A 49684-nucleotide genomic window follows, 5' to 3' on the forward strand; every position below is an offset into this window, starting at 1 on the left:
TTGGACAAGTGGACCTTCAACGGCCCTGAAGGCCAGGAAAGCGTGGCGATCAATACGTCGCCGTTCCTGGTCAACTCCGCCGACGCGATGAAAACCGCGATCACCAGCGGCATGGGCGTCGGCCTGCTGCCGGTGTATGCGGCCATCGAAGGCCTGCGCAACGGCACATTGGTGCGGGTCATGCCCACCTATCGCTCCCAGGAGCTGAACCTGTACGCCATCTACCCGTCTCGCCAGTACCTGGATGCGAAGATCAAGACCTGGGTGGAATACCTGCGCGGTTCGTTGCCGGAGATCCTGGCGGCGCACCAGGCGGAGCTGGTGGCGTATGAGTTGAGCGGCAGCCTCAGCGGTGCACGGCCGGCGAACTGATTTCTACCAGGCGATACACGTCTTTAAATGTGGGAGGGGCGGTGTCCTGACAATTGCCGGCAGGAATGTTAGCGTGCTTGGCATTCTTCCGTAGTCGATGAGCCCGCCTGCAATGAAAAAGACCGTCCTCGCCTTCAGCCGTGTCACCCCGCAAATGATCGAACGCCTGCAACAGGATTTCGACGTGATCGCGCCCAACCCCAAGCTGGGCGACATCAACGCTCAATTCAATGAAGCCCTGCCCCACGCCCACGGTTTGATCGGCGTGGGTCGCAAGCTGGGCCGCGCGCAGCTCGAAGGCGCGGGCAAGCTGGAGGTGGTGTCCAGCGTGTCGGTGGGCTACGACAACTACGATGTGCCGTACTTCAACGAGCGCGGGATCATGCTCACCAACACCCCCGACGTACTGACCGAAAGCACTGCCGACCTGGCCTTCGCCCTGCTGATGAGCAGCGCGCGCCGGGTGGCCGAGCTGGACGCCTGGACCAAGGCCGGCCAATGGAAAGCCAGCGTCGGCGCGCCGCTGTTTGGCTGTGACGTGCATGGCAAGACCCTCGGTATCGTTGGCATGGGCAATATCGGCGCGGCCGTGGCCCGGCGTGGGCGCCTGGGCTTCAATATGCCGATCCTGTACAGCGGCAACAGCCGCAAGACCAAGCTGGAACAGGAACTGGGCGCGCAATTGCGCAGCCTCGACCAGTTGCTGGCCGAGGCGGATTTCGTCTGCCTGGTGGTGCCGTTGAGCGACAAGACCCGCCACCTGATCAGCACCCGCGAGTTGGGTCTGATGAAGTCCAGCGCGATTCTGATCAATATCTCCCGTGGTCCGGTGGTCGACGAACCGGCGCTGATCCAGGCCCTGCAAAACCAGACCATTCGCGGTGCCGGGCTGGATGTGTATGAGCAGGAGCCGTTGGCCGAGTCGCCGCTGTTCCAACTGAGCAACGCGGTGACCCTGCCGCATATCGGTTCGGCGACCCATGAAACCCGCGAAGCCATGGCCAACCGCGCGCTGGACAACCTGCGCAGCGCCCTGCTGGGCCAGCGTCCGCAGGACCTGGTGAACCCGCAGGTGTGGAAGGGCTGACACGGGCCCGGCCCGACACAAAATCGGGTTAAAGCCTGGCTCTCCCGAGTCGATAACCCTCAATAGAAGTTCGTCATCCCTGATCCACAGAAGGTTTTTATGTCCACCACCAAAGCCCGCGCAGACTCACTCTCGCTTCTGCTCTTTACCTTGCGCAGCGGCAAGCTGATGGCCATCAACCTGCTGAAAGTCAGCGAGATCATCCCTTGCCCGCCGCTGACCAAGCTGCCGGAGTCTCATCCCCACGTCAAAGGCATCGCCACCCTGCGTGGCAATTCGTTGGCGGTGATCGACCTGAGTCGCGCCCTGGGGGAAATGCCCCTGGAAGACCCGAACGGAGGCTGCCTGATCGTCACCGACGTGAGCCGTTCCAAGCAGGGCCTGCATGTGCAGGCCGTCAGTAAGATCGTGCACTGCCTGACCACCGATATTCGCCCACCGCCCTACGGTTCCGGCGGCAACCGCGCGTTTATCACCGGGGTAACCCAAGTGGAAGGCGGCCTGGTGCAGGTGCTGGACATCGAAAAAGTCATCCACGGCATCGCCCCGGCGCCGATTGAAGCGGCGCCTACCGACCTGACCATGGAAGAGGCGGAAGTGCTCGGCAATGCGCGGATCCTGGTGGTGGATGACAGCCAGGTCGCCCTGCAGCAATCGGTGCACACCCTGCGCAACCTCGGCCTGACCTGCCACACCGCGCGCAGCGCCAAGGAAGCCATCGATGTGCTGCTGGAGCTGCAAGGCACCGCCGCGCAGATCAATGTGGTGGTGTCGGACATCGAGATGTCCGAAATGGACGGTTATGCCCTGACCCGCACCCTGCGTGAAACCCCGGACTTCCAGGATCTCTACGTGCTGCTGCATACCTCCCTGGACAGCGCGATGAACAGCGAAAAGGCGCGCCTGGCCGGTGCCAACGCGGTGCTGACCAAGTTCTCCTCGCCCGAACTGACCAAATGCCTGGTGGTCGCCGCCCAGACCGTGGCGCAACAGGGGCTGTAACCGGTGGCGGAGCATTTCCAACTGCTGCGCCGCGACCTCACCGGCAGCCTGCCTGCACCTCAATGGCCGGCCCATACGCAGTTGGATCACTACCGCGACGAGCTGGCCCCGGCGATCCATGCGGTGCTGCGCATGACCCAGGAGCAAGGGGGAGGCCGCGTTCCTCATCTGCACGCCTGGCAGCATCTGTTTGTCAGCGACGCCGAATTCGATCCCACGCTGTGCCTGGTGGCCAGCAATGGCGATGGCATTCTCGGCGTGGCGCAGTGCTGGACCAGCGCGTTTATCAAGAACCTGTCCGTGCATCCTTGCGCTCAAGGCCAAGGCTTGGGCCGCGCATTGCTGCTGCACTGCTTCCAGGTGTTCAAGCAGCGTGGCGAACCCTATGTCGACCTCAAGGTGCTGGAGAGCAACCGGCGCGCCCGACAACTGTACGAAAGCGCGGGCATGGTCTTTGTGTTGCGGGATGTGGTCGCCGAGGACTGACAGGCGCTGGCGCATAACTTGCTTCCAGAGCAGCACAACGGTGGATAGAGGTAAAAACCCGTCACTGTTCCTGTGTGCCCTCTGACCTAGCCTGGTGACAGATCCGCCATGAACACCCATTTTTCCTGCGTCGGTTGCGGCAAATGCTGCAGCGATCACCACGTCCCCCTGACCCTCCAGGAAGCCCGCCAATGGGCGGCTGACGGCGGTAACGTCATCGTTCTGGTGGAGGGTTTCCTGAGCAATGGCCTGGGCCTGCCTCAGCAGCAGCGCGAACATGCCGAGCGCCGTTCGGTGGTGGTGCCCAGCGGCAACACCGAGGCGTTTGTGGCAATCACCTTTGCCGCCTACAACGCCGGGCGCTGCCGGAATCTTGACGCAGACAACCTATGCCGCATCTACGAGCGCCGCCCGTTGGTGTGCCGCATCTACCCGATGGAGATCAACCCCCATATCCCGCTCAACCCCGCCGCCAAGGATTGCCCGCCGGAATCCTGGGAACAGGGCCCGGCGTTGATCGTCGGGGGTGAATTGATGGACCAGGAACTGGTGGAGCTGATCCAACGCTCGCGCCAGGCCGACCGAGACGACGTGCAGACCAAGGAGGCGGTGTGCGCCTTGCTCGGCATTCGCACCACGGCCCTCAAGGGCGATGGGTTTACCGCGTATCTGCCGGACATGGGCGCGTTTGCCCAGGCGATTGAGTTGGCGGTGGACCAGCCGTCCGTGGCCAGTGAGTGGGTGTTTCATGTCTCGGGGATGGACATCGCCGAGCAGATGCTGGATGCCGGGGCGCAGATTGCCACCGAGGTGCCGGCCAACTATGCGTTTATCTCGCTGCGGGCGGCGTAGACCTTAAAGGCCGCCTCGTGCGGCGGTCGATCAGTGCTCGGCAGGAACGGCGTCAAGGCGGTAGGGCTGGATGATCCGCTGGTACTCGCCGCTCTGCTTCAGTTGTTCAAGGGCGCAGTTGAGTTCGTTGCGCAATGCGGTGTCAGGTTTGCGCACTGCGATGGCCACACCATCGCCCAAAAGCTCGGACGAAATGGCAGGGCCGACGAAGTCGAAATCGTGGCCGTCTTCGGTGTCGAGCAAGGCTTCACGAATTTCTACCGTGCCTTGCAGGGTCGCATCAATCTCGCCGGCTTTAAGGCTGCTGACTAATTCATTGTTGAGCCAGAAGCTCTTGACGATGACGCCATTTGGCGCCCACATCGAGCGGGCAAAAGCCTCACGGTTACTTCCCAGCAACACGCCGACACGCTTGCCCTTGAGCGACTTTACCCGCGGCTGCAAGTTGGACATGCGACGGGCCACCAGGCGCGTGGTGAAGGGGTAGAGGTTATCGGTGAAGCCCACCCAGCGTTGCCGTTGCGACGTCGGCGCCATCCCCATGATCGCGTCGAATTTCCTGGCTTCAAGGGAGATGAAATCTTCGGCAAGCACCTGGTCGACCCAGATGCAGCGTGCATTCAACTGCACGCACAGGGCGTTGCCCAACTCGATATTCAAGCCGACCAACTGCCCTTGCGGGTCGCGGCTCTGGAACGGGGGGAACTGTGCAGCAACGGCGAAACGGATTTCACGCAGCGGTGGATCATCGGCCGCAGAGACATCCGCCGCAAGCAACAGGGCAAACACTACACAGATGTGTATCAGAGCCAAGGGAGACGTCCTTTTCCGGAAAGACCAGCATCGCCCTGCTTCCCCCTGAAATCACAGGGGCAGAGCAAAGGCTGTGCAAGCTTTCAAGAAACGGTCGTAGGCCTACAATCAGAAATTTCAGCAGAGGCTGTAGGCAATAATCGACACGATGTGCGACTTGTTAATCTCAGCGTTTACCCATCGAACGACGAGTACCCGGCGGTGCCATGCCTGGCGACTTGGTATGGCCGTTCTTGGCGCCGTTTTTGTACCACGGTTGGGCCGCATTCCTGGCCCCAGCCAACTCACCCGGCTTGAACGGAAACTTGAACGCCGGGATCTCGGCTTTTTCAACGCCTTCGGCGCTGGCCGGATCGACGATGTCGGTCGCTTCAACAGGGGGTTGTGTCGGGGAAGTCATGAAAGCTCCGGGGCGTGCAAAAAATGATGCGGGGCCGGCTTGCGGGCCACACTGGCGCGCAGTATACCTGCGAGCTTCGGATCTTTAACCACCACAGGTACGAATGGTCGGAGTTTGCTGACAGCGCTGTCAGTTAGCCGTCACCGTGCTGACCGGGTTGAAGGGCTATAACGACCGCTCACTCTCCCCATCCTTTGCCCCGGCGCCTCACCCATGCACATTCAACGAAAAACTGCCCTGATCGTGGGTGTCCTCGTGGTCGTGGCGGTTGCAGCCTGGGCGCTGACCCGGCCAGCCAAGGCCAGACTGGCGGCACCCACCGCGATCCCGGTGCGGGTGGTGAGCGTAGCGCAGCAGGACATTCCACGCTTTGTCAGCGGCATCGGCACGGTGCTGTCCCTGCACAGTGTGGTCATTCGCCCGCAGGTCGACGGCATTCTCACCCAATTGCCGGTCAAGGAAGGCCAGTGGGTCAAGGCCGGCGACTTGCTGGCCAGAATCGATGATCGCTCGATCCGCGCCAGCCTCGACCAGGCCAGGGCGCAACTGGGCGAGAGCCAGGCGCAGTTGCAGGTGGCGCTGGTCAACCTCAAGCGCTACAAGGAATTGAGCGTCGACGACGGCGTGTCCAAGCAGACCTACGACCAGCAACAAGCCCTGGTCAACCAACTCAAGGCCACCGTCCAAGGTAACCAGGCCGCCATCGATGCAGCCCAGGTCCAGCTGTCCTACACCCAGATTCGCTCACCGGTCAGTGGCCGCGTCGGTATTCGCAATGTGGATGAAGGCAACTTCCTGCGCACCAGCGATACCCAGGGCCTGTTCTCCGTGACCCAGATCGACCCGATTGCCGTTGAGTTCTCTTTGCCGCAACAGATGCTGCCGACCCTGCAAGGCCTGATCGCCGCGCCTGCCAAGGCCAGCGTCGACGCCTACCTGGGTGCCGACACCGACGGCCAGACCGGTGACCTGCTCGGCGAAGGCCACTTGAGCCTGATCGATAACCAGATCAGCTCCACCACCGGCACCCTGCGCGCCAAGGCCGAGTTCAACAACGCCTCGCAACGCCTGTGGCCGGGGCAACTGGTGACCATCAAGATCCAGACCGCCCTCGACAAAAATGCCTTGGTGGTGCCGCCGACCGTGGTGCAACGCGGCCTGGATTCGCACTTCGTGTACCGGGTCAACGGTGACAAGGTCGATGTGGTGCCGGTGCAAGTCACCTATCAGAACAGCGACGTCAACATTATCAAGGGCGTGCAGGCCGGTGATGTACTGGTCAGTGATGGCCAGTCGCGGCTCAAGGCCGGTGCCCAGGTGGAGGTGCTCAAGGAGCCACCGCAGGTGATCCAGACCGTCGACGCCAAGGTGCAGCCATGAACGGCAGCCGGTCGCCCTCGGCCTGGTGCGTCGACCACCCGGTCGCCACCCTGCTGCTGACGTTTGCCCTGGTGCTGCTCGGGGTCATTGCCTTCCCGCGCCTGGCCATCGCGCCACTGCCGGAGGCGGAATTTCCGACGATCCAGGTCACGGCACAACTGCCTGGCGCCAGCCCGGACACCATGGCCTCCTCGGTGGCGACGCCGCTGGAAGTGCAGTTCAGTGCCATTCCCGGCATGACCCAGATGACCTCCAGCAGTGCCTTGGGCTCAAGCCTGTTGACCCTGCAATTCACCCTCGACAAGAGCATCGACACCGCCGCGCAGGAAGTGCAGGCAGCGATCAACACCGCATCCGGCAAGCTGCCCAGCGACATGCCGAGCCTGCCCACCTGGAAGAAGGTCAACCCGGCGGACAGCCCGGTACTGATCCTCAGTGTCAGCTCCGACAGCATGCCCAGCACCGAGCTGAGTGACTATGTGGAAACCCTGCTGGCTCGGCAGATCAGCCAGATCGACGGCGTCGGCCAGATCAACATTACCGGCCAGCAGCGCCCGGCGATCCGCGTGCAGGCTTCCCCCGACAAACTCGCGGCCATCGGCCTGACCCTGGCCGATATCCGCCTGGCCATCCAGCAATCGAGCCTCAACCTGGCCAAGGGTGCGATCTACGGCGAGAACAGCGTGTCGACCCTGTCGACCAACGACCAACTGTTTCACCCGGAGGACTACGCCCGACTGATCGTGTCCTACAAGGATGGCGCCCCCGTTCAACTGCGCGATATCGCCAAAGTCATCAACGGTTCGGAAAACGCCTACGTGCAGGCCTGGTCCGGCGACACGCCGGGCGTCAATCTGGTGATCTCGCGCCAGCCCGGCGCCAACATTGTCGAGACCGTAGACCGCATCCAGGCCGAACTGCCGCGCCTGCAAGGCATGCTGCCGGCCTCGGTGCAGGTCAGCGTATTGTCTGACCGCACCAAGACCATCCGCGCGTCCCTGCATGAAGTGGAAGTCACCCTGCTGATCGCCATCCTGCTGGTGGTGGCGGTGATGGCGCTGTTCCTGCGCCAGTTGTCGGCGACGCTGATTGTGTCCAGCGTGCTCGGCGTGTCGCTGGTCGCCAGTTTTGCCCTGATGTACCTGATGGGCTTCAGCCTGAACAACCTGACCCTGGTGGCGATCGTGATCGCCGTGGGCTTTGTGGTCGACGATGCCATCGTGGTGGTGGAAAACATTCACCGCCACCTCGAAGCCGGGCTCGACAAGCGCGAAGCGGCGATCAAGGGCGCCGGCGAGATTGGCTTTACCGTGGTGTCCATCAGCTTCTCGCTGGTGGCGGCGTTTATTCCGCTGCTGTTCATGGGCGGTGTGGTCGGACGGCTGTTCAAGGAATTCGCGCTGACGGCCACTTCGACCATCCTGATTTCGGTGGTGGTCTCCTTGACCCTGGCACCGACATTGGCCGCGCTGTTCATGCGCGCCCCGACCCATCCGGCCCACGACAAACCCGGCTTCAGCGAACGCCTGCTGGCCGGCTATGCGCGCAACCTGCGCCGCGCGCTGGCCCATCAGCGCAGCATGGCCGCGCTATTCGTAGTGACCCTGGCCCTGGCCGTGGCCGGCTACGTGTTTATCCCCAAGGGCTTCTTTCCGGTACAGGACACCGGTTTTGTGCTCGGCACCAGCGAAGCGGCGGCCGATGTGTCATACCCGGACATGGTCGCCAAGCACAAGGCCCTGGCTGAGATCGTCAAGGATGACCCGGCGGTGCAGGCGTTTTCCCACTCGGTGGGCGTGACCGGCAGCAACCAGACCATCGCCAACGGGCGCTTCTGGATCGCCTTGAAAGACCGCGGTGATCGCGACGTGTCCGCCAGCCAGTTCATCGACCGCATCCGGCCCAAGCTGGCGAAAGTGCCGGGCATCGTGCTGTACCTGCGCGCGGGGCAGGACATCAACCTCAGCTCCGGCCCCAGCCGCGCCCAGTACCAGTACGTACTCAAGAGCAACGACGGCCCGACACTCAACACCTGGACCCAGCGCCTGACCGAAAAACTGCGCGCCAACCCGGCGTTTCGCGACCTGTCCAACGATCTGCAACTGGGCGGCAGCATCACCCATATCAGCATCGACCGCCAGGCCGCCGCGCGCTTTGGGCTGACCGCCACCGATGTCGACCAGGCGCTCTACGACGCCTTCGGCCAGCGCCAGATCAACGAGTTCCAGACCGAGATCAACCAATACCAGGTGGTGCTGGAGCTGGACAGTCAACAGCGCGGCAAGGCCGAAAGCCTGAACTACTTCTACCTGCGCTCGCCACTGACCAATGAGATGGTGCCGTTGTCGGCAGTGGCCAAGGTCGACGCGCCGACCGTGGGGCCCTTGTCCATCAGCCATGACGGCATGTTCCCCGCCGCCAACCTGTCGTTCAACCTGGCACCCGGTGTGGCGCTGGGTGACGCGGTGATCATGCTCAACCAGGCCAAGAATGAAATCGGCATGCCAACCACCATCATCGGCAACTTCCAGGGCGCGGCCCAGGCGTTCCAGAGTTCGCTGGCCAGCCAGCCCTGGCTGATCCTCGCGGCGCTGGTGGCTGTCTACATCATTCTGGGTGTGTTGTATGAGAGCTTCGTGCACCCGCTGACGATTATCTCCACCTTGCCCTCGGCGGGGCTGGGCGCGCTGATCATGCTGTCGCTGATGGGCCAGGACTTTTCGATCATGGCGCTGATCGGCCTGGTGCTGCTGATCGGCATCGTGAAGAAGAACGGCATCCTGATGATCGACTTCGCCCTGGACGCCCAGCGGGTACGCGGGCTGCCGCCGGAAGAGGCAATCTATGAAGCCTGCATCACGCGGTTCCGGCCGATCATCATGACCACCCTCGCCGCCCTGCTGGGCGCGGTACCGTTGATGCTCGGCGCTGGCCCTGGCGCGGAAATGCGCCAGCCCCTGGGCATCGCGGTGGTCGGCGGCTTGCTGGTGAGCCAGGCGCTGACGCTGTTCACCACACCGGTCATATACTTGTACCTTGAGAAATTTTTCCACCGGCCCAAACCAGCGGCTGAGCTGGCAACCACACATTGAGGCCAAGGCACCGCCCTGGAGCAAAAGGCTCATGCGCGTACTGATTGTTGAAGATGAAGAAAAAACCGCCGATTACCTGCACCGAGGCCTGACGGAGCAAGGCTACGCCGTCGATGTGGCGCGCGAGGGCGTCGAGGGCCTGCACCTGGCGCTGGAGAACGATTACGCGGTGATCGTGCTCGACGTGATGCTGCCCGGCCTCGATGGCTTTGGCGTGCTGAGGGCGTTGCGTGCGCGCAAACAGACACCGGTGATCATGCTGACCGCCCGCGAGCGCGTGGAAGACCGTATCCGCGGCCTGCGCGAAGGCGCCGACGATTATCTTGGCAAACCGTTTTCCTTCCTCGAACTGGTGGCGCGCCTGCAAGCCCTGACCCGCCGCAGCGGCGGCCACGAGCCGGTGCAAGTGACCGTTGCCGACCTGTGGATCGACCTGATCAGCCGCAAGGCCAGCCGCAATGGCGTGCGCCTGGACCTGACCGCCAAGGAGTTCTCGCTGCTCAGCGTATTGGCGCGGCGCCAGGGCGAGATCCTCTCCAAGACCTCGATTGCAGAAATGGTCTGGGACATCAATTTCGACAGTGACGCCAACGTCGTGGAAGTGGCGATCAAGCGCCTGCGCGCCAAGCTTGACGGGCCGTTCGAACACAAGCTGCTGCACACCATTCGCGGCATGGGTTATGTGCTGGAGAATCGCAGTGTCGGCTAATTCCATTGCGCTGCGCCTCAGCAGCATGTTCACCCTGGTGGCGGCGCTGATATTCCTGTTGATCGGCGGCGCGCTGTATCAGCAGGTGGATCGCAGCCTGGGCTTGCTGCCAGGGGCGGAGCTGGATGCGCGCTACAGCGTGTTGGAATCCTCTGTGAACCGCTTCGGCACGCCGGACCATTGGGTGAAGATTCAAGCCAAGCTCAAATTATTGGGTGAGGAAGACAAGCGTATCCGCTTCTGGGTCGTCAGCAGCGATCCGAACTACGAGTACGGCAACCCCGATGCGCGGATCCGCACCTTCGCCGAAGGCCCGACGGGCAAGCGCGACCTGCACCTGCCGGGGCGCGAATACCCGTTCAAAGTGCTGGTGAGCCAGTTCCCGGCCAAGGACCAACGCCCGCCGCTGCGTTTCATGATCGCCATCGACACTGAGAACTTCCGCGCGACCCAGCACCATCTGCTGGTGGCACTGGTCAGCCTGGCGCTGGTCGGCGTGGCGCTGGCGGCGCTGCTGGGGTTCTGGGTGTCGCGCATTGGCCTCAAGCCGCTGGGCAAACTCTCGGATGAAGCACAGAAGCTGGCGCCGCCGAAGCTCTCCGGGCGCCTGCAACTGTCACCGCTGCCGCCGGAGCTGAGCCAGTTCGTCAACTCGTTCAACTCCACCCTGGACCGCGTGGAGCAGGCCTACTCGCGCCTGGAGTCGTTCAACGCCGACGTCGCCCACGAACTGCGCTCGCCACTCACCAACCTGATCGGCCAGACCCAGGTCGCCCTGACGCGCGGGCGTTCGGCCGAGCATTATTTCGAGGTGCTGCAATCCAACCTCGAGGAATTGGAACGCCTGCGCTCGATCATCAACGACATGCTGTTCCTCGCCAGCGCCGACCAGGGCAGCAAGGCCACCAAGCTGATTGAAAGCTCATTGGCCGACGAGGTAGCCACCACCCTCGACTACCTGGACTTCATCCTCGAAGACGCCCAGGTCCGGGTGCAGGTCCACGGCGACGCCCAGGTACAGATCGAAAAAGCCCACCTGCGCCGCGCCCTGATCAATCTGTTGAGCAATGCCGTGCAGCACACCGCGCCCGGGCAGGTGATCGACGTGAACATTGAAGTGCTGGAGCATCAGGTAGCCATCGGCGTGACCAACCCTGGCGATGTGATTGCCAGCGAACACCTGCCCCGGCTGTTCGAACGTTTCTATCGAGTGGATGCGTCGCGCAGCAACAGCGGGGCGAATCACGGTTTGGGGCTGGCGATCGTCAAGGCGATTGCGCTGATGCATGGCGGTGATGTGTTCGTGCGCAGCGATGTCAGCGGCAATACCTTTGGCATCACTCTGCCGGTCTAGACATCTCCCCCATGGCCCCAGCATCACTGTTGCTGTTTTGGCAACAGTCATTATCTTGTTACACTCTGTATCGCAGCGCTCGCCTGCGTTAATTTGACGCATCGATGAGCGCGACGGCAAAGGCAGCTTACCCGCTTACCCGAATTTCCCTCGACTTATTTCCAGGGCTCTACACTGGGAATCTGTCTTAAAGCCGCTGACTTCAGCGGCTTTTTTTTGCGCTAAAAAAAGGCCAGGCACACCCCCACGACACTGGCCGTTTTCGATTGACCAAAGGAGCTCCACCGGTGAAGAACTCGCTGACGTTCACCCCGTTATTCCTCGCGATTGCAGCAACGATCGTTCCCCTTGCCCACGCGGCAGACACTACCGCCGCCGACGGATTCGTCGAAGGCTCGCACCTCAACATCAACACCCGCAACTACTACATGAACCGCGACCGTCGCGACATCCACATCGATGACAGCAAGGAATGGGGCCAGGGTTTTATAGGCACCTTCGAATCCGGCTACACACAGGGCACCGTCGGCTTCGGCCTGGACGCCCACGCCATGCTCGGCCTCAAGCTCGACGGCGGTGGCGGCACCGACGGTTCCAGCATCCTTCCCTACGGCAGCACTGACGGCAGCGGCAAAGCGCCCGGTTCGTTTTCCACCGCAGGGGGCACCTTGAAGATGCGCGCCTTCGATACCGAGTTGAAGGCCGGCGACCTGTTCCTCAACAACCCGGTGATCGCCGGCGGCATGACGCGCATGCTGCCGCAGACTTTCCGTGGCGTGAGCCTGAGCAACCACAGTTTCGACGGCTGGATGCTCGAAGGCGGCCAGGCCAGCTTCACCAAGCTCTACAACCAGAGCGGCCACCGACGCATCGGCACCAGCTATGGCGCATTGCCGAGCAACGCTGACAGCCAGCACATGAATTGGGCGGGCGTGTCGTTCAGCGGCATCCCGGGAGTGACCAGCAACCTGTACGCTTCCGAACTCAAGGACGTGTGGCACCAGTACTACTACGACCTGGACTACACCTACGCGCTGAACGACCTGGTCAGCCTCAACCCGGGCCTGCACTACTACCACACCCAGGACACCGGCCAGTCGCTGCTCGGGGATATCGACAACAACACCTACAGCCTGCACTTCACCGTCGGCGTGGGTCACCACAGCGTCACCGCCGCCTACCAGCGGGTCAACGGCAACACGCCGTTCGACTACATCAGCCAAGGCGACAGCGTGTACCTGGACAACTCCCAGCAATACTCGGACTTCAACGGTCCCAATGAGCGCTCATGGAAGCTCAAGTACGCCTACGACTTCGCCGGCCTCGGCATGCCTGGCCTTACCTCGGCGGTGTCCTACATCAGCGGTAAGACCGATCTGACCAAAGTCGACCCGCAAAGCCGTGGCTACAGTGCCTGGTACAGCGCTGACGGCAAGGACGCCAAGCACTGGGAACGGGATATCGATTTGAAGTATGTGGTGCAGGGTGGCAAGGCCAAGGATTTGGCCGTGCGCCTGCAATGGGCGACCAATCGCGGCAGTCATGGCTACTCGGCGGTAGACCGGGATGTGGATGAATACCGGGTGATCGTCGACTACCCGATCAACGTGTTCTAACGCGTAGATCTTTCTTTTTAACCGAGTATTTAATTTTCATCGGGTAGAACTAAACTGCCAGCATCCACATCGCTGAAGTCTGCCCGATGAGCCAACGCCATGTCCGTATCCTGCCCGCACGCCCAGAACTGTTAATGGTTTTGGGCAGCGGTATCACTGTTGTCTTGATCGTGGTCATCGTCGCAGCGTTGCTGATCCGCGAACACGCCAGCACCCTGCAGGCCGCTACGCGCTCAACCACCAATATTGCGCAGTTGATCAACGCCGACGTGCTACGGAACGTCGAGCTCTACGACCTGGCACTCAAAGGGTTGATTGCCGCCAAACAACGCGAAGACCTGGCCCAGGTTGCGGCGAATATCCAGCACCTGGTGCAGTTTGACTTGTCCACTGCCGCACCTTTCAAGGGTGAAGTGCTGTTATTGGACGCCAATGGTGCGGTGATCGCCGATTCTTCCACCCTGCAGCCCACCCCGCGCAATTTTGCCAATCGCGATTACTTCCAGGTGCATACCAAGGACGCCCAGGCCGGCTTGTATATCAGCCGACCGTTCAAGATCCACTGCGATTGCGACCAGGTCTGGCGCATGGCGTTCAGTCGGCGCGTATCAGGCCCCAATGGTGAATTTGCCGGCGTTGCCGTTGCAACCATGCGCCTGGCGTACTTCGATCAGCTTTTCAGTACGCTCACCATCGGCAACGGCAGCAGCGTCAACCTGCTGAGCAACCGAGGCATTTTGCTCGCCCAGCAACCGCTGCTGGAGCGCGACATGATCGACAAGGACCTGAGCGAACGTCCTAACTTCAAGCGCATGCTGCGCGAAGGCAGTGGCAGCTTCCAGGCCATCTCTGCCATCAGCGGCAAGGAGCGCCTGTACACCTTCACCAATGTCGGAGACCTGCCGCTGATCGTGGTAGTAGCCCTGTCCAGTGAAGATGTATTCGCCCCCTGGAAGCGCGCCGCACTGCTGACCAGTGGCGCCACGGGCATCCTGTGTATCGGCTTGTTATGGCTGACCTGGATGCTGCGCCGGGAACTGCGCCGCCGTTATCGCGCAGAGCGCGTACTGTCAGAACTGGCAGCCACCGACGCCCTGACCGGCCTGGCCAACCGCCGCATCCTCGACGAACGCCTGCGCCTTGAATGGGACCGCGCGCAACGTTCGCTCGAACCACTGACCGTGCTGATGATCGACGTGGACCACTTCAAGGCCTTCAACGACCGCCACGGCCATCATGGTGGCGATGCAGCACTGCGCACGGTGGCCCAGGTTATCAGCGCCAATATCCGCCGCCCTGCCGACCTCGCAGCGCGTTACGGCGGCGAGGAGTTCGCGGTGGTGCTGCCCAATACGGACGCCAAGGGCGCGTGGGTCATCGCCGAGCATATCCGCAGCAGCATCGAACATTTGCCGCGGGTGGCGGGGGATGAGCAGCCGATCACGGCGAGCATCGGCATGAGCACCCGGGACAAGCGCAGCCGGATGTCCCTGGAGGCCTTGCTGCTCAGTGCGGACCGCGCGTTGTATGAGGCCAAGCACACGGGGCGCAATCGGATTGTGGATGCCAGTGAGGGGTGATGATCGCCCCCACGCTGCGCATGGGAACGAGGGAGGCGCGTCACAGACACATAAAAAAAGGCCACCCGAAGGCAGCCTTTAAAAACTAAAGAAAGAGAGTTGTTACTTACACCGCCGCAACGGGACGCATGTAAGAGATCGGTGCGGTGCTGGCATCTTCGAAGGTCACGACTTCCCAAGCGTCTGTCTGCTCAATCAACTTGCGCAGCAGCTGGTTGTTAAGGGCGTGGCCCGACTTGAAGCCTTTGAACTCGCCTATCAGGCTATTGCCCAGCAGGTAGAGGTCACCGATTGCATCGAGGATCTTGTGCTTCACGAATTCGTCTTCATAGCGAAGGCCGTCTTCGTTCAGTACACCATCCGCGTCGACCACAATGGCGTTTTCAACGCTGCCGCCGAGTGCGAGGTTGTGCTTGCGCAGGTACTCGATGTCACTCATGAAACCAAAGGTACGGGCGCGGCTGACTTCTTTTACGAACGAAGTGCTGGAAAAATCCACGCTTGCACTCTGGGTGCGGTCACGGAATACCGGGTGATCGAAATCGATCTCAAAGCTCACTTTAAAGCCTTCGAACGGGACGAAGGTGGCGCGCTTGTCGCCGTCTTCTACTGTCACTTCCCGCAGAATGCGTATGAACTTCTTGGCTGCGTCCTGTTCTTCCAGGCCGGCAGATTGAATCAAGAATACGAAGGGTCCAGCGCTGCCATCCATGATCGGGACTTCGGACGCGGAGAGCTCGACGTAGGCGTTATCGATGCCCAAACCGGCCATGGCCGAGAGCAAGTGCTCCACCGTGTCCACTTTGACGTCACCGTTGACCAACGTGGTCGACATCGTGGTTTCGCCAACATTTTCCGCGCGAGCAGGAATCTGCACCACAGGGTCCAGGTCGGCACGCACAAACACGATGCCGGTGTCGACAGGTGCAGGCTTGAGGGTCAGGTATACCTTCTCCCCGGAGTGCAGACCTACACCTGTGGCACGAATAATATTCTTCAGGGTGCGTTGTTTAATCATGGCTTGGACCGCTTCAGCGCAAATTGCGAACTGGTATCAACAAAGGCTGGCGATAATAGCAGACCAGACCTTTGCTGAACACCAATCACCTTCATAGCCCTGATACATTCCATTAATCGGCCTGACGACGCAGGAATGCCGGGATGTCCAGGTAGTCCAGATCATCTTGCGGATTCGGGCTACGGGACGCCGCAGCACCGGCCTGAGCCTGGTTGCGCATCACGGTCGGACGATCCAGGTCACGGTAGTTCACCGACGGCAGTTCCTGGCGCGAAGGCGCTGGAGCGGCAGCCGCTTGGCTCGCGTGGCTGGCCTGGCTGTTATGCAGGGTGTTGTCGATGACCTTCACAGGCTTCTCGATTTTCGCGCCCAGGCCGGTGGCAACCACGGTCACGTGCAGCTCGTCGCGCATGTCCGGGTCGATAACGGTACCGACCTTGACCATGGCGTGCTCGGAAGCGAAGGCTTCGATGATGCTACCCACGTCGGAGTACTCACCCAGGGACAGGTCAGGACCGGCGGTGATATTCACCAGGATGCCGCGTGCGCCTTGCAGGTTCACGTCTTCCAGCAACGGGTTGCGGATGGCCGCTTCAGTGGCTTCGCGTGCACGGTTCGGACCGCTGGCGCAGCCAGTGCCCATCATCGCCATGCCCATTTCGCTCATGACAGTACGGACGTCGGCAAAGTCGACGTTGATCATGCCCGGGCGCTTGATGATGTCGGAGATACCGCGAACGGCCCCGGCCAGTACATCGTCAGCCTTGGCGAATGCGGACAGCAGGCTCGCGTCCTTGCCCAGGATGGTCAGCAGCTTCTCGTTGGGAATGGTGATCAACGAGTCGACGCTTTCAGACAGCAGACGGATACCTTCGTCGGCGATCTGCATGCGCTTGCGGCCTTCGAACGGGAACGGACGGGTCACGACCGCAACCGTCAGAATCCCCATTTCCTTGGCCACTTCGGCAATGATCGGCGCTGCACCGGTACCGGTACCGCCACCCATGCCCGTGGTGATGAACACCATGTTGGTGCCCTGCAGCACTTCGGCAATACGCTCGCGGTCTTCCAGGGCGGCTTGACGGCCGACTTCCGGATTGGCGCCGGCGCCGAGGCCCTTGGTCACGGCTGTACCCAATTGCAGGATGGTCCGCGCGCCGATGCTTTTCAGCGCCTGGGCGTCAGTGTTGGCGCAGATGAATTCAACGCCTTCAATGTTGCTCTTGACCATATGGTTGACAGCGTTGCCGCCGCCACCGCCGACACCGATCACTTTGATGACCGGGCTGGCGGGGATGTTGTCTACGAGTTCGAACATGTTCCCTCTCCTTTCGTTTTCTCTAGTTTTTTCGCCTACTACTTGAAACGGTGTTGCGGTAAATCTTTAGAAATTGCCTTTGACCCACGCCTGCAGCCGCTCGAACAACGGCGCCTTGGCCTCGTCGTCGCTGCGGTAGCTGTCACGGTTGCTCGGGCCCGACAGGGAAATGCCGTCGGTCTGCTTTTGCAGCCCGTACAACAGCAAGCCCACACCGGTGGAATAAATCGGGTTGCGCACCACGTCGCCCAGGCCTTTGACGCCATGGGGAACACCCAGGCGGACCGGCATGTGGAAGATTTCCTCTGCCAGTTCGACCGCGCCTTCCATCTTCGAGGTGCCACCGGTCAGCACGATGCCGGCCGGGATCAAATCTTCGTAGCCGCTGCGACGCAGTTCAGCCTGGATCAGGGTGAACAGCTCGTCGTAGCGCGGCTCGACCACTTCGGCCAGGGCCTGGCGCGACAGCTCACGCGGTGGACGGTCGCCCACGCTTGGCACCTTGATGGTTTCACCGGCACCGGCCAGCTTGGCCAGGGCGCAGGCGTAGCGGATCTTGATTTCTTCGGCGTACTGGGTCGGCGTACGCAGCGCCATGGCGATGTCGTTGGTCACCTGGTCGCCGGCAATCGGGATCACGGCGGTGTGACGAATAGCACCCTCGGTGAAGATCGCGATGTCGGTGGTGCCGCCGCCGATGTCCACCAGGCATACGCCCAGTTCTTTTTCGTCGTCGGTCAGTACCGAATACGCGGAGGCAAGCTGCTCGAGAATGATGTCGTCGATTTCCAGGCCGCAGCGGCGCACGCATTTTTCAATGTTCTGCGCGGCGTTGACGGCACAGGTCACCACGTGGACCTTGGCTTCCAGACGCACGCCCGACATGCCCAGGGGCTCGCGGACGCCTTCCTGGTTATCGATCACGTAGTCCTGCGGCAGGGTGTGCAGCACGCGCTGGTCAGCCGGGATCGCCACGGCCTGGGCGGCGTCGAGGACGCGCTCAAGGTCGGCGGCGCTGACTTCGCGGTCGCGAATCGCCACGATGCCGTGGGAGTTCAGGCTGCGGATATGGTTGCCCGCCACGCCGACGAACGCCGAGTGAATCCGGCAACCGGCCATCAGCTGCGCTTCTTCGATGGCGCGCTGGATCGATTGCACGGTGGACTCGATGTTGACCACCACGCCCTTCTTCAGGCCACGGGACGGATGCGTGCCAATACCGACGATTTCGATCGTGCCGTCTTCCCCGACCTCGCCCACCAGCGCCACCACCTTGGAGGTGCCGATATCGAGACCGACGATCATTTTGCCGCTTTGCACGTTTGCCATGGGTCCTGCCTCTTCTTAATTCTTCGCGACAGCGGGTTGCGCTGCCGTGGGCGCAGCCGGTTCACGCCAGCCGACGGCAAGGCCGTTGGCGTAACGCAGGTCGACGCTCGCAATGTTCGTAATCTGTTCTTTCAAGGTCTTGTCATAGATGGCGATGAAGCGGCGCATCTTTTCCACCAAGCGGTCGCGTCCCAGCAACAACTGGATGCCCGGGCCGGAACTGCCTGCCCCGGTCGTCAAAAACCAGCTACCCCGTTCACGCAATTCCAGGCGTGCAATGGAGAAGCCCATTGGCCGCAGCATCTGGCTCAAGGCCTGGTACTGCTGCATCACTTGCTGCTGCGCCCGCTGCGGCCCGAACAGCTGCGGCAGGTGCTCGTAATTGGCCAGCTCACGCGGGGTGAACGCCTGGCCCTGGTTGTTCAACAGCGCCTCATCGCCCCAACGGGCCACGGGGAGCTGTTCTTCCAGGCGGATCGTCACCTGGTCCGGCCAGACGCGGCGGACTTCGGCGTGGGCGATCCACGGCATCTGTTCCAGCTCCCGGCGCATACCCGCCAGGTCAATGGTGAAGAAGCTCGCCGCCAGGAACGGGCCGATACGCTGCTGCACCGCTTGCTGGCTGATGTAGCTCAAATCGCCCTGTACGCTGATCTTGGTGATCGGCCGGTCGGCATAGGGCAATAGACGCTGCGCGCCCTCGTAAGTGCCGAAGCCCAGCACCACCAGCATCACCGGCCAGAACAGCGCCTTGAGGAAACCAAAGTTGGCTTTCGGCAGGCGCGCCGACATCGGCTCTTTAGCCACCATTCGACTGGCACCCCGTGGCACCGGCTTGCGGCTCGGTGCTTGTGGGGGCTGATGACGAAGCGATGCGCCTTTCATGTCCTTAGCCTCTTGGCTCGATGCTAGCGGCCAGAATCGCCAGCACCAATTGCTGGAAATCCAGGCCGGCTGCGCGAGCGGCCATCGGTACCAGGCTGTGGTCGGTCATGCCCGGTGCGGTGTTGACTTCCAGGAACCAGAAATTCCCTTGGTCATCCTGCATCACGTCTGCCCGTGCCCAACCGGCAATACCCAACGCCTCACAGGCTTTCGCCGTGAGGTCCATCAATTCCTGTTCTTTGGTTGCGTCAAGGCCGCACGGGATCCGGTACTGGGTATCGGAGGCCAGGTACTTGGCGTCGTAGTCGTAAAAGGTGTGGGGCGTGCCCAATGCGATGGGCGGCAATACCTGGCCACGCAGGGTGGCGATGGTGTACTCGGGACCCTGGATCCACTGTTCCACCAACACTTGCGAATCGTAGGTACTTGCCGCTTTCCATGCGTCGATCAATTCGGCGGCCGAGTTCACTTTAGCCATGCCGATACTGGAGCCTTCATGGGCAGGTTTGACGATCAAAGGCAGGCCCAGTTCCTTGGCTGCAGAAATACAATCGTCTTCGCTGCACAGAACGCTGTGACGCGGGGTGGGAATACCCAGGCTGTGCCACACCTGCTTGGTGCGCAACTTGTCCATGGCCAGTGCCGAAGCGAGGATGCCGCTGCCGGTGTAAGGGATACCGGCACACTCCAACAGGCCCTGCATGCTGCCGTCTTCACCGCCACGGCCGTGCAGGATGATGAAGGCACGGTCGATCTTCTCGGCCTGCAGGCGGGCGAGGAAGTCATCGCCCACGTCGATCCCGAACGCATTCACGCCGGCACTTTGCAGCGCTTCGAGCACGGCGTTGCCGGACTTGAGCGACACTTCGCGCTCGGCGCTCTTGCCGCCGAACAGCACGGCCACGCGGCCGAAGTCGGCTGGCGTGATGGTGGAGAACAGGGAGCCGTAGTCAGCGGTCATTTCGACGCCCCCTTCTTGGCGGCCGCAAACAGCGGGCTCGCCAGCAACTTAGGCGCAAGGCCGCCGATATCACCGGCGCCCTGGCACAGCAGGATATCGCCGGCACGCAGCAGCGGCTTGACGATCGGCGCCAGGTCCACACCGCGCTCGATGTAGATAGGGTCCAACTGGCCGCGCTGGCGGATGCTGTTGCACAGCTTGCGGCTGTCGGCGCCCGGGATCGGTTCTTCACCGGCCGGGTAGACCTCCATCAACAGCAGCACGTTGGCATCGGCCAGCACATTGACGAAATCGTCGTACAAATCGCGGGTGCGGCTGTAGCGGTGCGGCTGGTAGACCATCACCAGGCGACGCTCCGGCCAGCCACCGCGCACGGCCTTGATCACCGCGGCAACTTCGGTCGGGTGGTGACCATAGTCATCCACCAGCATCACGTCACCGCCTTCCACCGGCAGTTGGCCGTAGACCTGGAAGCGTCGGCCGACACCGGCAAAGCGCGACAGGCCCTCGACGATGGCTTCATCGCTGACGCCCTCGTCGGAGGCGATGCAGATGGTCGCCAGGGAATTCAATACGTTGTGGTTGCCCGGCATGTTCACCGACACATCCAGCGGCTCGCGGTCGGGACGCAGCACGGTGAAGTAGGTCTGCATGCCTTCCTGGCGCACATTGATCGCGCGCACGTCGGCGTCTTCGCTGAAGCCGTAGGTCACGGTCGGACGCTTGACCTGGGGCAGGATTTCACGCACCACCGGGTCGTCCAGGCAGAGCACGGCCAGACCGTAGAACGGCAGGTTGTGCAGGAACTCGACGAAGGTTTTTTTCAACTTGTTGAAGTCACCGTCGTAGGTGGCCATGTGATCTTCGTCGATGTTGGTGACCACAGCGACCAGCGGTTGCAGGTGCAGGAAACTGGCGTCGCTTTCATCGGCTTCGGCGATCAGGTAGCGGCTGGTACCAAGCTGGGCATTGGTACCGGCTGCATTAAGGCGGCCACCGATGACGAAGGTCGGGTCCAGGCCACCGGCGGCGAACACCGAGGCGATCAGGCTGGTGGTGGTGGTCTTGCCATGGGTACCGGCGACGGCGATGCCGTGGCGATAGCGCATCAGCTCGGCGAGCATCTCGGCGCGTGGCACCACGGGAATGCGGCGCTCAAGAGCAGTGGCCACTTCCGGGTTGGAGGTGTTCACGGCGCTGGACACCACCAGCACGTCAGCCTCGGCAGCGTTCTCGGCGCGGTGACCGATAAAGATCTGCGCGCCAAACGACTTCAGGCGCTCGGTGACCGGCGACTCTTTCAAATCCGAGCCGGACACCTGGTAGCCCAGGTTCAGCAACACTTCGGCGATGCCGCACATGCCCACGCCGCCGATACCGACGAAGTGGATGCGACGGATGCGGCGCATTTCCGGTTGTGGCATGGCTTTCTGATTCTCAACCATGGGCCACCTCCAGGCAGATATCGACCACGGTGCGGGTTGCGTCAGGTTTGGCCAGGCGGCTTGCGGTGCTCGCCATGTTGTTGAGTCGTTCCGGTTGCATCAAAACCTCGGTCAGGCGTGCGGCCAAATCGGCGGCGCCAGTCGTTCTTTGCGGCAGCAGGAAGGCAGCGCCCTCCCCGGCCAAATATTCGGCGTTGCGGGTCTGGTGATCGTCGATGGCGTGGGGCAAGGGCACCAGCAAGGACGGCAGACCGGCAGCAGCCAGTTCACTGACGGTCAACGCACCCGCGCGACAGACCACCAGGTCGGCCCAGCCATAGGCATGGGCCATGTCTTTGATAAAGGGCTGCACATTGGCCGCCACACCGGCGTCGCGATAACGCGTGGCGGTGACTTCATCGTGGTTCTTGCCGGCCTGGTGGAAGATCTCCGGGCGCAATTCCACAGGGAGTTGCGCCACGGCTTCCGGCAGCAATTTATTCAGCGGCTCGGCCCCCAGGCTTCCGCCCAGGATCAGCAGGTGCGCCTTGCGCCCTGCGAGTGCTTCGCGGGCGATATCCATAAACAGCTCGGTGCGCACCGGGTTGCCGGTGGTACGGCGCTTATCCGACACACTGAAGGTGTTGGGGAACGCCTCGCACACCCGTGCAGCCAACGGCACCAGCAGACGGTTGGCGGTACCGGCCACGGCGTTCTGCTCGTGCACGATCACCGGCACGCCGGCAAGCCTGGCGGCGACGCCACCGGGGCCGGTCACATAACCACCGAAGCCGAGCACACACACCGGCTGCAATTCACGGATGACCTTGCGCGCCTGCCACACCGCCTTGAGCAACACGAACGGTGCCTTGAGCAGGGACAACTTGCCCTTGCCGCGCAGGCCCGTGACGTTGATCAGGTGCAACGGCAAGCCCGCATTCGGCACCAACTCGTTTTCGATGCCGCGCGGTGTACCCAGCCAGTGCACGGTGTAGCCACGGTTCTGGAATTCCCGGGCGCACGCCAGGGCCGGGAACACATGGCCCCCGGTGCCGCCGGCCATGATCAGCACGTTAGCGCCCATGGGTCGGCTCCTCGGCGAAGTCGCTTTCGCTGAACTCCATCTCTTCGCTGCCCAGGTGGGTTCGACTCTCCCACTCGATACGCAGCAACAAGCCAAGACAGGCGCAGCAGATCACCAACGAACTGCCGCCGTAACTGAGGAACGGCAAGGTCAGGCCCTTGGTCGGCAGCAGGCCGACGTTCACCCCGATGTTGATCAGGAACTGGCCGATCCACAGGAACGACAAGCCGTAGGCCACATAGGCGGCGAAATACTGTTTGGCCTTCTCGGCCCACAGGCCGATGTACATGCCGCGTACACACACGAACACGAACAGCGCGACGGTGCACAGCGAGCCGACCACGCCGAGTTCTTCGGCGAGTACGGAGAACACGAAGTCGGTGTGCGCTTCCGGCAGGTAGAACTGCTTCTGCACGCTGTTGCCCAGGCCCACGCCCAACCATTCGCCGCGACCGAAGGCGATCAAGGCCTGGGTCAATTGGTAGCCGGAACCGAACTGGTCGGACCAGGGGTCGGTAAAGGTGATCAAACGCGCCATCCGGTACGGTTGCGCCTGTACCAGGATGGTCACCGCAGCCACTGCCAGCACCACCATCAAGCTGAAGCGGAACAAGCCCACGCCGCCGAGGAACAGCATCGCCGCCGCCGCGCCCATCATCACCACGGTGGCGCCGAAGTCAGGCTCCATCAGCAACAGGCCGGCCATGGGCAGCAGCACGATGAATGGCTTGAAGAAGCCCATCCAGCTTTCGCGCACTTCCTTCTGGCGACGCACCAGGTAACCGGCCAGGTAGATCACCACGAACACCTTGGCGATTTCCGACGGCTGCACGTTGAACGCACCGAAGCCAATCCAGCGCATCGAGCCGTTCACCTCGCGGCCAATGCCGGGCAGGATCACCATGATCAGCAAGCCGAACGCGCCGATCAGCATCAGCCAGCCCAGGCGCTGCCAGGTAGCGATGGGAATCATCATGGTGACGATGCACGCGCCCAGGCCGATGATCAGGTAGACCAGGTGACGGATCATCATGTACAGGGTATTGCCCGATTGCACGGCGGCCACTTCGGAAGAAGCCGAGGTGATCATCACCAGGCCCAGGCCCAGCAGCGCGAGGCAACCGGCGAGCATCGGGAAATCAAGGTCGATGCCGCGCCCGGTAATGATCGGCGACGGGTACGGCTTGATGATGTTTCTGAAGTCAATGCTCATGCCAAGCCCTCCACGGTGCGGGCGAACAACTGGCCGCGCTCTTCGTAGTTCTTGAACATGTCGAAACTGGCGCACGCCGGCGACAGCAGCACCGCATCGCCTGGCTGGGCCAGGGCTTTGCATTGGGTAATGGCGTCGTCCAGGGAGGTGGCGCGCACCTGTGGCACGGCATCGCCCAGCGCGGCGGCGATCAAATCGGCGTCGCGGCCCATCAACACCACGGCGCGGCAATGGGCAGCCACCGGTGCCTTGAGGTCCTTGAAATCGGCACCCTTGCCGTCGCCACCGGCGATCAGCACCAGTTTGCCTTCGATATCGGCGCCCAGGCCTTCGATGGCGGCCAATGCGGCCCCCACGTTGGTGGCCTTGGAGTCGTTGTAATAGCTGACGCCGTCCAGGTCGCGAACCCACTGACAGCGATGCTCAAGGCCGCCGAAGGTGCGCAGGCTCGACAGCATGGCGTCGAACGGCAAGCCCACGGCGTGCCCCAACGCCAATGCGGCCAAGGCGTTGGATTGGTTATGGGCGCCACGGATTTTCAGCTCGCGCACCGGCATCAGGTTCTGGAATTCGAAGGCCAGGTACTTCTCGCCGTTCTCTTCACGAATGCCGAAGGCCTTGAAGTCGGGTTTGCCCAGGCCGAAGGTCCAGCACGGCATGCCCTCGCCCATCAGCGGACGGCTCAGCGCATCCTGGCGATTGACCACAAATTGCTTGGCGCCGCGGAAGATCCGGTGCTTGGCCAGGTGGTACGCCGGCAGGCCGCTGTAACGGTCCATGTGGTCTTCGCTGACGTTCAACACGGTGGCCACTTCAGCACCCAGGTCGTGGGTGGTTTCCAGCTGGAAGCTCGACAGTTCCATCACGTACAGCTCGACGTCGTCGCTGAGCAGGTCCAGCGCCGGCGTGCCGAGGTTACCGCCCACGGCCACGCGCTTGCCGGCCGCCATCGCCATCTCGCCGACCAGGGTGGTCACGGTGCTTTTCGCGTTGGAACCGCTGATGGCCACGATCGGCGCCTTCGCATTGCGTGCAAACAGGTCGATGTCGCCGGACAGCTTCACGCCACGGGCCGCTGCGGCTTGCAGGGCCGGTGTCGCCAGGGCCAGGCCGGGGCTCACGTAGAGCTCATCGGCGCGGCACAGAAACTCAACATCCAGCTCGCCACAACGCACTTCCACGTGCGGGTAGTCACGGCGCAGCGTGACCAGCTCCGGTGGATTTTCCCGCGTATCGGCCACGGCAAACGACGTGCCCCGGTTCGCCAGGAAGCGAACCAGGGACATGCCGCTCTTGCCGAGGCCGACAACGATGCGGAAGTGGTCTGAAGCGATCAGGGACACTCGTTTCTACCTCAGTTTCAGGGTGGCAAGGCCGACCAGGACCAGAATCACGGTGATGATCCAGAAACGGACAATCACACGCGGCTCAGGCCAGCCCTTGAGTTCAAAGTGGTGGTGAATCGGCGCCATGCGGAACACGCGGCGCCCGGTCAACTTGAAGGACGCCACCTGGATGACCACCGACAGGGTTTCCATCACGAACACGCCGCCCATGATGAACAACACGATTTCCTGGCGAACGATCACCGCGATGGTGCCCAGGGCCGCGCCCAGCGCCAGTGCGCCGACGTCGCCCATGAAGACTTGTGCGGGGTAGGTGTTGAACCACAGGAACCCCAGGCCGGCACCGATCAAGGCGCCGCAGAACACGATCAGCTCACCCGCGCCCGGTACGTAGGGGATCAGCAGGTATTCAGCGAATTTCACGTTACCCGACAGGTAGCAGAAGATACCCAGCGCGCCGCCTACCATCACCGTCGGCATGATCGCCAGGCCGTCGAGGCCGTCGGTCAGGTTCACCGCGTTGCTGGAGCCGACGATCACGAAGTAGGTCAGCACCACGAAGCCGATGCCCAACGGGATGCTGGCGTCCTTGAGCATCGGGATGATCAAGGTGGTTTCCACTGCGCTTGGCGCCGTGGTGTAGAGGAAGATCGCGGCGGCAAGGCCGAACACCGACTGCCAGAAATACTTCCAGCGGCTTGGCAGCCCCTTGGAGTTTTTCTCGATCACCTTGCGGTAGTCATCGACCCAGCCGATGGCGCCGAACAGCAAGGTCACCAGCAGCACCACCCATACGTAGCGGTTGTGCAGGTCGGCCCACAGCAAGGTGCTGATACCGATGGACGACAGGATCAGCGCACCGCCCATGGTCGGGGTGCCGGACTTGGACAGGTGCGACTGCGGGCCGTCATTACGAACCGATTGACCAATTTGCAGGTTCTGCAGGGTGCGGATCATCCACGGCCCTAAAAACAGCGACAAAGACAGCGCGGTCAGCACACCCAGGATCCCGCGCAGGGTCAGGTACTGAAAGACCGCGAAGCCTTTGTGGAACTGTTGCAGATACTCAGCCAGCAGCAGCAGCATTAATGTTTCTCCGTACTTGAGCCACACAAGGCCGCGACGACGTTTTCCATCACCGCGCTGCGCGATCCCTTGATCAAAATGGTTGTGTGTTTGTCTTGTTCTGCCACGCCCAGTGCCTGGATCAACTCGGCCTGGGTGGCGAAATGGCGCGCACCGGGGCCGAAGGCAGCCACGGCATGGGCCATGTTCGGGCCGACCGCATAGAGCGCGTCGGCCTTGCCGATGGCGTAGGCGCCGACTTCACGATGGGACTGTTCGGCCCAGTCGCCCAGTTCGGCGATATCGCCCAGCACCAGCACCTTGCGACCGTCAAAGCCTTTGAGCAGATCAATGGCAGCGCACACCGAGGACTGGTTGGCATTGTAGGTGTCATCAATCACGCGCATGCCGTTTGTCGCCAACTGCGCCACGGTACGGCCCTTGACCGGCTGCACCGCGCCCAGGCCCGTGGCGATACCGAACAGCGACACGCCCAAGGCGCCAGCCGCAGCCGCAGCAGCCAGGGCATTGGCGACGTTATGGTTGCCGAGCAAATTCAGTTGCACGTGCTCGCTACCTTGCGGGGTATGCAACGTGAAGGACGGGCAGCCACGGGCATCGACGGTGATGTCGGAGGCATGGAAATCAGCTGCGGCGTTAAGCACGGCAAACGTCAGGACCTTGCGACCGGCGGCGCGTAGACGCCAGGTCTCGAAGGCCTTGTCGTCCAGGTTCAAGACTGCGGTGCCCGATGCATCAAGGCCCTCAAGGATTTCACCCTTGGCCTCGACGATTTTTTCCGGGCCACCGAACTCGCCGACGTGGGCCGTACCGGCGTTATTGATAATGGCGACGTGGGGCTTGGTCAGCGCCACGGTGTAGGCGATTTCGCCGATGCGCGATGCACCCAGTTCGATCACCGCCGCGGTGTGTTCCGGGGCGAGTTCGAGCAGGGTCAGCGGAGCGCCGAAATCATTGTTCAGGTTGCCACGGGTGGCCAGCACGGGGCCGCGCGTACGCAGGATACCGGCGAGCAGTTCCTTGACCGTGGTCTTGCCGCTGGAGCCGGTGATGGCGGCAACGGGCTTATCGAAAGCGGCACGGTTCAGCGCCCCCAATTGGCCGAGGGCCAGGCGGGTGTCGGCGACCAGCAGTTGCGGCAAGGTGGAATCAGCCACTTCGCGCTGCACCAAGGCACCTGCGGCGCCTTTGGCGGCGACTTCGTTCAGGTAGTCGTGACCGTCGAAACGCGGACCGGCCAGGGCGACAAACAGTTGCCCCGGCTGGATCGCACGGCTGTCGATGCTCACACCCCTGAAGCTGCAATCGCTCGACAGTACGCGTGCCGACAAGGCCTGGGTCAGTTCGCTGAACGTCATCGCCTTAAGCATGGGCGACCTCCCAGGCGGTCAAGGCATGATCGGCCTCGACCAGATCGGAGAAGGCATGACGCTCGCCGTTGATTTCCTGGTAATCCTCGTGCCCCTTACCAGCCAGCACAACCACGTCGTCAGCGCTGGCGCTGGCGATCAACTGGGCGATTGCCGCGCCGCGACCGGCGACGAAGGTGGCCTTGGATGCGTCTTTGAAGCCGGTGCGAATGTCATCGAAAATCCGGCTCGGGTCTTCGCTGCGCGGGTTGTCGTCGGTGACGAGCACACCATCGGCCAGGCGTTCGACGATCTCGGCCATCAACGGCCGCTTGCCGCGATCACGATCACCGCCACAGCCGAACAGGCAGAGCAACTTGCCCTTGGCGTGAGGGCGCAAGGCTTCGAGGACTTTTTCCAGCGCATCCGGGGTATGGGCGTAGTCAACCACCACCAGCGGCTGCGTACCGCCACCCAGGCGCTGCATGCGACCGGCCGGGCCTTCGAGCTTCGGCAGCACCTTGAGAATCTCGTCCAGTGCGTAATCCAGGCCGAGCAGCGCGCCGATGGCGGCAAGTACATTACTCAGGTTGAAACGCCCGAGCAGGGTGCTGCGCAAGTGGTGCTCGCCCTGAGGCGTGACCAGCGTGGCGCGCACGCCTTCGTCATTGAATTGGGCTTCGCGGCAATACAGGTACGCGCTGGCGTCTTCCAGGCTGTAGGTGATCAGGCGCGCTTCGCTGTCTTGGGCCGCCAGTTGGCGACCAAAAGCGTCGTCCAGGTTGATCACCCGGCACTTGAGGTCATTCCAGGCAAACAGCTTGGCCTTGGCGGCGGCGTACGCCTCCATGGTGCCGTGATAATCCAGGTGATCGCGGGACAGGTTGGTCATCACTGCCACATCAAAGGCCAGGGCGGTAACGCGGCCCTGGTCCAGACCGTGGGACGACACTTCCATGGCAATCGCCTTGGCACCGGCCTTTTTCAGGTCGGCCAGGGTCGCTTGCACGGCGATGGGGTTCGGCGTGGTGTGCAGGCCGCTTTGCAGCGCGCCATAAAAACCGGTACCCAGGGTGCCGACAATGCCGCAGTGCTGGCCCAGCAGGTCAAGGGCCTGGGCGACCAATTGGGTCACGCTGGTCTTGCCGTTGGTACCCGTGACGCCCACCAGATTGAGGTGGCGGCTCGGATCGCCGTAAAAACGCCCGGCAATATCGGACAGTTGCTTGGCCAGTCCCTTGACCGGGATCAGCGGCACGTCGGTGATCGGCAGCACCGTGGCGCCTTCGACTTCATAGGCCACGGCAGCCGCGCCGCGCTGCAGCGCGTCGGCGATGTGCGCACGGCCATCGTACTTGCCGCCCGGCACCGCCAGGAACAGGTCGCCAGCGCGCACGTTACGGCTGTCCAGGGTCAACTCGCGAATCAGCAGATCGCGGCCGGCGTGGGCAAAAATCTTGTTCAGGCTAAGAGACATCAGCCGCGCCCTCCATTGGCTTTTACTGCAGCGGCCGGTGGTCCGGCATTCGCTTGTTGGGTCGGCGGCAGGTTATCCGGGGTGATGTTCATCAGGCGCAGGGTGCCGGACATTACTTTGCTGAACACCGGTGCCGATACCAGGCCACCGAAGTAACCGGCCTTGCTCGGCTCATCGATCACAACGACGATGGCGTAGCGCGGATCGCTCATCGGGCCGAAGCCGGCGAACAGCGAGCGGTAGGAGTTTTCGGCGTAGCCCTTGGTGCCCACCGACGTCTTACGCGCGGTACCGGACTTGCCCGCCACGTGATACGCCGGCACCTGGGCACGGAATACGCCGCGCGGTGCTTCGATCACTTGTTGCAGCATGCCCTGCATGGTCTTGGCGACGTTTTCCGGGATCACCTGGGTGGCTTTCGGCGCTTCATCGACGTGGATCAGGCTCAACGGCACCATGCGTCCGTTATTGGCCAGCACGGAGAAGGCATGGGCCAGCTGGATGGCGGTCACCGACAGGCCGTAGCCGTAGGAAAGCGTGGCGGTCTCGGCTTTTTTCCAGTCGCGGTAGTTGGGCAGGTTGCCGACGCGCTCACCCGGGAAATCCAGGCCGGTGGGTTGCCCCAGGCCGATCTTCTGCGCCAGGTGGTAGATGGTTTCACCACCGATATCGAAGGCGACCTTACTCATGCCCACGTTACTGGAGTTGATCAGGATACCTGTCAAATCCAGCACCGGGCCTTCAGTACGGGACACGTCACGAATGGTGTATTTGCCCAGTTGCAACGTACCCGGATACACCTCGACCTTGTCGCTGGGTTTCCAGCGTCCGGTTTCCAGGGCGGCACTCATGGAGATGGCTTTCATGGTCGAGCCCGGCTCGAACACGTCGATCATCGCGCGGTTACGCATCATCGCCGGTTGCAGGTTGCGTCGGTTGTTCGGGTTGTAGGTCGGTTGGTTGACCATGGCGAGGATCTCGCCGGTCTTCACGTCCATGATCACCAGGCTGCCGGCCTTGGCACCGTTCTCGATGATCGCGTTACGCAGCTCACGGTTGGCCAAATATTGCAGGCGCAGGTCAATCGACAACGCCAAGGGCTTTCCGGCCTTGGCGTTTTTAGTGACTTGGACATCCTTGATCAACCTGCCGCGCCGATCCTTGATGACCTGTCGTTTTCCCGGTACCCCGGCCAGCCATTCATCGTAGGCGAGTTCCACACCTTCACGACCATGATCATCAATGTCGGTAAAGCCGACCATATGGGCAGTGGTTTCACCGGCAGGGTAGAAACGACGGAACTCCTCGATGCCGTAGACACCAGGGACTTTAAGGTCGAGCACCTGCTGGCCTTGTTCGGGGGTAAGGCCGCGAACGAGGTAGATAAATTCTTTATTTGCCTGGGCCTCGAGGCGCTCAGCCAAGGCTTTCGGATCCTGGCCCAGGGCGGCAGCCAGTTGCGGCCACTTGTCCTTGGCAACCTGCAATTCCTTGGCGTTGGCCCACAGGGTGGTCACCGGCGTACTCACCGCCAACGGCTCGCCGTTACGGTCAGTGATCAGGCCACGGTGCGCAGGGATCTGGATATGACGCAGGCTACGGGCATCGCCCTGGCCGATCAGGAAGTCACGGTCGACCACTTGCAGGTCGATGATCCGCCAGGCAATCGCACCCACCATCAATGCCAGCAAGCCGAGCATCAGGCGGAAGCGCCATGGGTAGAGTGCGCCTTCAAGCTTCATCATGGCGCCACCATGCGCACTTCGGCCGCGCCCGGGATGTGCATTTTCAGCTGTTCGGTGGCCAGCACTTCGATACGGCTATGGGCCGTCCAGGTGCTTTGCTCGAGGATCAACCGCCCCCACTCCGCCTGCGCCTTGTCACGCACGCTCAATTCCCCATAGAGGGTATTGAGCAGTTGGCGGTTGTAATGGGCGCTGTAGGACACCGCAATTGCGGACACCAGCACGCCGACAAACAGCAGCAACATAAAGAAGCTGCCGCCCGGGAGGGGCTTGGCGAAAAGCTTGCTCACCGCAGCTTCTCCGCGACGCGCATGACGGCGCTACGGGAACGTGGGTTGGCCTTGAGTTCGGCTTCGGAAGCGAACTGCGCTTTGCCATGGATTTTGATTTTCGGCACAAAGGCTTCGAAACGTACCGGCAGGTTGCGCGGCAGGTTGTCGGACTCGCCCTTGACCAGGCGGCGCATGAACAGCTTGACGATGCGGTCTTCCAGGGAGTGGAAACTGATCACCACCAGGCGACCGCCTACTTCCAGCGCCTCGAGGGCAGCCTCGAGGCCAGCCTCCAGGTCGCCCAATTCGTTGTTGACGTGGATACGCAGGCCCTGGAACGCGCGGGTCGCCGGGTTCTTGCCCTTTTCCCACGCGGGGTTGGCGACTTTCAGCACTTCGGCCAGGTCGGCGGTGCGCTCGAACGGCTGGATTTCGCGACGCTCCACCACGGCACGGGCCATGCGGCCGGCGAAGCGCTCTTCACCGTATTCCTTGAACACACGGGCGATTTCTTCCACCGGCGCAGTGGCAATGAACTGCGCGGCACTGACACCACGGGTAGGGTCCATGCGCATGTCGAGGGGGCCGTCGTTCATGAAGCTGAAGCCGCGCTCCGGGTCATCGAGCTGCGGCGAAGACACGCCCAGGTCGAGCAAAACCCCGGCCACCTTGCCCGCCATGCCGCGCTCGGCGACTTCGGCACCGAGCTCGGCAAAGCTGCGCTGCACAACGACAAAGCGGCCGTCTTCGGCCGCTAGCGCTTGCCCGGTGGCAATCGCTTGGGGGTCTTTGTCGAACCCGAGGAGCTTGCCGTCGGGCCCGAGCTGGCTGAGGATCAACCGGCTATGCCCGCCCCTGCCAAAGGTACCGTCCAGATAGCAGCCATCCGCGCGTACGGCGAGAGCCTCAACGGCTTCGTCAAGCAGTACGGTGATGTGGTTAAAGCCGCTATCAATAGTCACAGGATCAAATCACGCAGTTCATCAGGCATGGCGCCCGGTTGTTGAATAGCAGCCAGGTCAGCTGCAGAAACAGCATCCCAGGCATCTTCGTCCCACAATTGGAACTTGTTCAGTTGGCCGACCAGCATTGCGCGCTTATCCAGCTTGGCGTACTCGCGCAAACGCGGGGGCACCAGGAAACGACCGCTGCCATCGAGCTCGAGGTCGACGGCATTACCAATCAGCAAACGCTGCAGACGGCGGTTTTCTTCACGCAATGAAGGCAAGGCGCGCAACTTGGTCTCAATCAACTCCCACTCATCGAGGGGGTAAACACATAAACAAGGGTCAACGGCATCGATTGTGATGATCAACTGTCCGGAACTTCGCGAAATCAGCTCGTCACGATACCGGCTCGGCATGGCGAGACGGCCTTTTGCATCGAGACTGATAGCGTTAGCTCCGCGAAACACAGATGCGTTTCTCCAAATTTTAGCGTTTTACGTTCAAAAAACCCACTTTGTGCCACTTTCCGCCACTTGCGCACACTATAGGAATGCGCCCACCACACCGTCAAGGCGCGGATTCAAGGAAAAGCCTTACAGATCGGAGATTTAGGAGCGTAAAAGGAGGAGAAACCAGAGTTCGGCGGTGTTTTTGGCTCGACAAGCACAAATAGCTCAAAGAGCTACAGATCAAAGTTAAAGTAATTTGTTAAGAGTAAGATTTTTTTGGTATTACGAAGATGCATCTGCCAATGATTTGGCAGGGAGGGATTCTTGCGTTACTACCGGTTTTTTGCCCGAGACTCGGGCAAAAGGAAAAAGGTGGAGAGTCGATCTGTAAGCCGGGTTCTGTCTTGAACAGTCATTCGTCTACGATGGCCATCACTGGACATCTTTAGCAACCTACCCGGTCCCAGCGCGGGCCACGCCTTGGGACCCTATTTGGTCTTGCTCCAAGTGGGGTTTACCTAGCCACGAACTGTTGCCAGTCGTGCGGTGCGCTCTTACCGCACCTTTTCACCCTTACCGGCACCGAAGTGCTTAGGCGGTTATTTTCTGTGGCACTTTCCGTAGGCTCACGCCTCCCAGGCATTACCTGGCACTTCGCCCTATGGAGCCCGGACTTTCCTCCCCCCCCTAATTTTCATAGAGGGCAGCGACTGTCCAATCGACTCTCCGCCGCGCAGGTTAACGGCACGACGGCCTCAGGACAAGTATTAAAAGTGCAGCATTGCCATCACGTTCGGACGGAATACCGGTTTACCCCCGGAACTATTCGGCTTTCTGTTTATCCAGCGCGACTTGATACAACACATTCTTGCGTACCCCGGTGATTTCCGCCGCCAACGCCGCAGCGCGCTTGAGGGGCATCTCCTTGAGCAGCAGGTCGAGGATACGCATGGCCTCGCTGCCGACGGCCTCTTCATTTTCCGGCGCGGTCCAGCCCGCCACCAACACCACACACTCGCCGCGCTGCTGATTACTGTCGCCCTCGACGAACGCGCGCAGCGCTTCCAGCGGCAGGCCCTTGAGGGTTTCGAAGGTTTTGGTCAGCTCACGGGCCAGCAGGGCCAGGCGCTCGCCGCCGAACACCAGCTCCATATCCTGCAGGCATTCAAGAATACGATGAGGCGCTTCGTAGAAGATCAGCGTGCGCGGCTCCTCTTTCAATGCCTGTAGACGCGCACGACGCCCCACGGCCTTGGCCGGCAGGAAACCTTCGAAAATAAAACGGTCCGACGGCAGGCCTGCCGCCGACAATGCAGCGATCAGCGCGCACGCTCCAGGAACAGGCACTACATTGATACCTGCGGCACGCGCCTGGCGGACCAGATGGTACCCAGGGTCGGAGATCAGCGGCGTACCCGCGTCCGAGATCAGCGCCACATCGTCGCCCGCCAACAACCGCACGATAAAGCGACTGCCTTCTTCGCGCTCGTTATGCTCGTGACAAGCCGCCAATGGCGTGCTGATACCAAAATGCTGCATCAAACGCTGGGAGTGTCGAGTGTCTTCCGCCGCAATCAATTTAACCTCGCGCAACACTTTCAGCGCCCGGGCACTGATGTCGTCCAGATTGCCAATGGGCGTCGCCACGACAAAAAGCGAGCCTGCCGTGGAATTCAAAGGACCTGGAGCAGTCAAAGCGCACACCTCGATGGTTGGCAAAAGCCATATTGTAGCGCGTAGGCGCCTTGAAAATATGCCATCACGGCCGATGGCTTTTCAGCCGTGCATGGCTGATCGCACCACTTGCACGACCTAAATCGACGGTTTCACGCCAGTAACATCGCGCCTGGGCCAGTGCTTGGGTACAATTCCACGCTAATTTGATCGGTATCAGGAACACTTACATGATCGCTTGCCTGCGGCTGCTCTCCGCCCTCTGCCTCGCTGCCTTACTGGCCGCTTGCGCCAGCTCGCCCTCGTCCAGCCTTGGCGACCTTCCACGGACCCCGGACGCCAGTATCGAGCAACTGCTCGAACAGGCCACCACCGCCAAGACGCCAGAAAAGGCCGCGTTGCTGCGCCTGAGTGCGGCAGACATGGCCTACCGCCAGAACAACCCTGGCCGCTCGTCGCAGATTCTTGCGCAAGTGTCCCTGGATGTCCTCAAGCCAGCCGCGCAAGTCTTTGCCAGCACCCTGGCTGCCGAATTGGCCATGACGCGCAACCAGCCCAAGGCCGCGTTGACCGCCTTGAACCATCCGAGCCTGCAAAGCCTGAAGGAGCTGCCGACCGAACAGCAGATTCGCACTGGCACCGTGCACGCCCGCGCTTATGAAGCCGATGGCCAGACCCTGGCCGCTGCCCGCGAGCGCGTCGCCATGGCGCCACTGCTCAGCGGCGATGCCGCCAAAAGCAATCACGAAGCCATCTGGACCTTGATTGCCGCACTGCCTGCGGAACAACTGCAAGCCAGCGGCAACCCGACCCTGGACGGCTGGATTACCCTGGCCCAAGCGGTCAAGGGCGCCGGTACGCTTGAGCAACAGCAGGCCGCCATAGACACCTGGCGCGCACAGAACCCGGGCCACCCGGCCGCCGTGCAACTGCCAACCCCGCTGACCAAGCTCAAGGAGCTGGCCAGCCAGCCCTTGAACAAGATCGCCCTGCTGCTGCCCCAGGAAGGCCCGCTGGCCTCCGTCGGCAAGGCCCTGCGCGAAGGTTTCATGGCGGCGCACTACCAGGCTGAACAAGCCGGGCAGAAGCCACCGGTCATCGAGTTCTATGACAGCTCGCGCCTGGCCTCCATCGACGACTTCTATGCCAAGGCCCAGGCTGCCGGCGTGCAATTGGTAGTTGGTCCGCTGGAGAAGCCATTGGTCAAGCAGCTCAGCACGCGCCCTCAGCTACCGATCACCACCCTCGCGCTGAACTACAGCGAGACCGACCAGAGCCCGCCGCAACTGTTCCAGTTCGGCCTCGCCGCTGAAGACGAAGCCCGCGAAGTGTCGCGCCGCGCGCGTGCCGACGGCCTGCATCGCGCCGCTGCCATGGTGCCGCGTGGCGAATGGGGCGAGCGTGTCTACAGGGCCTTCCGCCAGGATTGGGAAGCCAACGGTGGCACGGTTGTCGGTGTCGAGTATGTCGACCAGCCGGTCGCCCTTGCCCAGCAAATCGCCGACCTGTTCCAACTGCGTAAAAGCGAAGGCCGCGCCAAGAGCCTGCAAAGCACAGTGGGCACAGACGTAGCGGCACAGCCGTCACGTCGCCAGGACATCGAGTTCATCTTCCTGGCCGTTACCCCGCAATTGGCCCAGCAGATCAAGCCGACCCTGAACTTCCAGTACGCCGGTGATGTGCCGGTGTACGCCACGTCCCACGTGTTCAGCGCCAGCGGTGACAAGAACCAATACCTGGACATGACCAACGTGATGTTCTGCGAAACCCCTTGGCTGCTCAACACCACCGACCCGCTGCGTAACCAGGTTGCCGCACAATGGCCGCAAGCCAATGGCAGCCTTGGCCGCCTGTATGCGATGGGCGTCGACGCCTACCGCCTGGCCCCGCGCCTGGGCCAGTTGAAGGCACTGCCGGATACACGCATTGACGGCCTCTCGGGCAACCTGGGCATCAGCACCAACCAGCGCGTCGATCGCCAGATGCCATGGGCGAAGTTCGTTGGTGGCGAGATCCAGCGCCTGCCGGACACCCCGCGCTGATGCCGGAGCGGTCTACTGCACAAAGCGGCAAGGATGCCGAACTTCAAGCATTGAAACACTTGCAACAACAGGGTCTGCGCCTGCTGGCGCAGAACTGGTTGTGTAAACGCGGCGAGCTTGATCTGGTCATGCTTGACGGCGATACAGTAGTATTCGTCGAAGTCCGCTACAGAAAACACGCACAATGGGGTGGCGCGCTCGCCAGTATCGACGGGCGCAAGCGTCAGAAGCTGATACTCGCTGCGCAGTTTTTCCTGCAAGAAGAGCATCGCTGGGCCGACGCCCCCTGCCGTTTCGATGTGGTTGCCATGGAAAGCACACCGTCTGGTCAGGTTGATCTGAACTGGCTGCAAAATGCCTTCGACAGCTGATTCGCCGGACACCTTCATCACACACTTTTGCTCTTTGCTTTGCGGGCTGCACATTCCTGTGCCAAACAGCCGCGCTACTTAAGGTCACACAGATGGACATGCAATCCCGAATTCGCCAGCTTTTCCAGGCCAGCATCGACACCAAGCAACAGGCGATGGACGTACTTGCACCGCACATCGAGCAAGCCAGTCAGGTCATGGTCAATGCCTTGCTCAACGAGGGCAAAATGCTTTCGTGCGGCAACGGCGGTTCGGCCGGCGATGCCCAGCATTTTTCGTCCGAGCTGCTCAACCGCTTCGAGCGTGAGCGCCCGAGTCTGCCGGCTATCGCCTTGACCACCGATTCGTCAACGATCACCTCGATCGCCAACGACTACAGCTACAACGAAATTTTCTCCAAGCAGATCCGCGCACTGGGCCAACCAGGCGATGTGCTGCTGGCGATTTCCACCAGCGGCAACTCGGCGAATATTATTCAAGCGATCCAGGCCGCACATGATCGCGAAATGATTGTCGTAGCATTGACCGGACGCGACGGCGGCGGCATGGCCTCGCTACTGCTGCCCGAAGATGTGGAGATTCGCGTCCCGGCCAATGTCACCGCACGTATTCAGGAAGTCCACCTGCTGGCGATCCACTGCCTGTGCGATCTGATCGACAGCCAACTGTTTGGGAGTGAAGAATGACCGTTAACCGCCTCGGCCTTTTGGCCATTACGCTGTGCCTCGGCATCAGCGGCTGCAGCACGGCAATCACTGCGACACGTGACACCCCTATTCAGGATGACAAGGGCACCCGCACCTTCGGCAGCAAGATTGACGACTCGCTGATCGAAACCAAGGTCGAAGTCAACATTGCCAAAGCCGCCACGGACCTGGGCAACGGTGCTTCACGCATCGTCGTGACCAGCTTCAACGGCGTGGTACTGCTCGCAGGCCAAACGCCACGCGCCGACCTCAAGGCCCAGGCCGAACAGGCAGCCTCGGCCGTACAGCGGGTCAAGAAGGTCCACAACGAATTGCAGGTCATGGACCCGATCACCCTGCTGGCCATCAGCAACGATGCCCTGCTGACGACCAAGATCAAGGCACAGATGCTGACCGACAACGCGATTCCCGGTTCGCGGATCAAAGTCGTCACCGACAACGGTATCGTTTACCTGATGGGCCTGCTGACCCAGGCGGAAGCCACGCGCGCAGCCAACCTGGTGCAGGGCGTGTCCGGCGTGCAGAAGATCGTCAAGGTGTTCGAATACATCGATTGATGTAAGCGGCAGCCATAAAAAAGGGCGCCATGCATTCACTGCATGGCGCCCTTTTTAGTGGCCAGCGTTTATTGGTATTGCTGGTACGGGTTGCCCTGGAACTGGTTGTTCTGCTGCGGCGCTTGCTGCTGCGCGCCAGGCTGGCCGTACTGCTGGCCGGGGATCGGGCCGAGGTTCACTTCTACGCGACGGTTCTGCGCACGACCGTTCACGTCGGCGTTGCTGGCTATCGGGTTATCCGGGCCGGCACCGCGTGCGCTGAGGTTGGCACCATTAACGCCTTGGGAGGTCAGGTAGTTGGCCACGCTCTGGGCACGGCGCTGCGACAGGTCCATGTTCAGTTGGCGGCTGCCGGTGCTGTCGGTGTAACCCACGATCTGGATGGTGTTCTGGTTGAACTGCTTGAGGGAGTTGGCCAGGTTGTTCAGCGGCTGGTAAAAGCTGCTGGAGATCGCGTCCGAGTTGGTGGCGAAGGTGATGTTACCCGGCATGATCAGCTTGATCTGGTCGCCCTGGCGCTGAACTTCAACCCCGGTATTGGCCATGCTCTCACGCAGTTTCTTTTCCTGCTGGTCGGCGTAGTAGCCGTAACCCGCGGCGCCGGCACCCGCAACCACTGCGCCGATTAGCGCGCCCTTGCCACGGTTGTTATGGTCGATGGCAGCACCCGCCAATGCACCGGCCAGGGCACCCAGGCCACCGTACTTGGCGGTCTTGCTCATACCGCTGGATTCATTATTCGCCTGTCCCTGGCTGCCACCGCCATAAGGATTAGGTGAAGCGCAGCCGGACAACAGGGCTACGGCGGTAGCGACAACAAGCAGACGACGCGGAGTGAACATGAAGGGAGCTCCTACTTTTGCATTCTGTGGTGCAAAGGACATTGGCAATGGACCCGTGCCGAGTTTGGAACGCGACAAACGGTAAAAATTCCGTGGGCGCGCCCAGAGCTGTAACAAAACATTCGGGTCTTGCGTTGCTACAGAAACCGTAGCAGACACATGCTGAACGCGGCCTGAGTTTTTGCTACAGCGGGTTGCCGTTCGAACCATTGCTTCACGCCCGCACAAATGGGTTCTCACGCATCTCGTCACCCAGGCGCGTGTCCGGGCCATGGCCGGTCACCACCGTCGCGCCTTCATCCAGCGTGTAGAGCCGTTGCTTGATCGAACGCACGATCGTCGCCTGGTCCCCACCCCACAAATCCGTACGCCCAACACCGCGCCGAAACAGCGTGTCCCCGGCAATCAGCAGCCTGGCATCGGCAAACCAGAAGCTCATCGAGCCTGGCGTGTGCCCCGGTGTATGGAGCGCCACACCGCACCCACAGGCCAACGCCTCATCATCGGCCAGCCAGCGATCCGGCGACGGCACCGGCGTGTAGGGCACACCAAACATCTGGCACTGCATCTCCAGGTTGTCCCAGAGAAACTGGTCTTCCTTGTGCAGGTGCAGGGTTGCACCGGTCTTTTCCTTCAATTGCCCCGAGGCCAGGAAGTGATCGAGATGGGCATGGGTGTGGATGATGCTCACCACTTTCAGGCCCAGGGCATCGAGGCGCGCCAGGATCAGTTCATGATTGCCACCCGGGTCGACCACGATGGCCTTCTTGGTGATGGGGTCGCCAATGATCGTGCAGTTGCACTGCAACGGGCCGACCGGGAAGGTTTCGCGGATCAGCGTGGGCTTTTCGGCTTCCATGGGTGCTCCTATAAAGCGAATGGCACATTTTTGGCACTGTGTGAAAAGCGATGACGAGTGATGTCACCTGCTTTGTTTGTAAGCATCGAGCGCATGCCCGAGGAATGCGTTCATGTGCTCGCGGTCATGATCGTTGGCTGACAGTTTTTCAGAATGTGTTCCTATTGGATTGGTGGCTGTAATCCGAAGCTCAATGTAAGACGCTCGATATAGTCCCCCAGGGCGCCTTTCAGTCCGATGGACTTGAGATCGATCTCTTCGTTCGCCAAGAGCGCCAGAAACGCCCTCATGTCGGTCTGAATGCTTTCCGGCAGGTCGATGGGGTCATCCGTCAATTGGCCGCTCAGATTCAGTACGTCATTTCGATGTTTTTTGATGTTCTTGCTGTCGACCTGTTCGCCAGCCTCCTTTCGCGCTGACAAATTGAGCCAAGCGTGCGCCTTGAGTGGGATCAGCCGGTCGGCGCCGATGAAGGTCAGAACGTCATTGCGCTGCCGGCCCTCAAGGAGGAAATGGTAGTAGGGGTCATCGAGCAAGATGGCGGACAGGCTTGATACCGATTCGTCTGTAGGAATAGAGGTCAGCGTCGCGTCCGCCGGGAGCGCGACACCCTCGGGAGCACGCGAGAACAATTCGATCTGGACGGGATAGGCCTCGTCCTCGGGGTGCTGGAACCGATAGAAAACAGGCCGCTGACCGTCAATCCCACCAACCTGCCGGATGGCGTACCGTCCGGCACGTATGAAGGCCCAGAACGCCCCGGCAAACTCGGCATTGAGCGCTTCGATAACCAGCACGATATCGAGATCCTTGGTTGCGCGGAACGATTGGCCCGCCGCATCCATCGTGAGCCAGGAGGCAACACCGCCAATCAGCACATACTGATCACGAAAATCGCTGAAGTGTTGTCCGAATACGTCTAGTCCTCTGATTTCAGCCAAGTCACTGCCTCCTTAAGTTCATCTAAAGCCAACTGGACACGTTCGTCCGGGACGTTTTCCAAGCTCAGAAGCAATGACGCTTCATCTGCGATGTTTTTTCCTTCCTTTAGGCTTCGATAAGACCATATCTCCACCCATGCCCGGATCTCATCAACCGAGTCGGTTACCTTGAATGCCAGTTCCTGGACCATGTCGTCGAACTGCTTTTTGGTCATTCCAAAAACCGGTTGTATGGGACCCGCCAGCATCGTGCATTTGGCCAGAGCGGTCTCGCCCGCGAGAAATACGCCGCCGCCTGTATGAAGCACTCGGTCGATCGCAACCTTCCGTTTAACGGGAGAGCGCATAAAGGGGCGAACATTTTTGAAGATGCTGGCCGGAGGTGCACCGAACGAATAGCAATTTTTGAACCCCTGACTTTGTGCAGGATGGACGATGCCCAGCTTCAGCAACTGATCGATCACTTTGGCAAGTGTGACGCGGCTGTATTTGAAACCGTTCATGATGCCGTTGGAGTTGAAGATCGTATCGCTGTCCCATCCCTCATACAGGCGAGCCAAGACCATCGCTTGTGCAGCAGGAAGAAGGGCTGAAACGTCTTCCTCGTTTCGGCGCGTCCGAACGGTCTCGCGCAGGTCCATCGCCAACTCTGGGATGAACATCTGATAGCCAGGCTGGATGAAATTGATGTTGTTGGCGATCAGGCTACGCCGCTCCGGCACCGACAGTGACTGGCATACGTACACAACCACCTTGTCCGTGGTTTTTTGTACCTGAGCGATGTGCTTCCCAAGCGTTACGGCTCCCGGGTACTTATTTTCCACTGGAAGCAGTAGGAGCATCGGTAGCGTTTGTTTCGCCTTCGGCCCGACCATAAGGGCCAGATAGACGAGTTTGTAGGCATCCTTGATATGAAAGGGAACCTTCAGGCCTGAGGCTGCTTGAAGGTGCGCTTCCAAGCCCACAGTGGATTCGAGGTAACCCTTGATATCATCCAGTAAAACCGGCATTTCACGCCACCTTGTTAACCACTTTTTTACACCGTAAACTATGACGATTAACAAGTCAAAAAAGTGGTTAACACGGCAGGAGGATTACCCACCCGGTCCTCTGTAGATCAACGTGAGGGCCAGTCACTCGTCATTGCAGTTGCACTGCAACGGGCCGACCGGGAAGGTTTCGCGGATCAGCGCGGCTTTTTCAATATTCATCGATGCTCCTGCGGGCGCTATGGCATATTCCGCACAGTATGGTTGACGCGGTGCCAGACCTGAAGAGCAGCGACTGCTAAGCTTGCCCACGCCATCGAAAAACAACCCAGGCCCCCGCCACCGTGCCGCGTTGGAGCGATCCCCATGGCGAATCAACTGATCATCTGCGAGCACTGCGACTGTGTGTACGAAAAAGTCACGCTCGCCAAACATCAAAAAGCCCACTGCATACGTTGCGCAGGCGTGCTCCAGCGCTACAACGGCCTGACCGTGCAACAGCGTCTCGCCCTGACGCTGACGGCTGCGGTGCTGTGGACGTTCGCCAATTTCTATCCCGTGATGAGTATCAGCCTGCAAGGCCTGAAAAGCAGCGCCACGCTATGGGACTCGGTGGTAGCGCTGAGCCTGGGGCCGATCACGTTTATCGCGTTGGTGGCGGCCATTTCCATCATCATCGCGCCAGTGTTCCAGTTACTGCTGCTGATGTGGGTCTTGAGCTTCGCCCTCGCGGGCAAGCGCTCACCGGCGTTCCGATTGTGCATGCGTTGGCTGGAGGCACTCAGGCCCTGGAGCATGCTGGAGGTGTGTCTGCTCGGGGCAATGGTGGCGGTGTTCAAGCTGGCCGGCATGCTTGATGTGATCCCCGGCACCGGCCTGTTTGCCCTGGCCGTACTCAGCCTGTTGCTGATCCGCATTGCCGGGCGTGATGTGCGCGACCTGTGGGACAGCGTATGAGCACACCGCCGACGGCCAGCGAGCTCGGCCTGTGCCTCTGTCACAGCTGCGGATTGTCCTGCGACATGCGCGACGGGCCGAACGAATGCGAGCGTTGCGGCGCGCCCTTGCACCGGCGCAAGGTCAGTTCCCTGACGCGCACCTGGGCCTACATGCTCACCGCGCTGGCGTTCTATGTGCCGGCCAATCTCCTGCCGGTGATGAACACCACCATGCTCGGCTCGGGGGCGGACAGCACTATCATGAGTGGGGTATTGGAGTTCTGGCAGCACGGCGCGTGGGACATTGCGCTGATTATTTTCATCGCCAGCATCGCAGTGCCCGGCATCAAGTTTGTGTCCCTGGCCCTGCTGCTGGTCACCGTGCAGCGCAATAGCCTTTGGGCACGCAAGGAACGTTCGAAGCTGTTCCGCTTCGTCGAACTGATTGGCTACTGGTCGATGCTGGATGTCATCGTGGTCGCGCTGGTGGCCGCACTGGTGAAGTTCCAGGCCCTGGGCACCATCGAGCCGCGCCTGGGTATCCTGTTTTTCGGCCTGGTGGTGGTGTTTACCATGCTGGCCGCCATGAGCTTCGACCCGAGGCTGATCTGGGAAACCCCACACAACAAGGAGACCGCGGATGACGTCACATCCCACTGACACCCCGCAAGCCCCAGGATCGCCTGCAATCAAGACACGGCGCTTCAGCGTTTCGCTGGTGTGGATCGTGCCGATCGTCGCGGTGCTGGTGGGGATTTCGCTGGTGGTACACAGCGTCCTCCAACAGGGCCCGACCATCACCCTCAATTTCAAGACCGGCAGCGGTCTGATCGCGAACAAAACCGAGGTCAAGTACCGCAACGTGGTGATCGGCCAGGTGACCGACGTCGCCTTGAGCGACGACCAGAAAAGCGTCAACGCCACGGTTCAACTGGCCAAGCAGGCCGAAAGCTTCACCCGCGCCGATTCGCAGTTCTGGGTGGTACGCCCGCGTATCGGCGCCGGCGGCGTATCCGGCATCGACACCCTGCTCTCCGGCGACTACATAGGTGCCGACATCGGCCAATCGGAGACCCGTGCCAAGCAGTTCAAAGGCCTGGAAAACCCGCCGCCCATCACCTACGGCGAACCGGGCAAGCGTTTCACGCTGCACACGCAGACCCTCGGTTCGCTGGATATCGGCTCACCGGTGTACTACCGCAAAATCGAGGTCGGCCAGGTGGTGGCCTACGAGTTGGATGCCGAAGGCAAGGGTGTCAATGTCGAGGTGTTCGTTCATGCGCCCAATGATGCCTATGTCACCGAAAACACGCGTTTCTGGAATGCCAGCGGGGTTGACCTGAGCGTCGGCGCCAATGGCTTCGCGCTGAAGACCGAATCGCTTTCGTCCATGCTGGTCGGTGGTATCGCCTTTCGGGCGCCGCCGTACAGCCCCAACGACAAACCGGCCGACGAGGCACGTACCTTTGAACTCTTCGACGACCAGGACAGCGCCCTCGCCCCACCCAATGGCGAGGGGCAATACATGGCCCTGCGCTTCGACCAGGCATTGCGCGGGCTCAAGGTCGGGGCGCCGGTGGAGTTCCTCGGCGTCGAGTTTGGCAAAGTGGTATCGATCAACCTCGACTTCGATGCCAATAAACGCAGCTTCCCACTCAACGTCGGTATCGTGATCTATCCACAGTTGCTCGGACAGGCCCACACCAAACTGCTCAAGGTCATGAACCATGACCCCAACGATGAGGCCGCCGGCGTACGGCTGATCGGCTCGTTCATCGAAAATGGCCTGCGCGCCCAGGCACGCAGCGGCAACCTGTTGACCGGCCAGTTATACATCGCGCTGGACTTCTACCCGAAAGCCGAGAAGGTCAAATTTGACCCCAGCCTGCGCCCGGTCAGCATTCCAACCATTCCCGGCAACCTCGAGCAACTGCAGGAAAAACTCGAGAGCATCGTCAACAAGATCAACCAACTGCCGATCGAACGTATTGCCGGCAACCTCGACAGCAACCTGGTCGAGCTGCGCAAAGGCCTGACCCAATTCAATGCCAAGACCCTGCCCGGCGTGCAGAACACCCTGGCTGACGTGAGCAAGACCCTGCAATCGGCCAGTTCCACCCTGGCCGAGGATTCACCGCAGCGCGAGCAGTTGACCCAGACCCTGGATGAACTGGGGCGCATGTCGCGCTCCCTGCGCGAACTGTCGGACTACCTGGGCCGTCACCCGGAATCGCTGATTCGCGGCCGTCCCGACAACGCCGCGCCCCTGGACCTGCAAGGACCACCGCGCAAATGACCCCTGGAGCAAACGCCATGACGTTTCCGTTGAAAATCACAGTGGTCGGCATGCTGTTGTTGCTGGCGGCGTGCAGCAGTACCCCGATTACCTTTCATACGCTGACACCGGCGCACTGGAATACGGCCACTGGGGCCGACGCGGGCAGCATCCGGATTGAAAGCATCACCGTTCCCCCCCAGGTCGACCGACCGCAGATTGTGATCCGCCAGGGCGACAGTGGCGTGGCGATCCTGGAAACCCAGTGGTGGGCCGCGAGCCTCGCGGATGAGCTGAGGAGTGCGCTGGTGGACCAACTGGCCAACAGCAACCCTCGACAATCGATGTTGTTGCGTCTTGAAGTGCAGCGCTTTGACTCCGTACCCGGCCAGTACGCGCTGCTCGACGTCAAATGGCGCCTGCGCCCGGCCGGGGGCACCGAGCGCCCACCGCTGACCTGCCGGACCACGTTGCAGTCGCCCGCCGGGCCGAGCATCGACAACGTGGTGCTCGCCCATCAAAACAATCTCAAGCGCTTTGCCGCGCAGGTCAGCCAGGCGGTCGACAGGTCAACCGGCCAGTGCCCGCCGGCACCGTAAACCGCCCGGCACTTACGCCAGCAAGCCCATCGCCTTGGCTCGCGCCACGGCCTGGGTGCGTCGCTCGACCCCAAGTTTGCTGTTGATGTGGCTGGCGTGGGTCTTGACGGTGTGCAGGGAGATAAACAGCTGGTTGCTGATTTCCTGGTTGGAGCAGCCTTGGGCGATCAGTTGCAGGACCGCCAGCTCGCGCGTGCTCAGGGTTTCGTGGCCAGTCGTGACCTCGGGCGTCACGACCGCCGGGAGAAGCGCGAGCAGGCTCTGGTGCAACACACCTTGCGGGTCCTTGCCCAATTGCTCACGCATCCAGTCCGGATGCCCGTCCAACAAGCGCTGGAACGGCTGTAACGCGCCCCCGGCGCCCGCCTCGAACGCCTGGGCCAGCACCGGCCGCGCCCTGGCTTCCTGACCGCACTCGAGCAGCAACTGGGTCTGCTGGGTCAGCGCCATCAGGGCAATCATCTGGCGCCCACTGTCGTGGGCCTGTTGCGCCAGTGCTTCGAGCCGCTCCAGCGCCGCCTGGGGCTGATGGCGCACGGCATCGAGGGCGGCTTGTTGCAGCCCGATATGTTGCGGCAAGTGCGGGTGGAATTCCGGTGCAGCGGCGGCCTGTTCGCCGTGGTAAGTCTGCCCCAGGCGCGTCAGCCAGGCATCCGCCAGGTCGGTGCGGCCTTGGGCCAGCCACAGTTCGCATTTGATCAGGGTAATCATCGCCAGGTAGTAGATCGGCGGCACATCCCAGATATGCATCAGGCGCTCGGCTTCGGCGAGTTCGGCGAAGGCTTTGGGAAAGTCATGGCGCCGCCCTTCGAAGCTGGCGATCACGCAATGGCCGATCAGCACGCTGATATCGCGACAGGCTCGCGCCTCGGCCAGGCCTGCGCGCAGGAGGGCAATGCCGGTTTCGGGCTGGTTGCGCATCAACAGCAAATAGCCTTCGTAAAGCGACAGCCGCGCACGCACCGCATACAGTCGCTGCGGTGCCAGGCCGTGCAGGCGCTGCAGGCCCTGGCGCACCTCATCGAGCGCGCGCAGGATTTCGCCACGGGCCTGCAGCACCCGTGCACGGTCGTAATGGGCCAGGGCTTCGAACAGCGGATTGCCGACCCGCTGCGCCAGTTCCAGGGATTCGCGGTTCAGGCCACGGGCGCGCCACAGATCGCCATCGGCGATGGCCAGGTTGGACAGGGTCGACAGACACACCAGGCGCTGGCCGTAACGCCGTTGCGGCAGGCTGTCCAACGCCTCGCTGCAATAGCGCTGCGTCCATTCACGGTCACCTCGACCGCGGGCGATAATCCCGCTCAGCGCCAGCCACTGGGCCAGCATCGAGCGCTGTGCGGTAGCCGAGGGTGCCGGCAGGAAGCGACTGAGGTACGCGGATAACTCCTGCGCCGCATCCAACTGGCAGGCCAGTGCCAACGCCCAGCTGTACAGCACAATCAGGCGCGGCGTGCTGATCAGCAGGCTGTCGGGCAAGTCCATTTTCCAGCGCAGCAACATGCCGACATTCTGCTCGGCCAGCAGTTGTTCTTCGGACAGGTTCTGCACCAGGTTGGCCGCCACGTCGAGGTGCCCGGCGCGCAATGCCTGCTCCACCGCCTCGTCGATCAAGCCCTGGGCGTTGAACCAGCGGCACGCGCGCAGATGCAGGCTGGCGGCCGGCAAGACATTGCTGCTCGCGCGGCGGGTGCGCAGCAGGTCGGAGAACAAATGGTGATAACGGTACCAGTGCCCCTGCTCGTCCAGGGGCACCAGGAACACTTGGTGGGCTTGCAGGTAGCGCAGGATCTCGGCGCTGTCATGGGCTTCGCGCACGGCATCGCACAGCTCGCTGCAAAAACGCTCCTGGTGCGCGGTGTCGAACAGGAACGCCTGCACTTCGGGAGGCAGGCAGTCGATCACTTCTTCCAGCAGGTAGTCGCGGATCAGCCCTTCCCCACCGTGCAGGCTTTGCGGCAAGGCGCCCTCATTGCCGGCTTCGGAAGCCGCCAGCAGCCAAAATCGCAGGCCGGCCACCCAGCCTTCGCTGCGGCGGATGAGGTTGTCGAGGGCTTCACCACTCAAGGAACTGCTGTGGCGATCCAGCAACGCCTGGGATTCGGCATGGGTCAGGCGCAGGTCTTGCTCGTGCAACTCCAGCAAATGCCGTGACAACCGCAAGCGCGCCAGATGCCAGTCCGGGCGCTGGCGACTGGTGACCAGCACCACCAGGCCATCGGGCAAATGGTTGAGGAAAAATTGCAGGCAACGGTCCAGCACCGGTCCCTGGGCCAGATGGTAGTCATCCAGCACCAGTAATAATGGCGCACGGGTGGACAGGTGCACGGTCAGCTCATCGAGCAGGCCGTCGAGCCACTCTTCAAACGCAAAGGGTTGATGACGCTGGCGCATTTTCAGCAAGCCCAGGGATTGGGTGCCGAGTGCCGGGAAGTAGTGCTGCAACCCTTCGAGCAGGCGCTCAAGAAAACGCCCTGGGTCGTTGTCCCGTGGGCTCAGGCCCAGCCACAGGCTGTGCCACTGAGCCGGCAGGCCCTGGCAGAACTCCACCGCCAACGAGCTCTTGCCGAACCCGGCCGGTGCGCAGACCAGCAGCAACCGCCCCTCCAGGCCGGCGCCCAGCCGTTCACACAGGCGCGGGCGCAGCACGTAGCCATCAGGCAGCGGGGGCCTGTAGAAGCGACCTTCCAGGGTCGGGATTACCCGGCTGGCAGGCCCTTGGATTCGGGACAGATCAGTCATCGCCGGGCTCTTGTAGAAGGCTGTTATCGGCATTGCAGATGTCCGCAGACTAGCGGTAAAAGCGGCGGGTTTGTAGATCTTTGCAACATTTGCCTGAAAAAGAACTGAGACAAGAAATATCGCCGCAAACAAAAAGTGGAAGGGGGCTTGCTCCCGATAGAGGCGGATCAGTCAATGCTGCGCTGACTGTCGCATCGCTATCGGGGTGTAGAACCGTAGACATCGTTTACATCTGAAACCGGGGACATCGTTTACACATTTGAGGCCTGGACGCGGGTCATACCTCGTCCAAGCCTCCCCAAGGGATAATCACACAGGTACAAATCCCAAGCTTCATCTTCAGCTTCTTTGAGCCCTATCCTTTCCCCGGACAGCGCCTCGCTGATAAATACCAACTTGCCGTTCCACTTGATCGATCCGTCCTGCCTGACGCTTCGAACTTTCATTTCTGCCGGATATTCCACATCGGGCAAGCATCCTGGATAAATTCGGGTGGACGGCACATACAAGTCTCCCGGACGTTTCATGCCGAGCGCTTCGTGAGGGCGTACGTAATTAAACTCATGCCTGAAATGCTCCAGCAAAAGCTGCTGCTCGACTAAGTTTTTCCCTAAGGGCAACTCAAGTTTCAAGCTACGGTGCATTCGTTCATGGCGACCATTCTGGGCGGGTCTTCCCGGCATGGTTCGCTCGGGATAAATACCCAGCCGAATCCACCAAACTGCCAGTGTGGATATTCTTGCCAGGCCAGGAGAGGCGAACGGTACCCCGTTGTCCGAACGGATAACTTCCGGCATGCCGTACTCCTGAAAAAGCCTCTCAAAGGCCTGTTTTACAGGCTGGGTCATGATCTTGGGATGGGCCCTGCACGCTAAAATCAGCCGCGACGCATGGTCTGTGACGGTCAAAGGGAAGCACATCTGAGCATTAAGCATCTTGAACTGCCCTTTGTAGTCAGCACACCACGTCTTGTTAGGTTCGTCGGCCTTTCGCATTTGTGCGTGGGAAATGCTGTGTCGGCGTTTGAAGCGCCGCTTTTTGACGAGCCCAAGTCGGTCAAGCCATTGACCGGCCGTACTTGGAGAGGGCCAGGTGACGGAGGGATCTTCCAGCCGTAATAGCTCGAGAAGCTTTTTCGGCCCCCATTTATCGTGAGCCTCCTTCATCGCGACTACACGGGCCAAAATCTCGTCGTCGGTTTTATTTGGGCTGTTGTGAGGTCGCCGGGACAGTTCGGATAAAGACCTCAAATCGCCGTCGTGCCGGGCAATCCACTTATCGACGGTAGGTCGGCTAACGTCAAAGCGGCGTGCCAACTGGCTTTTGGTGAAGTTGCCAGAAAGCCAATCAGCTACCAGCTTGATTCTTTGATTCATGGGGGACTCTTGGTTCCAGGGCATGATCAGTTACCTCCTGATCATGCGTATTAGCCTGTAAACCATGTCCCCGGTTAGAAATGTAAACGATGTCCCCGGTTTGTACCGGGGCAAGCCCCCTCCCAC

Annotated in this window: 44 protein-coding genes and 1 other RNA gene (1 of these 45 only partly in view); 19 read left to right on the forward strand and 26 right to left on the reverse strand. The window is 61.4% G+C overall.

Annotation, left to right across the window (positions count from 1 at the left end; genetic code table 11):
* From BFP99_RS31125 to BFP99_RS31145, 5 genes are all read left to right on the forward strand, one after another.
* A protein-coding gene (locus BFP99_RS31125; RefSeq protein ID WP_065948995.1) for a LysR family transcriptional regulator crosses the window boundary here: on the forward strand, positions 1–372 show its 3' portion. 597 nt of this gene lie to the left of the window's left edge; the window shows 372 of its 969 coding nt (coding positions 598–969); the start codon falls outside the window, past its left edge; it ends in the stop codon at positions 370–372.
* 112 nt (positions 373–484) lie between these two features.
* Positions 485–1459: a 2-hydroxyacid dehydrogenase gene (locus BFP99_RS31130; protein WP_065924245.1), complete on the forward strand. Its 975-nt coding sequence runs from the start codon at positions 485–487 to the stop codon at positions 1457–1459.
* A gap of 99 nt (positions 1460–1558) precedes the next feature.
* Positions 1559–2461, forward strand: coding sequence for a chemotaxis protein CheV (locus BFP99_RS31135; protein WP_027604746.1), 903 nt, complete (start codon positions 1559–1561; stop codon positions 2459–2461).
* 3 nt (positions 2462–2464) lie between these two features.
* A complete protein-coding gene (locus tag BFP99_RS31140) occupies positions 2465–2947 on the forward strand; it encodes a GNAT family N-acetyltransferase (RefSeq protein ID WP_065924246.1) in 483 nt (160 codons plus the stop codon).
* A gap of 108 nt (positions 2948–3055) precedes the next feature.
* The gene (locus BFP99_RS31145) at positions 3056–3799 is read left to right on the forward strand and encodes a YkgJ family cysteine cluster protein (protein ID WP_065924247.1); all 744 of its coding nucleotides are present in this window, start codon (positions 3056–3058) and stop codon (positions 3797–3799) included.
* A gap of 30 nt (positions 3800–3829) precedes the next feature.
* Here the strand turns inward: BFP99_RS31145 and BFP99_RS31150 are convergent, their stop codons facing one another.
* Positions 3830–4612, reverse strand: a complete 783-nt coding sequence (locus BFP99_RS31150; protein ID WP_065924248.1) for a transporter substrate-binding domain-containing protein — start codon at positions 4610–4612, stop codon at positions 3830–3832.
* A gap of 166 nt (positions 4613–4778) precedes the next feature.
* The gene (locus BFP99_RS31155; protein WP_027604750.1) at positions 4779–5012 is read right to left on the reverse strand and encodes a hypothetical protein; all 234 of its coding nucleotides are present in this window, start codon (positions 5010–5012) and stop codon (positions 4779–4781) included.
* A gap of 213 nt (positions 5013–5225) precedes the next feature.
* Between BFP99_RS31155 and BFP99_RS31160 the strand changes: the two genes are divergently transcribed.
* The 6 genes from BFP99_RS31160 to BFP99_RS31185 all read left to right on the forward strand — a co-directional run bounded on the left by BFP99_RS31160 (position 5226) and on the right by BFP99_RS31185 (position 14743).
* Positions 5226–6392, forward strand: a complete 1167-nt coding sequence (locus BFP99_RS31160) for an efflux RND transporter periplasmic adaptor subunit (protein ID WP_065948996.1) — start codon at positions 5226–5228, stop codon at positions 6390–6392.
* A complete protein-coding gene (locus BFP99_RS31165) occupies positions 6389–9484 on the forward strand; it encodes a multidrug efflux RND transporter permease subunit (protein WP_065948997.1) in 3096 nt (1031 codons plus the stop codon). Before BFP99_RS31160 ends, BFP99_RS31165 begins: the two co-directional genes overlap by 4 nt.
* Positions 9485–9515: 31 nt before the next feature.
* The gene (locus BFP99_RS31170) at positions 9516–10193 is read left to right on the forward strand and encodes a heavy metal response regulator transcription factor (RefSeq protein WP_027604753.1); all 678 of its coding nucleotides are present in this window, start codon (positions 9516–9518) and stop codon (positions 10191–10193) included.
* Positions 10183–11547, forward strand: a complete 1365-nt coding sequence (locus tag BFP99_RS31175) for a heavy metal sensor histidine kinase (protein ID WP_065948998.1) — start codon at positions 10183–10185, stop codon at positions 11545–11547. The genes BFP99_RS31170 and BFP99_RS31175 overlap by 11 nt, the downstream gene beginning before the upstream one ends.
* A 287-nt stretch (positions 11548–11834) precedes the next feature.
* Positions 11835–13163, forward strand: coding sequence for an OprD family porin (locus BFP99_RS31180; protein ID WP_065948999.1), 1329 nt, complete (start codon positions 11835–11837; stop codon positions 13161–13163).
* An 86-nt stretch (positions 13164–13249) separates the two neighbouring features.
* Entirely contained in the window at positions 13250–14743 is a 1494-nt protein-coding gene (locus BFP99_RS31185) for a sensor domain-containing diguanylate cyclase (RefSeq protein ID WP_065949000.1), read from the forward strand.
* Positions 14744–14849: 106 nt separating this feature from the next.
* Here BFP99_RS31185 and lpxC read toward each other — a convergent pair whose 3' ends face one another.
* The 18 genes from lpxC to rsmI all read right to left on the reverse strand — a co-directional run bounded on the left by lpxC (position 14850) and on the right by rsmI (position 34341).
* Positions 14850–15761 (reverse strand): UDP-3-O-acyl-N-acetylglucosamine deacetylase, encoded by a 912-nt coding sequence (lpxC, locus tag BFP99_RS31190; protein ID WP_003171886.1) that lies wholly within the window; start codon positions 15759–15761, stop codon positions 14850–14852.
* 112 nt (positions 15762–15873) lie between these two features.
* On the reverse strand, positions 15874–17079 hold the full coding sequence (ftsZ, locus tag BFP99_RS31195; RefSeq protein ID WP_017526184.1) for a cell division protein FtsZ: 1206 nt from the start codon (positions 17077–17079) through the stop codon (positions 15874–15876).
* A gap of 66 nt (positions 17080–17145) precedes the next feature.
* Positions 17146–18408 (reverse strand): cell division protein FtsA, encoded by a 1263-nt coding sequence (gene ftsA, locus BFP99_RS31200; RefSeq protein ID WP_027604757.1) that lies wholly within the window; start codon positions 18406–18408, stop codon positions 17146–17148.
* A 15-nt stretch (positions 18409–18423) separates the two neighbouring features.
* A complete protein-coding gene (locus BFP99_RS31205; RefSeq protein ID WP_027604758.1) occupies positions 18424–19293 on the reverse strand; it encodes a cell division protein FtsQ/DivIB in 870 nt (289 codons plus the stop codon).
* 4 nt (positions 19294–19297) lie between these two features.
* Positions 19298–20254 (reverse strand): D-alanine--D-alanine ligase, encoded by a 957-nt coding sequence (locus BFP99_RS31210; protein WP_065949001.1) that lies wholly within the window; start codon positions 20252–20254, stop codon positions 19298–19300.
* Positions 20251–21699 (reverse strand): UDP-N-acetylmuramate--L-alanine ligase, encoded by a 1449-nt coding sequence (gene murC / locus BFP99_RS31215; protein WP_027604760.1) that lies wholly within the window; start codon positions 21697–21699, stop codon positions 20251–20253. Before murC ends, BFP99_RS31210 begins: the two co-directional genes overlap by 4 nt.
* Positions 21692–22762: an undecaprenyldiphospho-muramoylpentapeptide beta-N-acetylglucosaminyltransferase gene (murG, locus tag BFP99_RS31220; RefSeq protein ID WP_065949002.1), complete on the reverse strand. Its 1071-nt coding sequence runs from the start codon at positions 22760–22762 to the stop codon at positions 21692–21694. The genes murC and murG overlap by 8 nt, the downstream gene beginning before the upstream one ends.
* Entirely contained in the window at positions 22752–23975 is a 1224-nt protein-coding gene (gene ftsW, locus BFP99_RS31225; RefSeq protein WP_065924256.1) for a putative lipid II flippase FtsW, read from the reverse strand. Before ftsW ends, murG begins: the two co-directional genes overlap by 11 nt.
* Positions 23972–25318 (reverse strand): UDP-N-acetylmuramoyl-L-alanine--D-glutamate ligase, encoded by a 1347-nt coding sequence (murD, locus tag BFP99_RS31230; RefSeq protein WP_065924257.1) that lies wholly within the window; start codon positions 25316–25318, stop codon positions 23972–23974. Before murD ends, ftsW begins: the two co-directional genes overlap by 4 nt.
* Before the next feature lie 6 nt (positions 25319–25324).
* Positions 25325–26407 carry a phospho-N-acetylmuramoyl-pentapeptide-transferase gene (mraY, locus tag BFP99_RS31235; RefSeq protein WP_003171875.1) on the reverse strand — a complete coding sequence of 361 codons (1083 nt, stop codon included), beginning with the start codon at positions 26405–26407 and terminating at the stop codon, positions 25325–25327.
* Positions 26407–27777: a UDP-N-acetylmuramoyl-tripeptide--D-alanyl-D-alanine ligase gene (gene murF / locus BFP99_RS31240; protein WP_065924258.1), complete on the reverse strand. Its 1371-nt coding sequence runs from the start codon at positions 27775–27777 to the stop codon at positions 26407–26409. The genes mraY and murF overlap by 1 nt, the downstream gene beginning before the upstream one ends.
* Positions 27770–29233, reverse strand: coding sequence for a UDP-N-acetylmuramoyl-L-alanyl-D-glutamate--2,6-diaminopimelate ligase (locus tag BFP99_RS31245; RefSeq protein ID WP_065949003.1), 1464 nt, complete (start codon positions 29231–29233; stop codon positions 27770–27772). Before BFP99_RS31245 ends, murF begins: the two co-directional genes overlap by 8 nt.
* Complete coding sequence (locus BFP99_RS31250) at positions 29233–30975, reverse strand: peptidoglycan D,D-transpeptidase FtsI family protein (protein WP_162844256.1); 1743 nt, start codon at positions 30973–30975, stop codon at positions 29233–29235. Before BFP99_RS31250 ends, BFP99_RS31245 begins: the two co-directional genes overlap by 1 nt.
* Complete coding sequence (gene ftsL, locus BFP99_RS31255) at positions 30975–31268, reverse strand: cell division protein FtsL (RefSeq protein ID WP_003216203.1); 294 nt, start codon at positions 31266–31268, stop codon at positions 30975–30977. Before ftsL ends, BFP99_RS31250 begins: the two co-directional genes overlap by 1 nt.
* Positions 31265–32212 carry a 16S rRNA (cytosine(1402)-N(4))-methyltransferase RsmH gene (rsmH, locus tag BFP99_RS31260; protein ID WP_010213048.1) on the reverse strand — a complete coding sequence of 316 codons (948 nt, stop codon included), beginning with the start codon at positions 32210–32212 and terminating at the stop codon, positions 31265–31267. Before rsmH ends, ftsL begins: the two co-directional genes overlap by 4 nt.
* Positions 32209–32664 (reverse strand): division/cell wall cluster transcriptional repressor MraZ, encoded by a 456-nt coding sequence (gene mraZ, locus BFP99_RS31265; RefSeq protein WP_003171868.1) that lies wholly within the window; start codon positions 32662–32664, stop codon positions 32209–32211. Before mraZ ends, rsmH begins: the two co-directional genes overlap by 4 nt.
* 354 nt (positions 32665–33018) lie before the next feature.
* Positions 33019–33372: RNase P RNA component class A (rnpB, locus tag BFP99_RS31270), an RNA gene on the reverse strand.
* Positions 33373–33468: 96 nt separating this feature from the next.
* Positions 33469–34341 carry a 16S rRNA (cytidine(1402)-2'-O)-methyltransferase gene (rsmI, locus tag BFP99_RS31275; protein WP_027604767.1) on the reverse strand — a complete coding sequence of 291 codons (873 nt, stop codon included), beginning with the start codon at positions 34339–34341 and terminating at the stop codon, positions 33469–33471.
* Positions 34342–34550: 209 nt separating this feature from the next.
* Between rsmI and BFP99_RS31280 the strand changes: the two genes are divergently transcribed.
* From BFP99_RS31280 to BFP99_RS31295, 4 genes are all read left to right on the forward strand, one after another.
* Entirely contained in the window at positions 34551–36362 is a 1812-nt protein-coding gene (locus tag BFP99_RS31280) for a penicillin-binding protein activator (protein ID WP_065949004.1), read from the forward strand.
* Entirely contained in the window at positions 36362–36733 is a 372-nt protein-coding gene (locus tag BFP99_RS31285) for a YraN family protein (protein WP_065924262.1), read from the forward strand. The genes BFP99_RS31280 and BFP99_RS31285 overlap by 1 nt, the downstream gene beginning before the upstream one ends.
* A 92-nt stretch (positions 36734–36825) precedes the next feature.
* Positions 36826–37419: a phosphoheptose isomerase gene (locus BFP99_RS31290; RefSeq protein WP_007904374.1), complete on the forward strand. Its 594-nt coding sequence runs from the start codon at positions 36826–36828 to the stop codon at positions 37417–37419.
* Positions 37416–37997 carry a BON domain-containing protein gene (locus BFP99_RS31295; RefSeq protein WP_027604770.1) on the forward strand — a complete coding sequence of 194 codons (582 nt, stop codon included), beginning with the start codon at positions 37416–37418 and terminating at the stop codon, positions 37995–37997. Before BFP99_RS31290 ends, BFP99_RS31295 begins: the two co-directional genes overlap by 4 nt.
* Positions 37998–38065: 68 nt before the next feature.
* Here BFP99_RS31295 and BFP99_RS31300 read toward each other — a convergent pair whose 3' ends face one another.
* The 4 genes from BFP99_RS31300 to BFP99_RS31315 form a co-directional block, all read right to left on the reverse strand.
* On the reverse strand, positions 38066–38839 hold the full coding sequence (locus BFP99_RS31300) for an OmpA family lipoprotein (protein WP_027604771.1): 774 nt from the start codon (positions 38837–38839) through the stop codon (positions 38066–38068).
* Positions 38840–39053: 214 nt separating this feature from the next.
* A complete protein-coding gene (locus BFP99_RS31305; protein WP_065924263.1) occupies positions 39054–39698 on the reverse strand; it encodes an MBL fold metallo-hydrolase in 645 nt (214 codons plus the stop codon).
* Positions 39699–39859: 161 nt separating this feature from the next.
* Positions 39860–40639: a hypothetical protein gene (locus BFP99_RS31310; protein WP_065949005.1), complete on the reverse strand. Its 780-nt coding sequence runs from the start codon at positions 40637–40639 to the stop codon at positions 39860–39862.
* The gene (locus BFP99_RS31315; protein WP_065949006.1) at positions 40618–41649 is read right to left on the reverse strand and encodes a hypothetical protein; all 1032 of its coding nucleotides are present in this window, start codon (positions 41647–41649) and stop codon (positions 40618–40620) included. Before BFP99_RS31315 ends, BFP99_RS31310 begins: the two co-directional genes overlap by 22 nt.
* 345 nt (positions 41650–41994) lie before the next feature.
* Between BFP99_RS31315 and BFP99_RS31320 the strand changes: the two genes are divergently transcribed.
* Genes BFP99_RS31320 through BFP99_RS31335 form a run of 4 tightly spaced genes read left to right on the forward strand, consistent with a single transcriptional unit; the run spans position 41995 to position 45440 of the window.
* Positions 41995–42585, forward strand: coding sequence for a paraquat-inducible protein A (locus BFP99_RS31320; RefSeq protein ID WP_027604773.1), 591 nt, complete (start codon positions 41995–41997; stop codon positions 42583–42585).
* Positions 42582–43226: a paraquat-inducible protein A gene (locus tag BFP99_RS31325; protein ID WP_065924266.1), complete on the forward strand. Its 645-nt coding sequence runs from the start codon at positions 42582–42584 to the stop codon at positions 43224–43226. Before BFP99_RS31320 ends, BFP99_RS31325 begins: the two co-directional genes overlap by 4 nt.
* Positions 43207–44862 (forward strand): PqiB family protein, encoded by a 1656-nt coding sequence (locus BFP99_RS31330; protein ID WP_065924267.1) that lies wholly within the window; start codon positions 43207–43209, stop codon positions 44860–44862. Before BFP99_RS31325 ends, BFP99_RS31330 begins: the two co-directional genes overlap by 20 nt.
* A gap of 17 nt (positions 44863–44879) precedes the next feature.
* Positions 44880–45440, forward strand: coding sequence for a PqiC family protein (locus BFP99_RS31335; RefSeq protein ID WP_065924268.1), 561 nt, complete (start codon positions 44880–44882; stop codon positions 45438–45440).
* A gap of 12 nt (positions 45441–45452) precedes the next feature.
* On the opposite strand, the gene BFP99_RS31340 is transcribed toward BFP99_RS31335, so the two are convergent.
* Positions 45453–48182 (reverse strand): LuxR C-terminal-related transcriptional regulator, encoded by a 2730-nt coding sequence (locus tag BFP99_RS31340; protein ID WP_065949007.1) that lies wholly within the window; start codon positions 48180–48182, stop codon positions 45453–45455.
* A gap of 251 nt (positions 48183–48433) precedes the next feature.
* A complete protein-coding gene (locus BFP99_RS31345; protein ID WP_065924691.1) occupies positions 48434–49582 on the reverse strand; it encodes an integrase core domain-containing protein in 1149 nt (382 codons plus the stop codon).
* Between the last annotated feature and the right edge of the window lie 102 nt (positions 49583–49684).

It is taken from the genome of Pseudomonas sp. 1 R 17 (assembly GCF_900067035.1).
Lineage (GTDB): Bacteria > Pseudomonadota > Gammaproteobacteria > Pseudomonadales > Pseudomonadaceae > Aquipseudomonas > Aquipseudomonas marginalis.

Bases quoted from the DNA above. Each gene is read 5' to 3' on its own strand.
- BFP99_RS31305 (WP_065924263.1), bottom strand. From the start codon at position 39,698: ATGGAAGCCGAAAAGCCCACGCTGATCCGCGAAACCTTCCCGGTCGGC.
- BFP99_RS31155 (WP_027604750.1), bottom strand. From the start codon at position 5,012: ATGACTTCCCCGACACAACCCCCTGTTGAAGCGACCGACATCGTCGAT.
- BFP99_RS31170 (WP_027604753.1), top strand. From the start codon at position 9,516: ATGCGCGTACTGATTGTTGAAGATGAAGAAAAAACCGCCGATTACCTG.
- lpxC (WP_003171886.1), bottom strand. From the start codon at position 15,761: ATGATTAAACAACGCACCCTGAAGAATATTATTCGTGCCACAGGTGTA.
- BFP99_RS31325 (WP_065924266.1), top strand. From the start codon at position 42,582: ATGAGCACACCGCCGACGGCCAGCGAGCTCGGCCTGTGCCTCTGTCAC.
- BFP99_RS31280 (WP_065949004.1), top strand. From the start codon at position 34,551: ATGATCGCTTGCCTGCGGCTGCTCTCCGCCCTCTGCCTCGCTGCCTTA.
- BFP99_RS31210 (WP_065949001.1), bottom strand. From the start codon at position 20,254: ATGACCGCTGACTACGGCTCCCTGTTCTCCACCATCACGCCAGCCGAC.
- BFP99_RS31330 (WP_065924267.1), top strand. From the start codon at position 43,207: ATGACGTCACATCCCACTGACACCCCGCAAGCCCCAGGATCGCCTGCA.
- BFP99_RS31130 (WP_065924245.1), top strand. From the start codon at position 485: ATGAAAAAGACCGTCCTCGCCTTCAGCCGTGTCACCCCGCAAATGATC.
- BFP99_RS31335 (WP_065924268.1), top strand. From the start codon at position 44,880: ATGACGTTTCCGTTGAAAATCACAGTGGTCGGCATGCTGTTGTTGCTG.
- BFP99_RS31185 (WP_065949000.1), top strand. From the start codon at position 13,250: ATGAGCCAACGCCATGTCCGTATCCTGCCCGCACGCCCAGAACTGTTA.
- BFP99_RS31160 (WP_065948996.1), top strand. From the start codon at position 5,226: ATGCACATTCAACGAAAAACTGCCCTGATCGTGGGTGTCCTCGTGGTC.
- BFP99_RS31345 (WP_065924691.1), bottom strand. From the start codon at position 49,582: ATGCCCTGGAACCAAGAGTCCCCCATGAATCAAAGAATCAAGCTGGTA.
- BFP99_RS31135 (WP_027604746.1), top strand. From the start codon at position 1,559: ATGTCCACCACCAAAGCCCGCGCAGACTCACTCTCGCTTCTGCTCTTT.
- murG (WP_065949002.1), bottom strand. From the start codon at position 22,762: ATGGGCGCTAACGTGCTGATCATGGCCGGCGGCACCGGGGGCCATGTG.
- BFP99_RS31205 (WP_027604758.1), bottom strand. From the start codon at position 19,293: ATGAAAGGCGCATCGCTTCGTCATCAGCCCCCACAAGCACCGAGCCGC.
- murC (WP_027604760.1), bottom strand. From the start codon at position 21,699: ATGGTTGAGAATCAGAAAGCCATGCCACAACCGGAAATGCGCCGCATC.
- BFP99_RS31295 (WP_027604770.1), top strand. From the start codon at position 37,416: ATGACCGTTAACCGCCTCGGCCTTTTGGCCATTACGCTGTGCCTCGGC.
- murF (WP_065924258.1), bottom strand. From the start codon at position 27,777: ATGCTTAAGGCGATGACGTTCAGCGAACTGACCCAGGCCTTGTCGGCA.
- BFP99_RS31165 (WP_065948997.1), top strand. From the start codon at position 6,389: ATGAACGGCAGCCGGTCGCCCTCGGCCTGGTGCGTCGACCACCCGGTC.
- BFP99_RS31245 (WP_065949003.1), bottom strand. From the start codon at position 29,233: ATGTCTCTTAGCCTGAACAAGATTTTTGCCCACGCCGGCCGCGATCTG.
- ftsZ (WP_017526184.1), bottom strand. From the start codon at position 17,079: ATGTTCGAACTCGTAGACAACATCCCCGCCAGCCCGGTCATCAAAGTG.
- BFP99_RS31290 (WP_007904374.1), top strand. From the start codon at position 36,826: ATGGACATGCAATCCCGAATTCGCCAGCTTTTCCAGGCCAGCATCGAC.
- BFP99_RS31315 (WP_065949006.1), bottom strand. From the start codon at position 41,649: ATGCCGGTTTTACTGGATGATATCAAGGGTTACCTCGAATCCACTGTG.
- BFP99_RS31250 (WP_162844256.1), bottom strand. From the start codon at position 30,975: ATGAAGCTTGAAGGCGCACTCTACCCATGGCGCTTCCGCCTGATGCTC.
- ftsA (WP_027604757.1), bottom strand. From the start codon at position 18,408: ATGGCAAACGTGCAAAGCGGCAAAATGATCGTCGGTCTCGATATCGGC.
- BFP99_RS31300 (WP_027604771.1), bottom strand. From the start codon at position 38,839: ATGTTCACTCCGCGTCGTCTGCTTGTTGTCGCTACCGCCGTAGCCCTG.
- BFP99_RS31320 (WP_027604773.1), top strand. From the start codon at position 41,995: ATGGCGAATCAACTGATCATCTGCGAGCACTGCGACTGTGTGTACGAA.
- ftsW (WP_065924256.1), bottom strand. From the start codon at position 23,975: ATGAGCATTGACTTCAGAAACATCATCAAGCCGTACCCGTCGCCGATC.
- BFP99_RS31145 (WP_065924247.1), top strand. From the start codon at position 3,056: ATGAACACCCATTTTTCCTGCGTCGGTTGCGGCAAATGCTGCAGCGAT.
- BFP99_RS31285 (WP_065924262.1), top strand. From the start codon at position 36,362: ATGCCGGAGCGGTCTACTGCACAAAGCGGCAAGGATGCCGAACTTCAA.
- BFP99_RS31340 (WP_065949007.1), bottom strand. From the start codon at position 48,182: ATGACTGATCTGTCCCGAATCCAAGGGCCTGCCAGCCGGGTAATCCCG.
- mraY (WP_003171875.1), bottom strand. From the start codon at position 26,407: ATGCTGCTGCTGCTGGCTGAGTATCTGCAACAGTTCCACAAAGGCTTC.